Source organism: Streptomyces sp. NPDC059788 (assembly GCF_042732265.1).
Classification (GTDB): Bacteria; Actinomycetota; Actinomycetes; order Streptomycetales; family Streptomycetaceae; genus Streptomyces.
The window spans coordinates 115,343-169,690 of sequence record NZ_JBHWHY010000005.1; the positions used below are offsets into that span (position 1 = coordinate 115,343).

Below are 54,348 nucleotides of genomic sequence, written 5' to 3' on the forward strand. Positions count from 1 at the left end.
GGATGGGGGTGGCGGTGGGGGCGGCGAGTGGGGTGGGCGGTACGTGCGGGGCTGGGGCGGCGGGTGGCTGGTCGTACGGGGTTCCTGGTGCGCCGGGCTGGTCGTGGCCGCGGAAGATGAACGCGTCCTCCAGGAGCGCGGCGGGCTGGTCGCTGAGCCAGGCGCACGGGTGCGCGGTGTTCTCGTCGAGCAGGCGCAGGAGGGCCAGGTCTATGCGGGGGCCCGGGGCAGGGGCGGGGGCGGCCGGATCGGGACCGGCCGGGGCGGGGTCGTCGGGGCCGGGGGCGTTCCGGGCCGGGGCCGGTCTCTCGTCCGGTCCCCCACCGGGTGGGGAGGCCGGCGCCGGGCGGCTCAGGTCGTACTCCAGTCGCGCGGCGACCACCCGGCCGTCGAACGCCACCCCGACCTCCCCGGCCGGGCCCGTGACGCGGCGCCGGCCGTCCCCGCTGGTGAGCACATGGGCGCAGGTCAGCACCCACCCGGGGGCGACGAATACCCCGCTGCCCCACAAAGGGGCCGGGTGCACGCCGGGGGCCGGGCGGATGGCGACGGTGGCCCGGCCCGCGTGGCCGAGCAGGAGCGCGTACTTCTCGCGGTCGGCGTGCTCACCGCGGGCGGAGGCGTGTCCGCCGTCCCGGGGCGCCATCATGCGCCCGAATCGTGCGGTCCTCGGCCGGGGGTGCGGCCGGTGTCCGGGGCGGGGTCGGTGTCCGGGGCCGGGGCCGTGTTCGGGGCGGGGCCGGTGTCCGGGGCGAGGCTCTCCTCGGGTGCCTCCTTGCGGCGCCAGGTGAGCGTCACCGACAGGTTCGCCTTGGCCTCGCCGTCTGCCAGCAGTGCCACCGCCCGGCCGGGCTTGGCCGCCACCTCCACGCCGAAGCTCACGCTGGTCTCGTCCGGCGCCACCCGCTCCGTCGCCGCGCGCAGGCTCGCCGCGACCCCGCCGACCAGCTCCCGCAGCCCCTCCACGCGCGCTCCGAGCGCGCTCCAGGCCCCTACGTCGTCGAATTCCCCGTCCGGCTCACCCGCGACGTCCAGCCGGGAGACCCGGGCCCAGACCGCCGTCCCGTCGGGCAGCTCGATGAGATGTGCGCGATCGCGCATCACGGCCTCCTGCTCCCCCTGAGCGGCAATGTCGCACTGCCCCAGGGCCGTTGACAGGTGATCAGGTTAGCCCCAGGGTGCGAGTGACGCGAGGGGTCGCGGCGGCTGCCTATCCTGGCCGGGAACGTCCCGAAAACCTGGTGGAGAGCACGTGTATTTCACGGATCGCGGTATCGAGGAGCTGGAGAGCCGGCGCGGTGAGGAAGAGGTCACCCTCGGCTGGATCGCGGAACAGCTCCGCACCTTTGTCGACCTCAATCCCGACTTCGAGGTTCCGGTCGAGCGGTTGGCGACGTGGTTGGCTCGGTTGGACGATGAGGAGGACGAGTAGGCGCTGCGCTTGCGCCTTTGGCGCGAGGGCTTGGCCGGGGTGCGCGTTGTGCGCTGTCTGTCCTTCCAGCCGTCGTGGCTGGGGGCTGACAGGCGGGCGTGAGTGTCCTGGCAGGGCCGGGCATGGGGGGTGCCCCCATGCCCGGCCCTTTTGTCGTTGGCCCGGGGGCGGCCGGCCGTCGGGCACTTGGCCAACGGACGCGGCGCGATATATCGTGTTAGCGGATACGCGATATGTTGCGTTGCCGTCGTTTCTTGGGGAGGCCAGGACATGTCAGCCCGGACCGAGTGGTCGGTCTCCGAGCCGCGCACGCTGGAGATCGAGGAGCCTGTCGACGCGCTTGAGGTGCGTGTGGTCGGCGGGACCGTCAATGTCGTCGGTACGGCGGACGGCGGTGCGGCCCGTGTGGAGATAAGTGAGCTGTCGGGGCCGCCGCTGGTGGTCCGGCAGGAGGCGGGGACGCTCACCGTCACGTACGAGGATCTGCCCTGGAAGGGCTTCTTGAAGTTTCTCGACCGCAAGGGCTGGCACCGCAGCGCGGTCGTCTCGGTCACGGTGCCCGCCGCCACCCGGGTCGCGGTCGGTACGGTCGGCGCGGGCGCGGTGATCTCGGGGATCTCCGGGCGTACGGAGCTGCGCGGGGTGTCCGGCGACACCACCCTGGTCCGTCTGACCGGTCCCGTGCGGGCCGAGACGGTCTCCGGCCGGGTCGAGGGGCAGGCCGTCACCGGTGACCTGCGCTTCAGCTCCGTATCCGGTGATCTGACGCTCATCGAGGGCTCCGGCGGATTCGTGAAGGCGGACTCGGTCAGCGGGGACATGGTCCTGGATCTCGACCCGGCGGCCCGGGGGACGGACGTGCGGCTGACCACGGTCTCCGGCGAGGTCGCCATTCGGCTGCCCGCCCCGGGTGACACCGAGGTCGACGCGAACACCACCAGCGGTACGGTCGCCAACGCCTTCGACGATCTGCGGGTCAGCGGGCAGTGGGGGGCCAAGCGGATCGCGGGCCGGCTCGGCTCGGGCAGCGGGTCATTGCGGGTCACGACGGTGTCCGGAGGGCTGGCCCTGTTGCGCCGCCCGCCGTCGGACGAGCAGGACGAGGAGCCGTACGACGGTGAATCCCCCCGCTCCGGGCCCCCGCGCCACGACGTCCAGGACGACTCCCCCGCCGACAGGAAGGTGCTCTGAAGCCATGGCCCCCGTCTTCGCCCACGGCCGCCTCCGCCTCTACCTCCTCAAGTTGCTGGACGAGGCCCCGCGGCACGGTTACGAGATCATCCGGCTGCTGGAGGAACGCTTCCAGGGCCTGTACGCGCCGTCCGCCGGCACGGTCTATCCGCGGCTGGCCAAGCTGGCGACCGAGGGGCTGGTGACCCACACCACCGAGGGCGGCCGCAAGGTTTACGCGATCACCGAGGCGGGCCGGGCGGAGCTGGCGGACCGCGGTGGTGAGCTGGCGGATCTGGAGATGGAGATCCGGGAGTCGGTGGCGGCGCTGGCCTCGGACATCCGGGAGGACGTGCGCGGTTCGGCCCGGGACCTGCGGCGCGAGATGCGCGAGGCGGTGCGGGAGGCACGGGGGGACCGGCGGGAAGCGGGCAAGGGCGGCGCGGAGCCCGGCTTTCCCGACGCGGCCGACTACTTCGAGGGGCGCTCCGGCGACAAGGAGGCGTGGCGGCAGGCGAAGGACGAGTTCCGCCGCGCGAAGGAGGAGTGGAAGGAGCAGGCCCGGCGGGCCAAGGAGGAGAGCCGGCGGGCGAAGCAGGACGCGCAGCGGGCCCGCAAGCAGGCCAGGGACGCCCGGATGTTCGTACGCGACGAGGTGCAGGAGGCCATCAAGCGCGTACAGGAACAGACCCAGGAGCACGTACGCACCGGGGACTGGGCGGGCGCGCTGCGCGAGGCGCTGTCGGAGGTCTCGCGTGAGATGGGCCGTTTCGGCGCCGCGGGCGAGGCGGCGGACGCGGACCGGCCGGGCGGCCCGGAGGAGCGGGAGCCGGCGGGCGCGGTCCGGGTGGGCCTCGTCAAGGAGGACGTGGCGGCGGGGGACGGTTCGGGCGCGGTGTGGCCGGAGGGGGCCGGGCGGGCGGTCGTGGAGCCGGCGTGGGCGTCGGAGCCCGGTTCCGGCGATCCGGCCCGGGACTTCGACCGGCTGCTGGACCGTTTCCGGGACGACCTGCGGGACGCCGCGCGCGATCACGGCGTGACCGACGAGCAGTTGAAGGACGTACGTCGCCGTCTGTCCTGGACCGCTGCGCACGTCGGAGCGTTGCTGCGTGACCCGGAGGCATATGCGGGCGGGCCGGAGCCGCCGCACTGACCTCCCGGGATGATCGCCCGGCGATTACGCAGAGTTGCCCGCGAGGGTCTGGATTCACCGCACGTAATCGGGGAACTCAGACCCTCGCACGGCTTTTTGCCCGACGCCGGGTCCCGCCGCGAGAAATCGCAGACCTGTGGCCGTGTCCGCCTTTACAGTCAACTCTCCTTGTCTGAACGGATCTTGAAGGCCAAGAGGTAAGCGATGTCGGAATACCCCGCCGTGGCCCGCCGGATGTGGCGTCAGCTGGAGCCCGTCCACGCCATTCTCTACTTCGCACCGGAGGCGTTCGAGGAGGCCGCGGCCCTCGGCTACGACACCGATTCCCGCTGGCCCAGCTACTTCGCCTGGCGCACGGCACCGCTCGGCGCGGCGGGTCCCGAACTGGTGGCCGCGACGTTCTACAGCTTCAGTCCGCGGATGATTTCCCGGTACGTGCCGGCGATCTGGTCGACGGCGGCGCCGGGCAAGATACTGGACGCGCGGCTCCAGGCGGTGGACCGCATACTGACCGGCCTGATGAGAACCGGCCGGATGTCCGCCGCCCAGATCGCCGAGGCGGCCCAACTCGCCCGGCAGGCCGCCGAGAACGCCTCCACGGCGGCCCGCCCGCTGGCCGCCGCCAACCGCGACCTGCCCTGGCCGGACGCCCCGCACCTGGCGCTCTGGCACGCCATCACGGTGCTGCGCGAGCACCGCGGCGACGGCCATCTGGCGGCTCTGCTGACGTACGACCTGGAGCCGTGCGAGGCGCTGGTGTCGTTCGCCGCGATAGGCGCGGCGCCGAAGGCCAACTTCAAGGGACGCGGCTGGACTTCGCAGGAGTGGAGCGACGCGCACGACCGGCTGGCCGCGCGCGGCTGGATCGCTCCGGACGGCCGTCCGACGGAGCGGGCCCGTGAGGGGCGGGACGAGGTCGAGCGCATGACGGACCGGCTGGCCGCCGGTCCGTGGCGGGCGCTGGGCCGGGCCCGCGCCGAGCGGCTCGCCCAGTTGCTGAACCCGCTGCTGGGGGCGATCGCGGACGCCGGTCTGCTGCCGCGGCACGGGACGCTGGGGACCGGGGCGGTGCAGGTCGCGTATCCGTAGCGCGGGTCCCGTACGGAGCGCGGGTCCGGCCCCCTGTCAGCGGGCCGCGGCCTGCTGCTCCAGGGCCCGTACGACATCGGCGTGGGTGACGCCGTGTTCGGCCAGTACGGACGCGGCGAGGCCCGGCCCGGCCACCATGGCGAGCAGCAGGTGCTCGTCGCCGATGTGCTTGTCCCCGCGGCCGAGCGCGACGCGCAGGGACCGCTCCAGCACCGCCTTGGCCTCGGGGCCGAACGGCCCGCGGAGCGAGCGCCCGCGCCGCGCGGGCGCCCGGGAGGCGGCGTCCAGGGCGCCTTCGCCGTGTTCGCGCTCCACCCGTGAGACGACTTCCGACACGTCGATGCCGAGCCCCGCCAGCGCCTCCGCGTCGGCGGCCGTCAGGCCGCCCCGCCGGCGCGCCTGGCTGAGCGAGGCCTCCACGGACGTCCGGCGCTCCCGCAGTCCGAGGATGCCGAGCGCCTCGGCGCCCGGCGAGCCGCTGCCGTCCAGCAGGGCGAGCAGCAGCTCCCCTTCGCCGACCGTGCCGGGGCCCGGCCGGGCCGGGTAGGCGGTGGCGCCCCGCACCACGTCGCGGGCGCTCGCCGTGAACCGTTCGAACATCAACGCCTCCCGTGCTTCTTGTGGACCGCCTGCCGGCTGACTCCCAGCTCGGCGGCGATGTCCTGCCATGACCAGCCCTTCGCGCGGGCGCTTCGCACCTGTACGGCTTCCAGCTGCTCCAGCAGCCTGCGGAGCGCGGCGACGGCGCGCAGTCCGATCCGGGGGTCCTGGTCGCCCGCCCGTTCGGCGAGCTTCGTTGCTTCGCTCATGGTGTCAATGTAGGTTGACGATGGGCGGGCGTCAATGATGATTGACACCTGTCTCTCCCGGGTCTTGACCTCAAGTGCGGTTCACATTGGAGGCTGCGCGGCGAGGAACAGGCCCGAGCAGCGAGGAAGCCCGATGATCAGCACGCCCGCCCACCCCGACATCCGCCGCCCGGACGCCGGTACGGTTCTCGTCAGTCCCTGGATCGTGCCCGCGCCGGATCTCCAGCGCCGCGCCGCGGACGCCGTACTCGACACGTGGGAGCGGCAGCAGCGCCCCGCGGCGATGCTGTCGCTCAGCGCCTTCCTGAGCGGCGACGGCAGCCACGTCCTGAATTACGCACAGTGGACGGACGACGACGCGCACCGGGAATGGGTACGCCATCGGCGGCCCGCCGCCATCGACCGTATCGACGAGTTGATTCCCGGCATCCGACGGCCCGGGGTGACCCGGTATGCGCGGTACGGCAGCTACGTATTCCAGGGGACCCCTGGCCGACGCCCCGGCCTGCTGGTCACTCCGACGTTCACGACCACCGGCCCGGCGGCGCAGCGCGCGCTGGCCGACACCGTACTCGCCGCACTGGAGCGGGAAGAGGTCCCGGGTCTGCTCGGCGCCCACCTCCACCTCTCCAAGGGCGGCGGCAGCGTTCTCAACTACGCCGAGTGGGAGGACGACGGCGCCTGGCGGGACTTCGCCGCCAGTGGCGCGGCGGACCGACTGCGTGCGGCCATCGGGGCCGTCGAGGGCGTGACGGCTTCGACGGCCGCGCCCGAGCTTCCGGGTCGGGCGGGTGTCACGCACTACCGCCTGCACGGGAGTCTGGTGAACGTCCCCGCGCCCTGAGCCCGGGGGCGGCGGGCCGGGCCGGTCAGGCGAAGATCCGGTCGAGGTGGTAGTCGATGGCGCCCTGGACCTCGGCCATCGTGCGGCGGCCGTGCAGCACATCGAGGCCGAGCCCGGAGACGCCCGACACCAGCAGATCCGCCTCACGCCCGGGATCTACGCCGGGCCGCACGGCGCCCACCTCCCGGATCAGGGTGGCGACCAGGGATTCCACGACCTGCTCGCCGTGCAGGAACACCTCGGCCGTCGCCGGGTCGGTCAGGCTGCGCACGAAGTACGCGGTGAACACCCGCAGCGCCAGCGCGCGCTGCTCGTCGATCGGGAGGAACTCGACGAGGACCGCGCGCAGTACGGCACGCAGGTCGCCCGCTTCGTACAGGCCCGCCATGCGCGCGCGGGCGCGGCGGTCGTTCTCCTCGTGCAGCATCCGCAGCGCCTCGACGAGCAGGTGGTGCTTGCTGCCAAAGTAGTACTGGACCACACGCAGCGACACCCCTGCCTCCGCCGCGACCTCGCGCATGCTCGCGGCCTCCAGGCCGCGGCCGGCCGCGATCCGCCACACGGCTTCGACGACCTGGCGACGGCGCCGCTCGCGCGCGCCGCCTTCGGGCGGCCGCGGCCCGCCGGACTCCTGTGCCAGGGGGTCCCGGGGCTGCCCGGGGCGCGCCTCCACTGCCGTTCGGGCCTTGCTGCGCCGCCGGTACGCCTTCGCCTGGCAGCTCCGCGAGCAGTACGCGGGTGGCCGCCCACGGACCGCCACGGCCAGCCCGGCACCGCAGACCCGGCACCCGGCCGTCTTTTCGTCACGCATGAAGACAGGTTACCGCACCACGAAAGCGTGACGAATATCAGGAATGGTGAGACAAGTCAAGGATTTCAGGGCGGATTTTTGATACGGTCGTATCCATCGCACGGAGAAGTGCCGTTCCGCAACGGGGAGACGACCATGAACGAAGCCTGGTACCGGCTGCTGTCCATCCTGGTGTTCACCGCGGGCTTCTGGGAGGGGCCCGCCGCCATCCTCTACCGCGTCGTCGGCGACGACCACGGCACTGCCATGCGGCCCGTCAACTACCTCGACAGCCCCTGGAACTACATCGTTTCGGTCGCGGTCATGGTGGTCGCCTTCGCCCTGCTCGCCGTCCTGGACAAGGGGCGCGAGCGGGCGCTGGCGCGCGAGCGGGACGCCGGGGCCGCCCGCGCGCACGAGGGCACGCACGCGGGCTGAGGGCGGCCCCGGCACCGTACGGCCGCCGGGCCCCGGCCGTCAGGTCAGCTCGTAGACCTGCCCGGTCTGGCCGCCCTCGACCGACCGCACGTACGCCGCGGCGACCTGCGCCAGGTCGACCGACGCGATGCCGGGGAAGAAGTCGCCGTAGTCCGCGAGCGATTCGGTGACCACGGTCGGGCTCACGGCGTTCACGCGCTGCGGGGCGATGTCGATCGCGGCGGCCCGTACGAACGACTCCACCGCGCCGTTGGCCATGGCGGCCGCGCTGCTGGTGGGTATCGGGTCGCGGGCGAGCACCCCGGTGATGAGGGTGAAGGAGCCGCGTTCGGCGATACGGGCGGTCCCCTGGCGCACCAGCTCGATCTGGCTGAGTACCTTGCCGCGGAAGCCCGCCGCGTAGTCCTCGGCGTCCATCGCGGCGACCGGCTTGAACGGCGCGTCGCCGGCCGCGCTGACCACCGCGTCCAGGGTCCCGACCCGCTCGGCGGCCCGGTCGTATGCCTCGGTGACCTGCGCGGGGTCGGAGATGTCCAGTCGCAGGTCGCCCCCGCGGCGGCCCACGGTGATGATGTCGTGGCCGCGCCCGGCCAGCGTCTTGTGTACGGCGGAGCCCAGTTTTCCGGTCGCGCCGATCAGCAGGATCTTCATGCCGCCGACGCTAGGCCGGGCCGCCGGGGGGAGGGAAATACCTTCCGTGCGGGATTTATGCTCTGGGGTTATGGCCGGTGAACGGCACCGGAGCGGACGGCCCGGAAGCGGATGTCAGCGCCGGGCCCGGACGGAGACACGCGATGAACGTGGAGCTGCGGCACCTGCGGGCGCTGGCCGCCATCGGGGACGAGGGCACGATCACCGGCGCGGCGGCGGTCCTGCACGTCAGCCAGCCGGCCCTGTCGCGCACGCTGGAGCAGTTGGAGAGCCGGCTGGGCACCCCGCTGGTCGAGCGGACCACCCGCCGGCTGCGGCTCACCCCGGCGGGACAACGGCTGTACGAGCACGCCCACCGCATCCTGGCCCAGCTCGACGACGCCCTCGCCGAGGCGGCGGCCGGGCCGCGCCCGCTGCGCGTCGGCTTCGCCTGGGCCGCGCTCGGCCGGCACACGGTGCCGCTGCTGCGCGACTGGCGGCGCGAGCATCCCGGCGAGCCGGTCGAGGTGCACCGCCTCGGCGACGCGGAGGCCGCGCTGCGGCGTGGCACCGTCGATCTCGCCTTCCTGCGCACGGTGCCGGCGGACGACGGCGTGCTGGAGACCGTCGCGCTGTACCGCGAACGGCGGCTGGCCGCCCTGTGCGAGAGCGATCCGCTGGCCGGTGAACCGGCCGTCGTGCTGGCCGACCTGACGCACCACCCGATCGCGCTGTGCGCCACCGCGTGCACCACCAGCACCGAACTGTGGCCCGCCGGGCACCGCCCGCGCAGCACCTTCGAGGTCGCCAACGTCGACGAGTGGCTGACGATGATCGCGACCGGTGCCGCCGCCGGGGTGACGGCCGAGGCCACCGTGCACAGCCATCCGCACCCGGGCGTCCGGTATCTGCCGATCACCGACGCGGGGCCGATCACGGTCCTGCTGGCCCGGCCCCGTACGGCCACGCACCCGGCCACCGCGGCCTTCAGCGCCCACGCGCGGCACACGCTGCGCCGCGGCGGCGCGACCGGCGGCCCGGTCACGGACGCGGTGCCGGCTCCCCCGGCCGAGGGGCACCGTGCCGGCGCAGCGCCGCGTCCAGCCGGGCCGGTTCCGTCGCCGGGCCGGTGAGAGCGATCGCATAGCGGCGGCCCCGCAGGCCCGGGGCGGCCGGGCCGGCGGTGACCACCCGGCGGTCCAGCGGGCCGTCGCCGTCCGCGGCCCGGCCCGCCGGGTAGAGGTCCAGGTACGGTACGGCGGTCACCGGCGCCGCCGCCTCCGTCACCACGGCCGCCGCCGCGATCTCGTCCCAGCGCAGGCCCTGCTGGACGTACCGGCCACGCGTGAGCCAGACTCCGCGGTCGTCCACGGCGACGTACGGCCGCGCGAGCGCGCGCAGCACGACCGTACGGACGAACACGCCGATCACCGCGAGGAAGAGCAGGCACAGCACTCCGGCGCCGACCCGCGCGGGGACCGGGGCCGGGCCCTTGCGCGGTCCCCGGGCGTTGACGAGAAACGGCGCGTCCGTGCCGGCCAGCGCGTAGGCCCCCGTGGCCACCACGATCATGGCGACGAGGGCGATCACGAACACGGCCAGCGGGAGTCCCACGCGCCGTTCCAGCCGGCTCATGCCGCGGCGGCGCTCCGGGGGCCGTACCCCGGCCGTCACGGCGTCCGGCGCGACGGTGGCGGGCGCTTCAGTCCGTGACGGCACCGGACACCGCCGGTCGCACGGTCAGGGTGACGACGGCCGCGACGCCGTCGGTGCGCAGCGAGACGCCCGCGTCCCCGGGCAGGAGCACCGCGTCGTGGCGCCCCAGCGACAGCCCGGCGGCGGGCGCGCGCCCATGGCCGCCCTCCCCGTGCCCGTGCCCGTACGCGTCCAGCGTCGTACGGCCGGACAGCGCGACGACCAGCCGCGACCGCTGTTCCCCGGGCTGCTCCGCGGCACCCTCCGGCTCCGGCCCGGCGACGTAGTGCCCGCGCGCCATCTCCACCGTCGCCGTCGAACGCCCGCGCCGCAGCATCACGTTGAAGTTGACCACCGGGCCGTCCAGGAGCCGGCAGCCGGTCGTGGCGTCGCCGGGGAAGGCGAACGGGCGGTACGGGCCCGGCAGGACGTGCCGGGCCCCGTCGACGGTCAGTTCCAGCCCGGCGCCCTCGGCCACCGTCAGGACGCGGTCCACGCCGGGCAGGGCGGAGTACGGGCCGTCCCGGCCCACCTCGGCCAGGCTCACCCGCCAGTCGAAGGCGTCCCAGCCCGCGCCCGGCGGCGCGGCGGCGATCTCCCGCGTCACCCCGCCGCCGTTGCTCCAGACCGAAGCCGTACGCCCGGCCGCGCGCAGTACCCGCACGTGCGCTCCCTCTCCGCGTTCCTCCCGCGCTCCGCGCCTCAGACCGTCAGGACGACCTTGCCGAACATCTCGCCCTCGGCCAGCTTCGCGAACCCCTCGCGCGCCCGGTCCAGCGGCAGCGTCGTGTCGATGACGGGCCGGACGCCCTTGGCCGCGCAGAAGTTCAGCAGCGAGGCCAGTTCGTCCTTGCTGCCCATGGTCGAGCCGACGACCTTCAGCTCCAGGAAGAAGATCCGGTTCAGTTCGGTGCGCTCGGGGTTGAAGCCCGAGGTGGCACCGGAGATGACGAGGGTGCCGCCGGGCCTGAGCGACTTGACCGAGTGCGACCAGGTGGCGGCGCCGACCGTCTCGATCACGGCGTCCACCCGCTCGGGCAGCCGCTCGCCGGTGGGCAGGGCGGCCTCGGCGCCCAGTTCGAGGGCGCGCTTGCGCTTGTCCTCGCTGCGGCTGGTCGCGAAGACCCGCAGCCCGGCCGCCGCGCCCAGCACGATCGCCGCGGTGGCCACGCCGCCGCCCGCGCCCTGGACGAGCACGCTGTCGCCGGGCCGTACCCCGGCGTTGGTGAACAGCATCCGGTACGCGGTCAGCCAGGCCGTGGGCAGGCACGCGGCCTCGGCGAAGGACAGCTCCTTCGGCTTGGGCAGCACGTTCCAGGCGGGGACGGTGACCTGCTCGGCGAAGGTGCCCTGGTAGCGCTCGGTGAGGATGGAGCGCGGCTCGTCCGGGCCGACGCCGTGGCCGCTCTGGCCGATGACCGAGTGGAGGACGACCTCGTTGCCGTCCTCGTCCGTACCGGCCGCGTCGCAGCCGAGGATCATGGGCAGCGCCTCCTCGCCCAGTCCCACGCCGCGCAGCGACCACAGGTCGTGGTGGTTGAGGGAGGCGGCCTTGACGTTGACGGTCGTCCAGCCGGGGCGCGCGCCGGGGGCCGGGCGCTCCCCCAGTTCGAGGCCGTTCAGCGGCTGTTCCCGGTCGATGCGGGCGGCGTAGGCAGCAAACATGATCCCAACGTAGGGCGCCCGGGGGCCGGGCGGTACCGCGCCGGGGTGTGACACGCGCCGCGCCGCGCCGCCCGGACGGCCGGGGCAACGCGAAGGCCCCGCCCGGAGAGCGGGCGGGGCCTTCGTGGTCACCGGGTCAGCGGCGCGCGACGCCCTCGGCGCGGGCGGCGGCGGCGACCGCGGAGGTCACCGCCGGGGCGACCCGCTCGTCGAACGGCGACGGGATGACGCAGTCGGCGCTCAGGTCGTCGGCGACCACCGAGGCGAGCGCCTCGGCGGCGGCCAGCTTCATGCCCTCGGTGATACGGCCGGCGCGCACCTGGAGGGCCCCGGCGAAGATGCCGGGGAACGCCAGCACGTTGTTGATCTGGTTCGGGTAGTCGCTGCGGCCGGTGGCGACCACCGCCGCGTACTTGTGCGCGACGTCCGGGTGGATCTCCGGGTTCGGGTTGGCCATCGCGAAGATCAGCGCGTCCTTCGCCATCTTGGAGACGGCCTCCTCCGGCACCGTGCCGCCGGAGACGCCGATGAAGACGTCCGCGCCGTCCAGCGCGGACTCCAGCGAGCCGGAGAGGTTCGCCTTGTTGGTGAAGGAGGCCAGCTCGCGCTTGACGTCGGTCATGTGCTCGTCGCGGTCGGCGGTGACGATGCCCTTGCGGTCGCAGACCGCGACGTCACCGATGCCGGCCTCGACGAGGATCTTGGCGATGGCGACCCCGGCCGCGCCGGCGCCGGAGATGACGGCGCGCAGCTGTCCGAGCGAACGGTTCGTCAGCTGGGCGGCGTTGCGCAGCGCGGCGAGCGTGACCACGGCGGTGCCGTGCTGGTCGTCGTGGAAGACCGGGATGTCCAGGCGCTCCTGGAGCTTGCGCTCGATCTCGAAGCAGCGCGGCGCGGAGATGTCCTCCAGGTTGACGCCGCCGAAGGACGGCGCCATCCGCACGACGGTGTCGACGATCTCGTCGGCGTCGGTCGTCGCGAGGGCGATCGGCACCGCGTCGACGCCGCCGAACTGCTTGAAGAGGATGGCCTTGCCCTCCATCACCGGGAGGGACGCCTCGGGGCCGATGTCGCCGAGGCCCAGCACCGCGGTGCCGTCCGTGACGACGGCCACGACCTGGGACTTCCAGGTGTAGTCGTGGACCAGCTCGGGTTCTTCGGCGATGGCGCTGCACACCTTGGCGACGCCGGGCGTGTAGGCGAGGGAGAGGTCCTCGCGGTCGCGCACCGGAACGGTCGCCTGGATCGCCATCTTGCCGCCGCGGTGCAGGAGGAAGGCGGGATCTTTGCACTGCCCGTCGTCCGGCCCGGAGCCGGTCGTGTCCTGCGTGTTGCCGCCGTCGTGGGCCTGGGCGGTCTTGGCTGTCACTGGTTCAACCCCTTCGTTCGTCAAACAGTTGAGGGTGACCACTCCCTGGTCAAGGGGTGGGCGGGCACCGCGTCCGTGCCCTGCGTGGCGGATGGCCGTCGCGCGGGGGGAGGTACGGACGCCGGGCGCGCCGCACACGCGCCCTGAGCCCCGGATGAGGGGTGTAACGAACCTTTTTACCGGACGGGCGCGGGCCCCGACGAGTCGGATTCGTTGCCTCCCGGCCCTTAACTACGACAATAGTGTCGAACGTTGCGAACCGCCGGAACCTTCCCTCCGGTTGTCCGTACTGCGAGACGTGGCCGCACACCGCCCGCCCCACTGCCCACCGTCGGGTGCGCGTCCCCCTTGGGACACCTGGCGTGCGGGGTCCCGTTCTCGTCCGTTATCCGATTTTGACCTGTACGACAGTCCGGATAGCGGTGTCCGGATGGCAAGATTCCGTCACCAAACGAGGTCGCGACGCCCGAAGGTGTGTGCCCGGCCCCTGCCAAGTCGGCTTCTCCCTCATCCGCAGGAGGATCAGCATGACCGCAAGCCCCACCCGTCGCCCGGCCGCCGGCAGGTCTCGTTCAGCCGTGGCCGCCGCGACCGCGGTCGCGGCCTCGCTGCTGCTGCTCACCGCCTGCGGCGACCAGACCGACGCGGCCATCGCCAAGCGTGAGGCGGCCAAGAACCGCAACCCGGACGCCCCGCTGTTCAAGCTGCTGCCCAAGGACATCCAGGACAAGGCGATGCTCCAGGTCGGCTCGGACATCACGTACAAGCCGGTGGAGTTCCGCACCAACGGCGAGGTCACCGGCATCGACCCGGACCTCGCGGCGGAGCTCGGCAAGCAGCTGGGCGTCAAGCTGAACTTCAACAACGCCACCTTCGACACCCTCATGGGCGGCATGAAGTCCAAGCGCTACGACATCGCCATGTCGGCGATGACCGACACCAAGGACCGCCAGCAGGGCGTCGACAGCTCCACCGGCAAGAAGGTCAGCGACGGCGTCGACTTCATCGACTACCTGGACGTCGGCGTCTCGATCTACACCCAGAAGGGCAAGACCCAGGGCATCGACGGCTGGGAGGCCCTGTGCGGCAAGAAGATCGCGGTGCAGCGCGGCACCGTCTCGCACGACCTGGCCAAGGAGCAGTCGAAGAAGTGCGAGGAGTCCGGTACCGACGCGATCTCCATCGAGGCGTTCGACAACGACACCGAGGCCCAGACGCGTCTGCGCACCGGCGGCGTGGACGCGGTCTCCAGTGACTATCCGGTCGCCGCGTGGGCGGTCAAGAGCTCCGGCGGCGGCAACGACTTCCAGATGGTCGGCGGCGCGCCGGTCAAGGCCGCCCCGTACGGCATCGCGGTACCCAAGGGCAACCCGAAGCTGCGCGACGCCCTCAAGGCGGCCATGGAGGCCATCGTGAAGAAGGGCGGCTACGCCCAGGTGCTCAAGAAGTGGAACGTCACGGACGCCGCGGTCAAGGAAGTCAAGCTCAACGGCGGCAGCTGAGCGCCTGCCCGAGCCCCGCCCGGCCGCGTGCCCGTCCGGCCCGCGCACGGCCCGTCCCTCCCGCCGAACGCTGAAAGGCAACACCCGTGTCAGTTGACGTCGACAAGCCGGCCCAGCCGCCGGCGGACGCCCCGCCGCCCGCCCCCGAGCCCATCAAGGCCATCCCCGTCCGCCACTACGGACGCTGGGTCGCGGCGCTGGTCGTCCTCGCGCTGCTCGCCCTGCTCGTACGGGCCTTCGCCTCCGGCAAGGTCAACTGGGGCGCGATACCCGATTACATGTTCAACCCGGACATCCTCCGGGGCCTGCGCAACACGCTGCTGATCACGGTGCTGTCGATGGTGATCGGCATCGTCCTCGGCGTGATCCTGGCCGTGATGCGGCAGTCCAAGAACCCGGTGACCTCGACGGTCGCGTGGTTCTACGTCTGGTTCTTCCGCGGTACGCCGGTCTACGTCCAGCTGTTCCTGTGGTTCAACCTGGGCCTGGTCTTCCAGTACATCGACATCATGCCGATCTACAAGGACGAGTGGTCGGACTTCATGACCCCGTTCCTGTGCGCGCTGCTGGGCCTCGGGCTCAACGAGGCCGCGTACATGGCGGAGATCTGCCGCGGCGGCCTGCTCGCCGTCGACGAGGGCCAGACCGAGGCCGCGCACGCGCTGGGCATGAGCCATGGCAGGACGCTGCGCCGGATCATCGTGCCGCAGGCGATGCGGGTGATCGTGCCGCCGACCGGCAACGAGGTCATCAACATGCTCAAGACCTCCTCGCTGGTCATCGCCGTCCAGTACTACGACCTGCTGCAGTCGGCGCAGAACGTGGGCCGCGACGCCGGTCCCGTGGTGGAGATGCTCATCCTCGCCGCGGCCTGGTACCTGATCGCGACCACGGTGCTGAGCATCGGCCAGTACTACCTTGAGCGCTACTACGCCCGCGGCGCGAGCCGCCAGCTGCCGCCCACCCCGATCCAGCGGGTACGGGCCCGGCTGTCCGGCGGCGCCAACCGTTCGTCGGCCGGAGGTGCCGCATGACCAGCAAGCCCACCCCCATGGTCAAGGCCGAGGGCGTGCACAAGTCCTTCGGCGCGGCCCACGTCCTCAAGGGCATCGACCTGGAGGTCGCGCCCCGTGAGGTGTTCTGCCTGATCGGCCCGTCCGGCTCCGGCAAGTCGACGTTCCTGCGCTGCATCAACCACCTGGAGAAGATCAACGCCGGCCGGCTGTCGGTCGACGGCGAGCTGGTCGGCTACCGGGAGGCCAACGGCAAGCTGTACGAGCTGCGCGACCGCGAGGTGGCCGCGCGCCGCCGGGACATCGGCATGGTCTTCCAGCGCTTCAACCTCTTTCCGCACATGACGGCGCTGGAGAACATCATGGAGGCGCCCGTCCAGGTCAAGGGCGAGTCCAAGGCGACCGCCCGGGAGCGCGCGGGCAAGCTGCTGGACCGGGTGGGCCTGGCCGACAAGGCGGGCAACTACCCCTCGCAGCTCTCCGGCGGCCAGCAGCAGCGCGTGGCGATCGCCCGCGCGCTGGCCATGGAGCCGAAGCTGATGCTCTTCGACGAGCCGACCTCGGCGCTCGACCCGGAGCTGGTCGGTGATGTGCTCGACGTGATGAAGGACCTGGCCGCGGACGGCATGACGATGGTCGTCGTCACGCACGAGATGGGCTTCGCGCGCGAGGTCGGGGACTCGCTGGTCTTCATGGACGACGGGGTGGTCGTCGAATCCGGCCACCCGCGCGACGTGCTGGGCAAGCCGCAGCACGAGCGCACCAAGTCCTTCCTGTCCAAAGTGCTCTGACACCGCCGGGAGGCGCGGGGACACGCGTGACGGGCGGTGCGTACGGGCACGGACGGCGCCTTCGTACGTACCGCCCGCCTCGGGCGCGGCCCGGCGGGAGGGCCGCGCGGGGGCTACTTCAGCGCGAGGACCAGCGCGTCCGAGGGCGAGCGCCACACCGCGCGCGCCTCGCCGAAGCCGGACTCGCGCAGCACCTCGCAGTGCCAGGTCTGCGAGGGGGTGTCGCCGTCGGCGTGCTCGCCGTAGATCTCGAAGCGCTCGGCGGTCGGTGCGGCGAGGACCGGGTCGGCGGCGGCCCGGTCCCACCAGTCACGCCAGTCCAGGGCGCCCGCCGCCTTGGCCTCCTCCTGCCGCGCGTGCCGCAGGGCGCGCTCGGCCGCGTCGATGCGCGGGGTGTCGCCGTCGGGCATGTGGTCGGCGTTCATGAAGACGCCGCCTTCCCGGACCAGCCCGCCGAGCTGTCCGTACAGGCCGCGCAGTGGTCCGGTGTGCATCCAGTGCAGGGCGGTGGCGGTGAGTACGGCATCGTAGGAGTCGTGCGGCAGCGCCTCGGTCCAGCGGGGGTCCTTGAGGTCCGCGCGGACGAACGTCACCCGGTCGTCGCCCCGGAAGTAGCCTTCGGCGATGGCCAGCAGCGCCGGGTCGAGGTCCACGCCGACGCTCCGCGCCTTGGGGAAACGCTTGAGCAGCCGGTCGGAGATACTGCCCGTACCGCACGCGAGGTCCAGCACCCGGGGCTCGGTACCCACCAGCGCCTCGACCATGTCCAGCATCACGCGGAACCGCTCCTCACGGTCCGGCATGTACCACTCCTGCTGCCGGTCCCAACTGTCCTGCCATCCCTGCCAGTCAGCGCCGACGACGGTCTCGGTCATACCGTTACCTCCAGGCCGTAATACCCTCATAGCCACAACACCTATTACGAACGAAATCCTAGATCCCGCCCGTAAGGACTACAAGTGGAACTGGCCTATTACTCGGACTACGCCGTTCGTCTGGTCAACACCGAACAGCCCGAGCGCGGCGGCGACACCCTGACCTCGGTCGAGGCCGTACGCGAGCTGTTCGGCCCGGCGCAGCAGATGGCGCGCCGGGCGGCCGAGAGCGATGTGACACGCCTGCGGGCGGTACGCGCCCGGCTGCGCGCCGTCTTCGAGGCCGCCGACGAGGACGACGAGGTGCGGGCCGTGGACCTGCTCAACGCGCTGATGATGGAGTTCCCGGTCAGCCCGCAGATCTCCGGGCACGAGTTCCGCGACGAGGACGGGCGCCCCAAGTGGCATCTGCACATCGCCGACCACGCGGCCAACGCCACCGCCGGCTACGCGGCCACCGCGTCCATGGGCCTGGCCTTCCAGCTCACCGAGCTGGGCGTGGACCGGCTCGGCATCTGCCAGGCGCGGCCGTGCCGCAACGCCTACCTCGACACCTCGACCAACCGCTCCCGGCGCTACTGCTCGGACCGCTGCGCGACCCGCGCCAACGTCGCCGCCTACCGGGCCCGCAAGCGCCTGGACAGCGAGCGGTCGGCGCGCACCGGCCGGAGCGCGGAGACCGCCCAGGACAGCGCGCCCGACAGCGAGCGCTGATATCCGCGCGGCGAGCGCACCCGCGCCCAGGCGCGGGCGACCACCAGCTCGTCGGGCACCACCCCGAACTCCCGGCTGTCGTTCTCCACGAACGGATTGTCGCCCTGCACCCACCAGCCGCCGCCGCGCCGCTCCACGGCCCGCTTGACGATCAGCAGGTCCTGCCGGAACGGGTGCCGCAGGACGACCACGTCACCCGGCCGTACCACCGCCCCGTACTGCACCACCAGCTGGTCGCCGGGCCGCAGCGTCGGCACCATCGACGGGTTGTAGACCTCGGCGAGGCCGAAGGCCCGCAGCAGTCCCCCGCGCTCCCGCCCGTGCTCCTCGCCCTGGTCCGGCCCACGTTCTTCCACCCGCTCCGGCATCCCCGCCACACCTCCCGGTCCGGACCCGGTGACCGCCTCGGCCCGGTCACTCCTGCCGGTCCCATCCTCCAACAGTCCCGGGCCGGAACCGGCCTTTTGCCCTAAGACCCCGAGCCACCCGAGAAAAGCCTTCCCCCAACGAGTAATCTCGCACCTGAGAAGACGATCACGAGGAAGGACTGAACATGCTTTCCCGCCTGTTCGCCCCCAAGGTGAAGGTCAGCGCCCACTGCGACCTGCCCTGCGGTGTCTACGACCCGGCCCAGGCCCGTATCGAGGCCGAGTCGGTCAAGGCCGTCCAGGAGAAGTACCAGGCCAACGAGGACGCGGACTACCGCACCCGAGCGATCCTCATCAAGGAGCAGCGCGCGGAGCTGGCCAAGCACCACGTCTCGGTGCTGTGGAGCGACTACTTCAAGCCCCCGCACTTCGAGAAGTACCCGGAGCTGCACCAGCTGGTCAACGACACCCTCAAGGCGCTGAGCGCCGCCAAGGGCTCCAACGACCCGGCGACCGGTCAGAAGGCCCTGGACCACATCGCCCAGATCGACAAGATCTTCTGGGAGACCAAGCAGGGCTGAGCCGCCCGCAGCCGGTCCGGCCGCGCGTGCCTCATCAGGCACCGCGACCGCTCCGGCCACGTCCGGTCACCGCACCCGGTCCGCACGGCGCCCTTCCGGCGTCCCCGCGGACCGGGTGCGGCTGTTTCCGCACGCTGGGCCGTCCGCGTACCCGCCGGTGACCCCGGCTTTCGATAGGCTCAGTAACGTGACGACAGACCGCTGTGCAGCGGACCACTACGAGGTCGTGGCCGTCGCTTCGTCCGCGGGCGGCATCAAGGCACTGACCTCGATCCTCGCCGCCCTCGGGCCGGAGCTCACCGTTCCGGTCCTGGTCGTCCAGCATCTCGACCCGCGGCACCGCACCATCATCGCCGAGGTGCTCAGCCGGCGCACCGAGCTGCGGGTCAAGCTGGCCGAGGCGGACGAGCAGGCCCGGCCCGGCACGGTCTACATCGCACCCCCCGACCGGCACCTCCTGGTAGGGCCCGGGGGTACGCTGACGCTCTCCGGAAGCGAACTGGTCCACTTCCTGCGTCCCTCCGCGGACCTGCTCTTCGAGTCGGTCGCGGGGGCCTACGGGGCGCAGGCGATCGCCTGTGTGCTGACCGGGACCGGCAGTGATGGCGCCATGGGCGTGGACGCCATCAAGTCACGCGGCGGCACGGTGATCTCCGAGGATCCCCGTACAGCTGAATTCAAGGGAATGCCAGAGGCGGCAGTGGGTACGGGCTCCGTGGACTTCGTGCTGCCCCTGGAAGAGATCGCCGCGGTGATCCGCGGTCTTGTCGAGACCAAGAGGCGGTAATGGGTGGAACGCGGGATGTCGAGGCGGACGAGGAACTGGAGGAGCTGCTCGGTTTCCTGAGGGACGCCCGCGGATTCGACTTCACCGGTTACAAGCGTTCGTCGCTGGGCCGGCGCATCCGCAAGCGGATGGCCGACGTCGAAACCGAGACCTATGCAGACTACCGTGACCGTCTGGAAACGAATGCCGATGAGTTCAATGCCCTCTTCAACACGATCCTGATCAACGTGACGTCCTTCTTCCGGGATCCGGACGCCTGGACGTTCCTCCAGCGCGAGGTCGTGCCCGAGCTGCTGGCTGACACCGGCAGCGACGAGGAGATCCGCGTCTGGAGCGCGGGCTGCTCCAGCGGCGAGGAGGCGTATTCGCTCGCCATCATGTTCGCCGAGGCGATGGGCGTGGAGGAGGCCCTGAACCGGGTCAAGATCTACGCCACCGACGTGGACGAGGAGGCGCTGCGCGACGCCCGCTCCGGCCTGTACACGGCCAAGGCGCTGGAGCCGCTGACGCCGGAGCTGCGCGAGACCTACTTCGAGCAGAACGGCACCCGGTTCAACTTCCGTACGGACCTGCGCCGCCGGGTCATCTTCGGACGGCACGACATCACCCGGGACGCCCCGATCTCCCGGCTGGACCTGCTGGTCTGCCGCAACGCCCTGATGTACTTCAACGTCGAGGCGCAGCGGCAGATCATCGACCGGTTCCACTTCGCCCTGCGCGAGCGCGGCTTCCTCTTCCTGGGCAAGGCGGAGATGCTCCTCAACGACGCCGAGCGCTTCGAAGTGCTGAGCATGCGCCAGCGCGCCTTCCGGCGCCGTCCCGGGGACGCCGGGCCGCCGTACCACTCGACGCCGGCGAAGATCCGCGTGGGGGTGGGCGGCGAGAAGCTGACCACCGCGGCCCGCAGCCGGCAGCTGCGCGACCTGATCCTCGACGCCAACCCGGCGCCGGCCATCGCGGTCGACGGCGAGGGCACCGCCGTACTGATCAACGGTCAGGCGCGCGCCCAGTTCGGCCTGACCTCCAACGACATCGGCCGGCCCTTCCAGGACCTGGAGATCTCCTACCGCCCCGTCGAGCTGCGCTCGCTGATCGAGCAGGCCACCCACGAGCGCCGTACCCTGCGGGTCAACGGTGCCGAGCGGCGGGTCGGCGAGGAGATCCAGTACTTCGACATCCTCATCCAGCCGCTCATGGGCTCCAACGGGCTGCTGGCCGCCACCAACATCACGTTCACCGACGTCACCGTGTCCACCCAGCTCAAGGCCGAGAACAAGCGCGTGCGCGAAGACCTGGAGACGGCATACGAGGAACTCCAGTCCACGAACGAGGAACTGGAGACCACCAACGAGGAACTCCAGTCGAGCATCGAAGAACTGGAGACCACCAACGAAGAACTCCAGTCGACCAACGAGGAACTGGAAACCACCAACGAAGAACTCCAGTCGGGCAACGAGGAACTGGAGACGATGAACGAGGAGATGCGCACCCGTACGGAGGAGCTGGACGAGGCCCGGGCGTTCCTCGAAGGGGTGGTCACCTCCATCGCCGCGGGCGTGGTGGTCCTCGACAAGGAGCTGAAGGTCAAGAGCTGGAACCGCGGCGCGGTGGACATGTGGGGCCTGCGCCCGGACGAGGTGATCGACGAGCCGTTCTTCTCACTGGACTTCGGGCTGCCCACCGAGATGCTGCGCCCGGCCGTCGAGAAGTGCCTGGAGTCGGGCAAGCGCACGGCCCCCTCACGGGTCTCGGCCGTCAACCGGATCGGGCGTCCCATCACCTGCAACGTGCTCTGCTCCCCGTTCGACCGGCACAACGGCGGTGTCGTCCTGCTGCTGGAGGCGGACCGCATCGATAACAGCGACTGAGCGCCACCGCGGGCGTACGCTGAGAGCATGGTGTGGGGCTCACGCAGAGACGTCCAGGCACAACTGGCGCGCCGACGTGCAGCCAGGGCCCGGCAGCGCGCCGAGCACGCCTCCGCCTGCGCGGAACAGCAGGAGATCCTGGCGGCCACGTCCGGCAGGGACGTGCACCTGCAGTTGGCGGAGTCCTACCGCCGGTCGGCGGAGTGCCATCTGTCCTCCGCGCTCCTCCAGGAGGCCTACGCCGAACGGATGTCGGAGTGGGGCGGTGACGAGACGAGCCGCCCGCGCTTCATGACCGGCGTCGCGGAAGCGTGCGGGACGCCCAGCGCGGCGCTCACCCTGATGGGCGCCGATCACGGCCAGCTCTCCGTCGCCTCCTCGGACGACTGCGCACGGGCCGCGCAGGACCTGGAGTTCATGCTCGGCGAGGGGCCCGCGCACGACGCGTCGGTGGCAGGGCACGTGGTCTCGGCGGCCGGCCGGGCCATCGAGCGACGCTGGCCCGCCTACGGGCCCGCGCTGACCTCCCTGGGCGTCCGTGAGGTGCTCACCGCACCGCTGCGGACCGAAGGCAGCTGTATCGGAGCGCTGGCGGTCTTCGACCCCAGCGGCGGCGCGGCCGCCTCCGGCACACTCGCGATGATCGCCGACACCCTGACCCGTACGGTGCTCCTCGGCCCCGACGCCGATCCCGAACTGTACGACGGCGCCGACCACCGGGAGTGCGTCCAGCAGGCCGCCGGAATGCTGTCCGTGCAGGCGGGCTGCCGGGTGCAGGACGCACTGGCCATGATCAAAGCCCGCGCTTTCGCCGACGGGCAGCCACCGGGCGCCATCGCGCAGCAGATCGTGCGCGGCACGCTGAAGCTCGCCCAGGGCAGCTGAACCCACCGAGGGGACCTTCACCCATGACCACCGCTCCGCATCACCTCGCGTCCGTGTTCGTGGAGCTGGCCGGCGGCGGCGCGCCGGAGCCGCCCGGCGTGCCGGCCCTGCTGGCACGGCTCACCCGGTGCAGCAGAGAACTCCTCGCCGTACGGGCCACCGCGGTCGCCTTCGCCCCCGGAGCCCGGGACGCCCCTCAAGTGGCGGCGTCCGACACCCACGTGCGACGCCTCGAACAGGAGTCGGCCGCCTGGAAGGAGGGCCCGGGACCCACCTGCCGCCGTACCGGCAGGACCCTGACCGGTACGGCCCTGACCGGGGCGATGGCCCGCCAGCGCTGGCCGCGCTACGCGCCCCGCGCGCTCGAACTGGGCTGCACCCACGCCGCCGCCCTGCCGATACGGGGTCACTCCGGGCCGGTCGGCGCCCTGGTCCTGCTCGCCACCCGCGAGACCCCGCTGACCGGTGACCTGATGGCGCTGGGCCAGTCGCTGGCGGACTTCGCCGCCGTGACGCTGCTGCGCGAGCACGAGGTCGAGGCCGGCCGCGCCCTGGCCGCGCAGCTGGAACACGCCCTGGCCAACCGGATCGTCATCGAACAGGCCAAAGGGGCGCTGACCGCCCGGCACGCCCTCTCCCCCGACGCCGCCTTCACCGTGCTGCGCGGCTACGCCCGCTCCCACCAGCGGCTGCTGACCGAGGTGGCCCGTGAGGTGGTCGAGGGCCGGCTCGACCCGGGACAGCCGCGGAAGTGAGGGGCCGGGGAGCGCACCGCAGGTGTTGCGGGTTTCCCTGACCTGCTCTGCAAGGGTTCGTCAAGGCCGCCGCAAGGAGTCCGCCGCGGCGGCCGGGCAGCTCCTTCGCGTACGGAATCCGACCGAGGATTCGACGCGAACATGGGGGAGTTGAGATGTCCGTCACGGACCTCACGGCAACGACCGGCCGGGCGCCACGCGTTCCGGACCGCGACACCGCGCACCGGCGCCACCCGGCGCGCACCGGCCCGGCACGGCAGCACGCCGTGCGCCGCGACCCGGGCCAGTGGCCGACGGTCACCGACACCAAGCGGGTGCTGGCGATCGTGCACACCGAGGTGTACGGCAGGCGGCTGCTGGACCTGCTGCCGCTGCTGGAGTCCGAACTGCGGGTCGAGGTGGCCTTCACCATCCCGCCGCACGCCTTCAACGAGGGCGCGGAACGCCTGCTGCGCGCCCTGGGCGCCGCCGTCGTCCCCTGGGAGACGGCCGTCCGCACCGACTACGACCTGGCACTGGCCGCCGGGTCGCAGGGCATGGAGCAGGTACGGGCGCCACTGATCCGGATCTCGCACGGCGCCGGGCACCTGTCCCTGGCCCGGGTGGCCGACGGGGTACGGCCCGGGGAGGGGCGCGGCCCCGGCGGCCTCACGGGGCGCCGCTATCTGATGTGGGGCGGCGAGGTGGTGCCCAGGGCGGTGGCACTGGCCCACCGCGACGACCTGACGGAGCTGGCGCGCTGGTGCCCGGAGGCGCTGCCGGCCGCCGAGGTGGTGGGCGACCCGTGCCACGACCGCATCCGCGCGAGCCTGCCGCTGCGCCGCCGCTACCGGGCGGCGCTGGGCCTGCGGCGCGGCCGGAAGCTGGTGCTGGTGACCTCCACCTGGGGTCAGCGCTCGGCCTTCAACCGGCTGGACGCGCTGCTGCCCCGGCTGGCCGAACTGCCGCGCGACACCTACCGTACGGCGCTGCTGGTGCACCCCAACGTCTGGTCGCGCTACGGGCACTGGCAGCTGCGCGCCTGGCTGGCCGGGTGCCGGCGGGCGGGTCTGCACGTGCTGCCGCCGGAGGCCGACTGGCGGCCGCCGCTGATCGCCGCCGACTGGATCGTCGGTGACTACGGGTCGGTGACGCTGTACGGGGCGATGACCGGCGCGCCCATCCTGCTGAACCGCTTTCCGCACCGGGACGCCAATCCGGCCTCGCCCGGGGTGGAGCTGGCGCTGACCGCTCCGGCGCTGTCCCCGGCCCATCCGCTGGAGGCCCAGCTGCGGTACGCGGCCGAGGAGTACCGGCCCGAGGACTACGCGCGGATCGCGGCGCGCATCACCTCCGAGCCCGGCCGCTGCCACCGTAACTTCCGCCGTCTGATGTACCGCGTGCTCGGCCTCGGCCAGCCGGCCTGCCCGGCGTCGACGCCGCCGCTGCCGATGCCGGCGCCGCTGGACCCGGCGGCAGCTCAGGGGCGCTTCGGCTCCGGGGACGCGGAGGTGTCCGCGTGAGCGCGGATGGGCGGCCGGGGGTCGCGCGGACCGCCGTCGCGGTGATTCCGGGCGTGGTGACGGGCTCGGAAGTGGCGCATCCGGGAGCGGCGCATCCGGAGGTGGCCCATCCGGAGGTGGCGTCGGTGCTGGTGGAGCTGGTTCTGGTGGGGCGCCCGGTGGCGGTGGCTCTGGTGGGAACACCGCAGCGTACGTACGTGGTGGTGATCGGTGACGCGGCCGCGCCCGGTACACCGCCCGGCCCGGCGTACGACGGAGACGACGCATACGCCGGGTACGACGGCTGCGGAGAGCTGCTCGCCGTCGACCTGGACCGCTGCCCGGACGAGCAACGGCGTTCGTGCGCGGACGCGTTGCACGGCAGCGGTCCGGAGCCGGCCGTGCTGACGCTGCGGCGCCACCCCGGCGCCCTCGTCGTCGTCCGGCGCCGATCGGCCCGTACGGCGGAGGCGGTGGTCCGCGACGGCACCCGGCTGGCCGTGACCGCGACCGGCTCCGAGCCGGCCGGCCGGCGGGAGCTGCGGCTGCTCGCGTCGCTGCTGCACGGCTGGCTGGCGGAGGGGCTGCCGGTGGAGGCGCTGCGGTCGGTGCGGTTCCTCGGAGCGCGGCACGGGCCCGGTCAGGGGTTGTCGTCCGGTGACGCCAGGTTCCGGATACGTTCCTCCAGGCGCCGGGCGTCGCTCGGGCTGAGCGGGAGGTAGCGGGCCAGGGAGGCGTCGTAGCGGTCGCGGGCCGCCGCGGCGTCTCCCCGGTCCTCGGCGGTCTGGCCCAGCATCTCCACGACCCGGGCCTGCCAGTGGAGCGAGCCGGTGGCGCCGAACTCCTCCAGCGCCTGCCGCAGCAGGCGTTCGGCGGTGGGGTGATCGCCTATGGCCTCGTGCGCGTGGGCCCGGCCGAGGTGGGCCAGGGCCCGCGCCGCGTCGTACGGGTCGGGGACGTCCAGCAGGTCGGCGCGTGCCCGGGTGAGCAGGCTGCGCGCCTGCTGCGGGCGGCCGGTGGCGAGGGCGACATCGCCCAGGCACAGCCGGGAGAGGGCCGCGCCGCGGTCGTGGCCGATGGCTTCCCGTAGCTCCAGGGCCTCGGCGAACAGCGACTCGGCCCGCTGCAGCCGGCCGGCCAGCCGGTGGGTCTGGCCCAGACCGTGCAGTGCCTGGGCCTCGGCCCGCCGGTCCCCCGCGCCCCGCGCGTCCTCCAGGGCCTCGGTGAACCACACGATCGCCTCGTCCAGCTGTCCGGCGTTGTAGAGGCCGCTGCCCCCGGTGGTGAGCATCCGGCTCACGCCCTCCGGTTGCCCCGCGCGCCGGGCGGCGTCGAGGCCGGTCCGGTGGGCCTCGATCCACAGGTCGTACGGGCGCAGCCGCAGGAAGAACGGCTGGAGGGAGTCGACGAGCTGCCAGGCGAGGGCGTGCCAGGAGCGGTCGGCGGCGGTGCGTACGGCGTCCATGAGCTGCCGGTGCCAGGTGTCGAGCCAGCGCAGCGCGGCGTCGGCGTCCTCGAAGGCGAGGGGCCGCCCGGGGTATTCGTAGTCGCGGCGGAGTGCGCGGTGGGTGGGCGACAGGAGGGCGCGGGCGGCCGTGGCGGTGGCCAGATACCACTCCAGGGCCCGCCGCACGGCCCGTTCCCGTACGGCGACGGTCTCCTCCCGTTCCGCGCACTGCGCGGCGTGCAGCCGTACGAGGTCGTGGAAGCGGAAGCGGTCCGCGTCGGTGACGGGGTCGGGGCTCAGCTCCTCCAGCAGGTGCGCCTCGGCCAGTTCGTCGAGGAGGAGTTCGGCCCGGGACGGCGGGACCGCGCAGGCCGCCGCCGCGAGCGGGCCGGTCAGGACGGTCAGCGGGGGCAGCGCGAGCAGGTGGTAGGCGCGGGCGGTGGCGGGCGGCAGACAGCGGTAGGACTCGTCCAGCGCCGACCGCACGGCGCGCTCGCCGCCGAGGTGCAGCGCCTCCAGCGGCCCGGTCTCCTGCGTCATCGCGTCGGCGAGGGCGGCGACGGTCTGCCGGGGGCGGGCGGCCATCCGGGCCGCCGCCACGCACACGGCGAGCGGCAGCCCGGCGCACAGGGCCACCAGTGCGCGGGCGGCCGCCGGCTCCCGGTCGACGCGGTCGCCGCCGACCCGGCGGCCGAGCAGTTCGACGGCCGCGCCCGGGTCGAGGGTGCCGAGCTGGTGGAAGACCGCGCCGTCCACGCCCAGACCGGTCAGCCGGCTGCGGCCCGCCGCCACCACCAGGCTGCCGGTCGCGGCGGGCAGCAGCGTACGGACCTGGGCGGCGCTGACCGCGTTGTCGAGCATGACCGCGATGCGCAGCCCGGCGGTCAGCGTCCGCCACAGCGCCGCCTGTTCCGCGGTCTCCGCCGGAACCTGCGCGACCCCGAGAGCGCGGAGGAACTGCCCGAGGATCTCGCCCGGCCGCACCGGGCCGCCGGGCGCGTGGCCGCCGAGGTCCGCGTACAGCTGGCCGTCCGGGTAGTGCTCGCCCAGACCCCACAGCCAGCGCGAGACCAGGGTGGTCTTGCCCACTCCGGCCGGGCCGGTGACGGCGATGAGCAGCGGACCGGCGGGGAGGTGGCCGGCCCGCAGGGCGTCGAGGGCCTGGAGGTCGGCGGTGCGGTCGGTGAAGTGGGGCGGGGTGCCGAGGAGCTGGCGGGGTACGGGGCGCGGTGCGGCGGCGGGCCGGAGGTGGACGTCGCCGTGGATCGCGCCCGCCTGGACCACGAGGCCGGTGATGGCGGAGGAACCCTGGATGACATTGGCCCGGTGACTGGCATCCGGTGCCGCTTCCGCGGGGTCGGCGACGCGGTCCCGTAATGCCGCCAGATATTCGGCGAGCGCCGGATATTCCCGGGCGAGGTCGGTGATCCGGATGGCCAGCCGGTGAATGCGGGCCGGGTCATCCGGTGCCGTTCCGGTGGCCGCCGGGAGGTCCGCGAGGGCGTTTTCCGTGGCGGGGAGGGCCGCGCGGAGTCCGGCGGCCACCGCCCGCCATTCCGCGGGCCGGCGCGCCGCCCCGGCCAGGACCGCGGCCAGTTCCTCGACCGTCATCGGCACCATTCCCGCCGCCTCCCCCGCGAATTCCCGAACCCTCGTCCCCGGGAACCGGTGAACGACCGGTGGGGGAGGACTACCCGCGTCGTCGGAAAATCAGGCCCGTGGCCCACTTCACCGGCATATTCCGGCCACCGCGCAGGATCAAGGAACGGTCTCTGGTGAGCGCAGGTGACGGCGTGTCATTCTTTATCGCAAGGCAGCGGGGCGTACCGGAGAGAAGGTTCGCTCGTGCACGTCGACATCCGGGTTCTGGGCCCCGTGGACATCCGGCTGAACGGCCGCCCCGATCCGCTGGGCTCGCTCAAGGAACGGTCCCTGCTCGCCGCGCTGGCGTGGGACGCGGGCCGGCCGGTGCCGCTCGACACGCTCATCGCGCGCCTGTGGGACGACCACCCGCCCGCGAAGGCCCGCGCCGGACTGCACTCGTACGCCGCGCGGCTCCGCGGCCGGCTGCGCGCGGGCGGCCAGAGCGCCGCGCTCACCCAGCAGGCCCACGCCTACACCCTCGACGTCGAGCCCGGCCGGGTCGACTGCCACCGCTTCCGTGACCTGCTCGCCCGCGCCCGCGCGCTGGTGGACGCGGGCGACGACTCCGGCGCGCTCGCCGTGTTCGGAGAGGCGGAGACGCTGTGGCGTGGCGAACCGCTCTGCGGGCTGTACGGGGTCTGGGCCGAGGGCGTACGGGCCCGGCTGACCGAGCACCGCCTGGCCGCCACGCTGCGCCGGATCTCCATCGAACTGCACCGGGGCCGGTTCGCCGAACTGACCGCCGAACTGACCGCACTGTGGGAGCAGCACCCCACGGACGAGGACCTGGTGGCCCAGCTGATGATCGCGAACTACGGCTGCGGGCGGCAGGCCGACGCCCTTCGCGCATACGAGACGATCCGCCGCAGGCTCGGCGAGGAACTGGGCACCGACCCCGGCGAGGCGCTGACCCGCGTCCACCGGCACATCCTCGACGGCGCCCCGGCCGGCCGGCTGCTCACCCGCCGCGAGCCACCGGGCTCCACGGCCGCCGCACCGGGCGCGGTGGCCGCGCCGGTGCCCGACAACCTGCCCAGCCACGGTGAACTGGTCGGCCGCGAGGCAGAACTGCGCGTTCTGACCGCCCCCGTACGGGACGGCGCGGTCATCGCCCTCCAGGCGATCTCCGGCATGGGCGGCGTCGGCAAGTCGCTGCTGGCCGTGCACCTGGCCCACCGGCTCAAGGAGCGCTACCCGGACGGCCGGATCTACCTCGACCTGTGCGCCCACGCGCCCGGCCGCCCGCCGCTGACCCCGCAGGCGGCCCTGTCCGCGCTGCTGCGCGTCCTCGGCATCCCGGCCGAGGGCATCCCGCGCGGGCTGGACGAGCTGACGTCCCTGTGGCGCTCCCTGCTGAGCGGCCGGCGCACCGTGCTCGTCCTGGACGACGCGGCCGGCCCGGAGCAGGTCCGGCCGCTGCTCCCGGTCGGCTCCCCCTCGCTGACGGTCGTCACGAGCCGCCGCCGGATGGCCGGTGTGCCCGGGGTGCGGCCGGTCTTCCTGGACGTGCTGCCGTTCGAGGACGCCGCCGCGCTCTTCGTCCGGCTGGTCGGGCCGGAGCGCGCCGGAGATCCCGGCGAGGTGTCCGCCGTCGTACGGCTCTGCGGGCGCCTGCCGCTGGCCGTCGAACTGGCGGCGGGGCGGCTGGTCTCCCGCCCCTCCTGGACCACCGCCCACCTCATCCGGCGGCTGTCCCGCGGCCACGGCCGGCTCGGCGAGATCCGCGACGTCTACCGGGACATCGCGCGCGTCTTCGAGATGTCGTACCACACCCTCGACGACGAGCAGCGCACGGTCTTCCGGCTGCTCGCCCTGCACCCCGGCCCGCAGTTCGGGCCGCACGCCGCCGCCGCGCTGACCGGACTGCCCCTGGCTGCGGCGGAGCGGATCGTCGAGACGCTGCTGGACGCGCACCTCGTCCAGGAGCCGGAGGCGGACCGCTACCAGTACCACGACCTGATCGCCGAGTACGCGCTCACGCTGGCCGCCGGGGACCCGCCGGAGGTGCGCGAGGCGGCGCTGCACCGGCTGTCCGCGTTCTACCTCTGCGCGGCGGACCGGGCGGACCGGCTGGTCAACCCGCGGCGCCCGCGCCTGGACATCCCGTACCCGGCCGACCCCGAGCTGCTGCCGCGGTGGAGCGGCCCCCAGGAGGCCAGGGACTGGCTGGCGGCGGAGCACCAGGCGCTGTTCGCCGCCGAGCAGCACGCCCGTACGCACGGGGCGCCGTGCCGCGCGGCCTGGTTCGGGCACGTCCTCGCCGGCTTCCTGGACACCGAGGGCCACTGGGCCGAGGCCGAACACATCCACCGGCACGCGGCGCTGTACTGGCAGCAGTGCCGGGACCGGCGCGCGGAGGCCCGCGCGCAGACGGACCTGAGCACCACGCACGCGCACGCCGCCCGCTACGCGCAGGCCGAGGCGGCCGGCCGCCGGGCGCTGGAGCTGGCGCGCGCGGTGGCCGACACGGAGGCCGAGGCGGAGGCGCTGCATCAGCTGGGCGTACTGCACTGGCACCGGGGCGAATACCGCTCGATGCTCACCATGCAGCGCGCGGCGCTCGACCTGCGGAGGAAATCCGGGGACGGCTGGCATCAGGCGCGCAGCACCAACAACCTCGGGATCGCCCATTTGCACCTGGGCGACCACGCCGCCGCGGCGCACCATTTCCGACAGGCACTGGCCATGTTCCGCGAGATCGGCGACAAACGCGGTGAAACCCAGTCGCTGAACAATCTCGCGGAATCCCAATTACACACAGGCGAACAGGAAGCGGCACGGGCGTCCTTCAAACAGGCACTCGCGATCTCCCTGGAATCGGGCAGCCGGTCCGAACAGGCGATCGCGCGGATCAATCTCGCCTCCACCTTCCGCATGCCGGAGGAACTCGACGAGGCACTCGCGCTCTACGCCGAGGCACTGCGTTCCTTCCAGCAGCTGGGCGACCGCCGGAACGAGACCATCACCTTCATCAACACCGCAAATGCGCTACGCGAATCCGGAGAATTCACGGCGGCCGCGCAGCGTTACGAAAGCGCGCTGGAACGGTCCCGTGCCATCGGCGCGGGCCTGGAGGAGGCGCAGGCGCTGCGCGGCCTGGGCACCACGGGCCACCGGCTCGGACTGCTGGAACAGGCCGCCGTGCACCTGGAGATGGCACTGAGTGTCGCCTGCCGGATCGGCTCCCCGGAGGAGGAGGCCCGCTCCTGCGACGCGCTCGCCGAACTCCATGTCGCGTCCGGGGACCGGGAAAAGGCGCGAGCGTTGTGGCGGGTCGCGCTGGACGCGTTCGAACGCCTCGACATGTTCGAATTCCGTCGCCTGGAGAGGCGAATGTTCGAGGTAGGGTGCATCGATCTACGCGAATAGACTTTGCGAAGTCTTGCTCGGTGGACAGAATTTGACAATGATCGTGCCTGACTGTTGAGTGACGCCTCACGTAAGCAAACGCGTCACCAGACAGTAGAAGGCCGAACAAACTTGTTCAGTAACGAACTTCCGGCGACCGTTCCTGTCGTCGACCCAGCGCCACCGCACGCCGAAGTACGCAAGGTACCTCAGCACGACCCCGCAGAATTCCGCAACGGGTCCATATGGACACCCATCGAGTTCACCAATGAACCGAATCGACCGTATTCAGGGAGGGTGTGCATGCCCAGCCGGACGGACTGACCGCCGGCCCCGGCCCGCCCCCGCCCCTCACGACCCGATCGGCAACGGCCCGTCATGCCGTACGAGCCACTCGCGGTAGGCCGTGCTCTCCCAGGCCACTTCCATGTACGAGGCGGTCAGGTCGGCGAACAGGGCGTCGGCGGGCGCGGCCGGGGCCGCGCCGGGGCGGTGGGCCATGAAGAGGCGGACGGCCAGCGGGTCGCCGCGCAGCGGGCGGACGGCCATGCCGTACCGGGGCCGGGAGGTCGGCTGGCAGGGGGTGACCACCTCGCCCGCCGCGACCAGGTCGGCCGCGGTGAGATAGTCCCCGTGCACCACCCGGGGGTCCAGGCCCGCCGCCGCGAAGACCCGGCGCAGCCCGGTCCACTCGCCGTCCACCGACGGGTCGACCATCCACTGGTCCCCGGCCAGCTCGGCGAGCTCGACGACCGGGTGGCGGGCCGCCGGGTGGTCGGCGGGCAGCGCGACGAACTGCGGCTCGCGGGCGATCAGTTCGCGCTCCACGAGCCCGTCGGGCCGGCGTAGCGGCGCGCCCTCCACCTCGTGGACGAAGGCGACGTCGAGCTGGCCCATCGCGACCATCTGGAGCAGCGCGTTGGCGGACACGTCGATGCGGATGGTGGTGTCGGTGTCGGGCAGCCGGGCCCGCAGCCGCCGCAGCCAGCCCGCCACGGCCCGGCTGCTGGTGCTGCCGAGGCTCAGCCGCGAGCCGCCGGACCGCAGGGAGGCGGCGGCGATCTCGTCGACCAGTGCCCGCATGTCGGCCACTATCGGGCGGGCCCGGCTCAGCACCGAGTGCCCCAGCGGCGTCGGGCTGCTGCCGGTCCGCTCGCGGAAGAACAACTGGCCGCCCAGGGCGTTCTCGATGCGGCGGAGCTGGGTCGTCAGGGAAGGCTGGGTCATGCCCAGCTGCCGGGCCGCCTTGCGTACGCTGCCGGCGTCGGCGATCGCACACAGCGCACGAAGGTGCCTCACTTCGAGCTCCACGACCGGAGCATAACGACGTTTGCGCACGTCACACCAGACTCCTCGGGCACGCTTGGGGCATTTTCGTCGCGGGGGTATCACCTGGTGCTATCGCCACCTGGCATCTCCGCGCCCCGGATGATCTCGAACAGACTCTCCGGCACCAAGAGTTCATCCGCAGGGCCCCGGCCGCCGCCCCACACTGCGGCCGTACGGCTCCTCGGACGATAAGGAGTCCCCCCACCATGAGATCTCCCAAGATGGCGCTGTCGGCAGCTCTCGGCCTGGGCCTCGTCGCCACACTGGCCGCCACCTCCCCCGCTACGGCGGCCTCCGTCTCCGACGCCCCCCGAACCCACCGGGTCACGGCCGCCGCGTACGTCGGTTCGGCCGCCGAGAAGGCCGACACCAAGGCGTTCTTCGAGGCCGTCATGAAGTCGGTCAAGGCCAAGCAGAAGGCCCACCCGGGCCTGAAGGCCGTCACCGTCACCTATGACGCGAGCGCGGCCCCGACGTTCAAGAGCCAGATAGCCGCGAGCGCAAGCATCTGGAACGGCGCGGTGCAGAACGTCAAGCTCCAGGAAGGCAGCGGCGGCGACTTCCAGTACCGCGAGGGCAACGACGCGCGCGGCTCGTACGCCAGCACCGACGGCCACGGCAAGGGCTTCGTCTTCCTGGACTACAAGCAGAACCAGGAGTACGACTCGACCCGGGTGACCACGCACGAGACCGGCCACGTGCTGGGCCTGCCGGACCACTACGAGGGTCCGTGCAGCGAGCTGATGTCCGGCGGCGGCCCCGGCCCGTCCTGCACCAACTCCCAGCCGGACCAGACCGAGCGGTCCAAGGTGGACCAGCTCTGGGCCAACGGCCTCAAGGGCGTACGCCCCTGACGGGTCCGTCCCCCGGCAGGTCCGGTAAGGCGTGACAACGCCACGGACCCGGGAAACTACGGTGCGCGAGCGCCGCGGTCCGACAGCGCCTACGCGCGCGGCGGGCTCTTCGGAGCCCTGCCGCGCGCGTACGCGTTCCGCGCCGCGCGCCCGGCGCCCTTCGTACCGTTGCGCCGTGCGTCAGTGCGCCAGCGCCCTGCTCCACGCCTCCAGTTCCGGTTCTCCGTCGTCGGACCGGCGCAGCCGTCCCGTCGGCTGCCAGCCCCAGGCCCGCACCGCGGAGCGGGCCGCGCCGTTCGCCGTCTCGACCAGGGTGACCACCATCGTGGCGTTGCTGCGCAGCAGCAGCGTCTCCTGGAGCCGGGTGGCGACGTGGCCGCGCCGGTGCGCGGGCAGCACCATCAGCTCGGCGACGACGAACACCCGGCCGGACGCGGTCAGTTCCTCCAGCTCACGGGGCACCTGCCCGTTGAAGCCCTGCCACCACCGGCCGTCGCGCTCGGCGGGAAAGCCGTAGGCGCAGCCGACCAGCGACGGGTCGCTGGCGATCACCATCTCGAATCCGGGGCGCTGGATGTGCTCGGCGAACCGCCGCAGAAAGGCCCCCCGTCCGCGGAACTCCTCGCCCGAGGGGCCACGGTACGCCTCGACGTACAGGTCGGCGACGGCCTCGCGTTGTGCCTCGGCCTGCCACCTGGTCAGGCGCCGTAAGAAGACTTCTGCCATGCGGTCCTCCACAGGGTCCAGGGAATCACCTTCGGTTGAGGAAGTACTCCTTGACAAGGCCGCTGTCGAGCGTGCCTTCGACGACCTCGCGGGCCAGGTCGGGCAGCCGGCGGCGGTGGGAGCGCGCATAGGACCGGAAGATCTCGAACGCCTCGTCCACGCTCGTGGCCCAGCGTTCGGCGAGCATCCCCTTGGCCTGCTCGATGACGACGCGCGAGCTGAGCGCGTGCTGGAGCTGGGCGCGCTCGACGTGGCTGCGTTCCAGGCTCCGCTGCTGTATGACGGCAACGGCCAGCAGGTCGGCCAGCGAGCGGACGAACGCGGTGTCCCGCTCGCCGAGCGGTGCGGAGGTGGTGGAGAAGAGAGCGAGGACGCCGACGGTGCGGGAGCGCAGGCTCATCGGTACGGCGTGCGCGGTCACGTAGCCGCGTCCCCGGGCGAGGGCGGTGAACCGCGGCCAGCGCGCGGCGGTGTGCGGGTCGGACAGGGCGATGTCGGTCAGGGCCGCGCCGCTGCGGTAGCAGTCGGCGCACGGGCTGCGGCCGTCCTGCGGGCCGGCCGGGTCCGGCAGGCGGGCGGTGTCGCCGGCCGCCGCGACCACGTGCAGTTCGTCGTGCGCGTCGGCCAGGAGCACGGCGGCGGCGTCGGCGCCGAGCAGGTCGGCACAGTACACGGTCATGCCGCACAGCAGCTCCGCGGTGTCGAAGTCGCCGACCAGTCCCTCCGGCAGGTCCGCCCAGGTCTGTGCCGGGCTTTCGTCCCGGGCCATGGAAATCATCCCTCTCCGCCGTCGGCCGGTCGTGGCCCGTGTCCATCGTCGCTCGGATCGCAGCCGCACGGCTACTATGCCTCCGGCAAAGCTCCAGCGGGAGACCGCCGACACCGCCCGCCTCACGGCGAGCAGTTCGCCATCTGGTCGCAGCGCGCGTCCCGTACGCTCGCGTAGCGGGGGAACCGGTCGGTCAGCCGTGTCGCCCTCAGCAGCGTGGCGATGCCGCGCTGGGCGTGCACGACCCGCAGCCAGCCGCCCTGCTCGGCGGCCCAGCGCTCGGCGTCGCACAGCTCTCGCAGCCCGGAACAGTCCATGAAGGTCACCGCTTTGAGGTCGACGATCACCCGGGGCGATCCGGTGGCGCGGCTGTGGCCCTGGCGCAGCAGATTGCGAAAGCGCGGCGCCGTCATGAGGTCCAACTCCCCTTCGGGCCGCACTACTTTGATCCTGCTCGCGCCGATCCGACGGTGGAAGTCCATAGCGATCCCGCCCCTGCAATCAAACATGCACGCACTGACTGGTCTTCGTGCGAACCGGGGTCCGGGGCACCGCGCCACCAGCGTATTCCGGGTGTAAGCCGAGCGGCGGTGAAGAAAGGTTCCGTTCGAAAGTCGGCCCCAATCGTTCACCCGTACGGGTGTTGCGTCGTACGTGCGAGCCCACCCGGCTCGTCCGGTCACGCCCGTACCGCTCAGGGCCACAGCGTCCGTGCGAGAACCACACCGGCGAACACCGCGCCGAGGCCCGCGGCGACGCTCGCCACCACGTTGGCCACGGCGTGCCGGCGCGCCCCGTCGGCGGCCAGCCGCAGCGTCTCGTACGAGAAGGTCGAGTACGTCGTCAGCGCCCCGCACAGGCCCGTACCGAGCAGGAGGTAGAGGTGCGAGGAGGCCGCGCCCGCCGCCACCGCGCCGGTGACCAGGCCCAGCACCAGCGAGCCCGCGACGTTCACCACGAACGTGCCCCAGGGGAAGACGGTGTCGTGCCGGGACTGCACGAAACGGTCGGTCAGGAAACGCAGCGGCGCACCGACCATCGCGCCGGCCACCACGAACAGCCAGTTCACCGGGTGCTGCCCCCGTCCGTCCCGGCGCCGCCGCCGTCCTCGTCCGGCCGCGCGGCGGTGTCCCCGTCCGTCCGGCCCTCGTAGCGGACGGCCTCGCAGGGGTCGAGGGTCACCAGGCCTCCCGTGACCAGCTCGTCCAGCTGCGGCAGGAAGTCCCGTACCCGCTCCTCGGTGTCCACGACGACCACCGCGACGGGCAGGTCCTCGCTCAGCGACAGCAGCCGCTGGGTGTGGACGAGGGAGGAGGCACCGAAGCCCTCGATGCCGCGGAAGACGCTCGCGCCCGCGAGGCCTGCGGCGCGGGCGCGGTGCACGATCTCCGCGTACAGCGGCCTGTGGTGCCAGGTGTCGCACTCGCCGACGACGATCGTCAGGCGCAGCGCCGGTCCGGTGAGCCGGGTCATGCGGATCGCCGCCCTCGTCCGCGCCGGGTCAGTACGTACCGGGTGCCGGCCAGCGCGGCCCAGGCCGCCGTCAGCGCGCCGAGCAGGGTGGCCGCCAGGCAGGCCACGGCGAGGGCCGGCTGCCCGGTGGCCGTCAGGTGCTCGATGTCCACCGCGTACGTGGAGAAGGTGGTGAAGCCGCCGAGGATTCCGGTGCCGAGGAACGGGCGCAGCAGCCGGTGCGGCGATCCCCGCTCGGTGATCAGCGCCATCAGGGCGCCCATCAGCGCGCAGCCGACGACGTTGACCAGGAGGGTGGTGGCGGGGAAGGTTCCGGGGGCGGTGGGCCACAGGAGACCGGCGCCGTAGCGGGCGGCGGCGCCGATGCCGCCGCCGATCGACACCGCGCCGACGACGGGCCACTGGCCCTGCCAGGGTGCCGGCGGCCGCGGGCCGGCCGGGATTTTCGCCGGGGGCCCGGTGGTGTGCGGGGCGGCGGGGCCGGGTGTGGCGGCCGTGAGCGGGCGGGGGGCTCCGGTGCTCATACGTCTCCTACTCGCGCGGTGCGTGCGTGCTGCGTTCCGCTCTGCAAGCAGGGACCGTTGGCGGCCTCGGACGGCCGCGGTTGGGGTCCGGCGGGCCCCACCGCCGGGCGGTGATCCGCGGATCACCGGCGCCCTCAGATTAACCCCGGGCGTTTGACACCGCCAAACATGGGATGTTCCCATCACCGGTGGAATCGAGAGGGAGGACGGCGTCCATGCCGCTGCGCAGCACCGCCCGCACCAGCCTGGTGGACCTGGTCATCGAGCAGATGGAACGGCTGATCACCGACGGCGAGTGGGAGGTCGGCGGGAAGATCCCCGCCGAACCCGTCCTCGTCGAGACGCTGGACGTGGGCCGCAACACCGTCCGCGAGGCGGTCCGGGCCCTCGTGCACACCGGGATGCTGGAGCCGCGCCAGGGCGACGGGACGTACGTACGGGCCAACAGCGACCTCGGCGCGGCGGTGCAGCGCCGGCTTCGCCGGGCCGCCGACCTGGAGGCGTACGAGGTCCGCGCCTCCCTGGAACGCGACGCGGCCCGCTACGCGGCGCTGCGCCGCACCGACGAGGACCTGGCGGCACTGCGGTCCGCGCTCGCCGAGCGGGACCGCGCCTGGGGGGACAGCGATGTCACCGCGTTCATCGACGCGGACATGCGCTTCCACCGGACCGTCGCCGCGGCAGCGCACAACAGCGTCCTCGCGGACCTGTACGAGCACTTCAGCGACGCGCTGCGGGCCACCCTCCAGGCCGTCATCCGCAGGCCGCTGCCCGATTCCGTACGCCATCAGTTCGACGCGCACACCGCCATCGTCGACGCCATCGAGGCCCGGGACCCGGACGCCGCCGAACAGGCCGCGCTGGCCCACCTGACCGAGGCCATGGACGCGCTGCGCGCGCCGCGGCCGGACGACGACGGCGCCCCGGCGGCGGACGCGCCGGCACACTGAGCAAGCCCAGGAGAAGAGCACCATGCAAGACGACGGACGGGCCGCCACCCTGAGCGCCCCCGGCACCGGCGGCGCCACCCGGCCGGACGCACCCGCCGGGGACACCGCCCCGCGCACCCCGCCTTCGGGCGCCACCGGGCGCCGCGCCCTCTACCTGGCCGCGGGCGTCATCCTGCTCGCGCTCAACCTGCGCCCCGCGCTCGTCGCCGTGTCCCCGCTGGCGGGCACCATCCGCGACGAGAGCGGCATGTCGGCCGCGGCCACCAGCCTGCTGACCGCGCTGCCGCTGCTCTGCTTCGGCCTGCTCGCGCCGGTCGCGCCGCGGCTCGGCCGGCGCTTCGGCATGGAGCGCTCGCTGCTCGGCACCATGGTGCTGATCTGCGCGGGTACGGCGCTGCGGCTGCTGGACTCGGTGGTCGCGCTGTTCGCCGGGACGGTCGTCATCGGCGCGGGCATAGCCGTGGCCAACGTGCTGCTGCCCGGCCTGATCAAGCGGGACTTCGCGGCCAGGTCCGGGCTGATGACCGGGCTGTACTCGATGTCGCTGTTCGGCGGCGCGGCCCTGGCGGCCGGGGTCACCGTGCCGGTGCAGCGCGCCGCCGGGCTGAGCTGGCAGGCCACGCTGGCGTGCTGGGGCTCGCTGGCGGTCATCGCGCTGGTGGTGTGGCTGCCGCAGACCCGCAGCCGTACGCGCACCTCGGCGGCCACCGCCCGGGAAGCGGCCCACCCCGTACGCGGTCTGTGGCGCTCCCCGCTGGCCTGGCAGGTCACCGCGTACATGGGCCTGCAGTCGCTCAGCTACTACGCGGCGGCCGCCTGGCTGCCGACCATGCTCACCGACGCCGGGATGAGCGCGGGCGACGCGGGCTGGATGCTGTCGTTCTCCTCGCTGCTGGGCATCGCGGGCTCCTTCCTGGCGCCGGTGATCGTCGGGCGGCGGCTGTCGGCGGGCGCGCTGGCCGCACTCGGGGCGGTGCTCTGCGCGGCCGGGTTCGCGGGGATGCTGGCCGCGCCGGCCGGCGGCGCGTACGTGTGGATGACGCTGCTGGGCCTCGGCCAGGGCGCGGCCATCAGCCTGGCCCTGCTGTTCATCGTGCAGCGCGCGCCGGACATCCGGCACACCGCGCAGCTGTCCAGCATGGCGCAGTGCTTCGGGTACATCCTGGCGGCCACCGGGCCCGCGGTGCTGGGCGCCGTGCACGACGTCTCGGGCGGCTGGGTGGTGCCGGTGGCCGTGCTGCTGGCCCTGCTCGTCCCGCAGGTGGCGGCGGGCCTGGGTGCCGCGCGTCCGCGTCATGTCGCGGGCCGCTGAAGCCGGTAGGTACGCGACGGAGCGGGAGAATCCGCTCGGGCGGGAGGTGCGCGGAGCCGCCGCGACGCCTCCCGCCCCGTGGCGCGGCCGGGCCATACTGGTGCCGTGTCGGTGATCAGCAACCTCCGTAAAGCGGTCCGCCTGCCCCAGCAGCGGCGCCGTGGTGTCGACCTCAGCCACCCGGCGCGGTCGCCGCTGGGCACCGCCGTGGTCAACTGCGCGGTCTACGAGAACGGCGTGCGCCAGCCCGGCGACCACCCCGCCGAGGACGCCGTCCGCCGGGTCCGCGAATCGGGCAGCGGCTTCGTCTGGATCGGGCTGCACGAGCCGTCGGAGAAGGAGTTCGCCGGCGTCGTCGAGCTGTTCGGGCTGCATCCGCTGGCCGTCGAGGACGCGGTGCACGCGCACCAGCGGCCGAAGCTGGAGCGCTACGACGGCTCGCTGTTCACGGTGTTCAAGACGGTCTGTTATGTGGACCACGACCGGCTCACCGAGACCAGCGAGGTGGTGAACACCGGCGAGATCATGGTCTTCACCGGCGCCGACTTCGTCATCACCGTGCGGCACGGCGGCCATGGCTCGCTCGGCCCGCTGCGCGAGCAGCTGGAGGCGGAGCCGGAGCAGCTGGCCATCGGCCCGTCCGCCGTGCTGCACGCCATCGCGGACCTGGTCGTGGACGACTATCTGGACGTCGCGGCGGCCGTGCAGGACGACATCGACGACGTCGAGAGCGGGGTCTTCGCCCAGAGCCCGCGCCGCGTCCCCGGCGGGGAGCGCCGCCGCGGCGCCAAGGGCTCCGGCACCGACGCGGGCCGGATCTACCAGCTCAAGCGGGAACTCCTGGAGCTGAAGCGGGCGGTGGCACCGCTGGCCCGCCCCCTGCACGCCCTGGCCACCCAGCCGATGGCGCTGGTGGACCCGCACATCACCACGTACTTCCGGGACGTGTCGGACCACCTGGAGCGGGTGACCGAGCAGATCACCGCCTTCGACGAACTGCTCAACTCCATACTCCAGGCGCACCTCGCACAGGTGACCGTGGCGCAGAACGAGGACATGCGGCGGATCAGCGCCTGGGTGGCGATCCTCGCCGTGCCGACCATGGTGTGCGGCGTCTACGGCATGAACTTCGAGCACATGCCGGAGAAGCACTGGACGTTCGGCTATCCGCTGGTCATGGCCGTCACGCTCACGCTCTGCTTCCTCATCCACCGCGGCTTCAAGCGCAACGGATGGCTGTAGGGCGGGTGGCGGGGCCGCCGGCCGCTCAGGCCAGGTAGCCGTCGGGGCGTATCAGTACGGTGTCGCCCGGCGCGGCAGCGTAGGCGGCGAAGGCGTGGCCCTCGGCGTCGGTCACATACCGTCCGGCGCCGGGCTGTCGGCCGGGGCGCAGCACGGCGTAGGCGTGGTCCTCGTCCGGGGCGGGCGCGCCGAAGACCAGCCGGGTGAAGTGCGGGCCGCGGAAGAGGTCGAAGAGGCGGACGCGCCTGCCGTCCGCGTCCCGCAGCGGGGCGTCCGGGGCGCGGTCGCCGGTGACGAGGGGGCCGGTGGCGTCCGGGGCGCGGTAGGTGATGTCGAGGCCGAAGCCCTCCTCGCCGCGCTTGTGCGCGTCCGCCGCTCCCTTGGCGTACTTGTCCAGCAGCTCGGTGCTGACGCCGAGGACGCGGGCCGCGACCGCCCGCCGCTCGGTCTCGTAGGTGTCGAGCGCGGTCTCGGCGGCCAGCTTCCAGCCCAGGTTGTAGGCGTCCTGCACGCCCGTGTTGAGGCCCTGGCCGCCGGTCGGCGGGTGGACGTGCGCGGCGTCGCCGGCCAGGAAGACGCGCCCCACCCGGTACCGCTCGGCCAGCCGTACGTTCGGCCGCCACACCGTCGACCAGCCGTGTCCGGTCAGGCGCACACCGGACGAGAACCGGTCGAGGGCGGCCTGCATCGTCTCCAGGGAGGCGTCGTCGCCCTCGTCGAGGCGCGAGATGAACTGGAACCGGCCGGTGCCGGGCAGCGGGGTCAGCGCGGTGCCCCGTACCGGGTCGTCCGCCGCGGCGAACCAGTGGCCGAGCGTGGGGTCGAGGCCGGGCGCGGACACGTCGCCGACCAGCACGCGGAAGGACTCGTCGGTGGTGCCGGGGAAGGCCACCCCGATCGCCTTGCGGACCACGCTGGCGCCGCCGTCGGCGCCGACGAGGTAGTCGTACCGGTCCGTCTCACCGGTGGCGAACCGCGCGGTCACCCCGTCCGTGTCCTGCTCCAGCCCGACCAGTTCGGTCGCCTGCTCGACGCGTACGCCGAACTCCAGCAGCCGGGCCCGCAGGATCTCCTCGGTCTGCGACTGGCCGAGCACCCACGCGTTCGGATACGGCACGCCCGGGGTCGGCTCGCGCGGCTCGGTCATCCGGCGCTCGCCCACGAAACGGCCGTCGAGGTGCACGCGGAGCGGCACCTGCGGCGCCCCCGCGGCCCGTACGGCGGCGAGCACGCCGAGGTCGTCGAAGACCTCCAGCGTGCGCGGCTGGAGGCCGTCGCCCCGGGAGCCGTCGAAGAACGCGGTCGCCTTGTCGACGACCCGCACTTCGACGCCGCGCCGGGCCAGCTCGATGCCCAGCGTCAGGCCGGTCGGTCCGCCGCCCACCACGAGAATCCGCATGATGAATCTCCATTCAGTGAATTTAGATTCATCTTGTGGGCTGCTAGCGTGCGCTGTCAAGAGAGCTGGAGGACACGTGAAGCGCGCGGAGCAGGCGGTCGAGACCAGGGCGGCGCTGATCGAGGCGGCCAAGCGCCTGTTCGCCGCCCGCGGCTACCTGAACACCAAGATCACCGACATCACGACGGAGGCCGGCCGGGCGGCCGGCTCCTTCTACCGCCACTTCACGAGCAAGGAAGACCTGCTCAAAGCGCTGCTGGACGAGCTGGCCGCGCTCGGCGACACCTACGCCGACGCCGCCGGACACAAGTCGGACTTCACCGACCCGGACGCGATCCGCTACCACGTGGCCGGCTACCGGCGCCTGCATCGGGAGCACGCGGCGACCATGCTCGCGCTGCGCCAGGCGGCCCTCGTCAGCGAGGACTTCGCCCGCACCCTCGACCGGTTCCGCCGCGGACAGCTCGACGACCTCGCCGACCACCTGGCACACGTACAGAACCTGCCGGCCTCCGTGGAGACCACCCTGACGCTGGTGAGCGCCATGCTGGACGCCCCCGCGCAGCTGTGGTCCGACACGTCCGAGGAAGAGGCCGTCGAGGTGACCACCCGGTTCATCTACCGCGCGCTGAACGGCACGGACTACCCGCCGCGGGCATAGGACACACCCGCCGCGGGCGCGGGGCGCGCTGCGGCGGGTGGTCCGAAGGTGCGGGCGGTCCGGCGAGTCCTGTCAGGGCACCAGGACCCGGTCCGCGTCCGCAGTCCCGTGCTCGTCCCGGGGCGTGGCGGCCTCGTCAGCTCCCCCGTCCGTACGGGACTCCCCGTCCGTACGGGACTCCTCGGCCCGGCGCGGCTCCCCGGCCGTACGCGGCTTCCCCGGCATCAGGAACAGCAGCAGGAAGATGACCACCAGGCCCGCCGCCACCCACCACAGCGAGGTGACCGTGGCGTCGACGACCGCCGCCCGCGGGTCCCGGCCGCCCGCTTCGCCGAGGACGCCGAAGAAGGCCACCGACGACAGGCCGAGTCCGAACGCCATGCCCACCTGACCGGTGGTGTTGAAGATCCCGGACGCCGATCCGGAGTGCTCGGCCGGCACCTCGGAGATGGCCGCGTCGGTGATCGGCGCGACGATCAGGCCCATGCCGCCGCCCATCAGCAGCATCGCGGGGATCATCTGCCAGGACGTCAGTTCCGTGCCGTACCGCCCGGCCTGCGCTATGTAGAGCAGCGCGCCGGACAGCATGACCAGCGCACCGGCCTGCATCACCTTGCGCCCGAAGCGCGGCACCAGCTTCTGTACGGAGATCCCGGCCGCCGCCGAGCAGGCGAGCGAGAACGGCACCCCGGTCAGCCCGGCGTGCAGCGGCTCCCATCCCAGGCCGAGCTGCATGAACAGGGTCCACACGAGGAAGAACAGGCCGGAGAGCGCGCCGAAGGTGAGCTGGACACCGGCGCCCGCGGCGAACGTCCGGAGCCTGAACAGGGAGAGTTCGACGAGCGGCGAGCCGTCCTTGCGGGCCTTGGCCCGCTCGTACCGCACGAAGACGGCCAGGACCAGCGGGCTCGCGGCCATCGACACGAACCCCCATACGGGCCAGCCCATTTCGCGGCCCTGGGTGAGGGGGAAGAGCACCATCAGGAGCGCGAGCGCGACCAGGACGGTGCCGCCGAGGTCGAGGCGCTGCGCCTGGGAGGCGCGGGACTCGGTGACGAAGCGGCGGCCGAGGAGGATACCGGCGACACCGACCGGCAGATTGATCAGGAAGATCGGCCGCCACTGGAGGCCGAGGATGTCCCACTGCGTCAGCAGCGCGCCGATCAGCGGCCCGCACACCGCGCCCAGCCCGACGACGGCGCCGAACATGCCGAAGACCTTGCCGCGTTCGTGCGCCGGGAAGGTGACATGGATGATCGCCAGCACCTGCGGCACCATCAGCGCGGCCATCGCCCCTTGCAGCACGCGCGCGGCGATCAGCATCCCCGGGTCCGCGGCGACACCGCACAGCGCGGAGGCGACGGTGAAGCCGCCCATGCCGAGCAGGAAGAGCCGGCGGCGGCCGTGGATGTCGCCGAGCCGGCCCCCGGTGATCAGGCCGACGGCGAAGGCGAGCGCATAGCCCGCGGTGATCCACTGGACGGCGCCGAACGAGGCGCCGGTGTCCCGCTGGATGCTGGGCACGGCGATGTTGACGATGGTCGCGTCCACCAGGTCCATGAAGGCGGCGGTCAGCACGACGGCGAGCGCGATCCAGCGTCTGCGGTCGGCCGCGTCGGGGGCGGTCGCGGGCGGGGTGGGCATGGTGGTCGCTCCTGATGGGTGGTGCGGTCTGCGGGTACCGGGCTGCGCCGCGGCACCGGTGGCCGCCGCGGTCATCCACACACTATGAGCCGTATAGGACAGCTCCGGTCCTACACGGACGGGCATCATCGACGGCATGAGTGAGACCTCGGCACGCCTCCTGAACCTGCTGTCCCTGCTCCAGACGCCCCGTGAATGGCCCGGCAGCGAACTGGCCGACCGTCTGCGGGTCACCACCCGCACGATCCGCCGCGACATCGAGCGGCTGCGCGACCTCGGCTATCCGGTGCACGCCACGATGGGCTCGGAGGGCGGCTACCGGCTCGCCGCCGGTGCCGCGATGCCCCCGCTGCTGCTGGACGACGAGGAGGCGGTGGCCATCGCCGTCGGGCTGCGCTCGACGGCCGGGCACACCGTCGACGGCGTGGAGGAGGCGTCCGTACGGGCCCTGGCCAAGCTGGAGCAGGTGCTGCCGGCCCGGCTGCGGCGGCGGGTGGGCACCCTGGGCACCGCCACCGTACCGATGCCCTCCGGGGACGGGCCGACCGTCGATCCGGCGCACCTGACCGTCCTGGCAGCGGCCGTCGCCAACCAGGAGCGGGTGCGCTTCACCTACCGGGCGGGCGCCGGCGCCCGCTCCAAGCGCCTGGTGGAGCCGTACCGGCTGGTGGCCGCCGGGCGCCGCTGGTATCTGGTGGCGTTCGACAACGAGCGCGAGGACTGGCGGATCTTCCGCGTGGACCGGCTGAGCGAGCCGTACCCCACGGGGGTACGCAGCACGCCGCGCGAGCTGCCCGCCGAGGATGCCGCCGCCTTCGTCACGGAGCGGATGCACGGCATGGGGCCCGGCTGCTCCGCGGAGGTCACGGTGCACGCGTCCGCCACGGAGGTCTGCGACCGGCTGGGGCGCGCGGCGGCCGCGGTGGAGCCGCTCGACGGGGAGGCGTGCCGGGTGCGCACCCGGCCGGACTCGCTGGAGTGGACGGCGTTCCGGCTGGCGATGCTGGGCTGCGAGTTCACGGTGCACGAGCCGCCGGAGCTGGCGGACTACCTGCGGCGGCTGGGCGGACGGGTACTGCGGGCGGGAGGTGCGGGTCCGGCCGTGTCGACGGATACCCGGGAGGGGTAGCCTCTATACCCCCTAGGGGTATACAGTTCAGGCAGTGGACGACGGTGACACCCCGCCGCCACCCCCGCCCCCGAAGGAGCAGCCATGACCACCACCGTCGACGAGCGCCGGATCGAGCTGGAGATCGGCGGCATGACCTGCGCCTCCTGTGCCGCCCGCGTCGAGAAGAAGCTCAACCGGATGGACGGCGTCACCGCCACCGTCAACTACGCCACGGAGAAAGCGAGGATCACGTATGCCGACGGCGCCGGTGTCGACGTCGCGGACCTGATCGCCACCGTAGAGAGAACCGGCTACACGGCCGCCGTCCCGGAGCCCCCGGCCCCCGCGCCACCGCCACCGGATTCCGGCGGGGCGCCCGCACCGGACGCGGAGCCGGGCGCCGACCCCCTCGGCCCGCTGCGGCAGCGCCTGACCGTCTCCGTGCTCCTGGCCGTGCCGGTGATCCTGATGGCGATGGTCCCGGCGCTGCAGTTCGACAACTGGCAGTGGCTGTCGCTGACCCTGGCGGCGCCGGTCGTGGCGTACGGCGCCTGGCCGTTCCACAGGGCCGCCTGGACCAACCTGCGGCACGGCACGGCCACCATGGACACCCTGGTCTCCATGGGCACGCTCGCCGCCCTCGGCTGGTCCCTGTGGGCACTGTTCTTCGGCGACGCCGGAATGCCCGGCATGACCCACCCGTTCGAGCTGACGATCGCGCGCGGCAACGGCAGCGGCAACATCTACCTGGAGGCCGCGGCCGGCGTCACCGCCTTCATCCTGGCCGGGCGCTACTTCGAGGCCCGCTCCAAGCGCCGGGCCGGCGCCGCGCTCAGGGCCCTGCTGGAGCTGGGCGCCAAGGACGTCGCGGTGCTGCGGGACGGGCGCGAGGTGCGCGTCCCGGTGGGGCAGCTCGCCGTCGGCGACCACTTCGTCGTACGGCCCGGGGAGAAGATCGCGACGGACGGCACGGTCGTGGACGGCTCGTCCGCCGTGGACGCGTCGATGCTCACCGGCGAGTCGGTGCCCGTCGAGGTCGCCCCCGGCGACCCGGTCACCGGCGCCACCGTCAACGCGGGCGGCCGGATCGTCGTCGAGGCGACCCGGATCGGCGCGGACACCCAGCTGGCCCGTATGGCGCGGCTGGTCGAGGACGCGCAGAACGGCAAGGCCGCCGCCCAGCGCCTGGCCGACCGGATCTCCGCCGTCTTCGTCCCGGTCGTCATCGCGCTGGCGCTCGGCACCCTCGGCTACTGGCTCGTCGCGGGCGAGGGCGCGGTCGCCGCGTTCACCGCCGCCGTCGCCGTACTGATCATCGCCTGCCCCTGCGCCCTGGGCCTGGCCACCCCGACCGCGCTCATGGTCGGCACCGGCCGCGGCGCCCAGCTCGGCATCCTGATCAAGGGGCCCGAGGTCCTGGAGTCCACCCGCCGCGTCGACACCGTCGTCCTGGACAAGACCGGCACCGTCACCACCGGCGCGATGACGCTCACCGGCGTCCACCTCGCCGACGGCGAGTCCGAGTCCGAGGCGCTGCGCCTGGCCGGCGCCCTGGAGCACTCCTCCGAGCACCCCATCGCCCGCGCCGTCGCCGGTGCGGCGGCCGAGCGTACGGGCGAGCTGCCGGTCCCCGAGGACTTCGCGAACGTACCGGGCCGCGGGGTCCAGGGCGTCGTCGAGGGCCACGCCGTCCTCGTCGGCCGCACCTCGCTCCTCTCGGAGTGGGCCGTCGAGCTGCCCGCCGCGCTCGCGGACGCCAAGGCCGCCGCCGAGGACGCCGGGCACACCGCGGTCGCCGTGGCCTGGGACGGGGCGGCGCGCGCCGTGCTCGTCGTCGCCGACGCGGTCAAGCCCACCAGCGCCGAGGCGATCCGGCGGCTGCGCGCCCTCGGCCTCACCCCGGTCCTGCTCACCGGCGACAACGCGGCCGTCGCCCGCTCGGTGGCCGCCGAGGTCGGCATCGACGCGGACCACGTCGTGGCGGAAGTGCTGCCCGAGGACAAGGTCGCGGTCGTCAAGCGCCTCCAGGCGGAGGGCAGGTCGGTCGCCATGGTCGGCGACGGCGTCAACGACGCGGCGGCGCTCGCCCAGGCCGACCTGGGCCTGGCGATGGGCACCGGCACGGACGCCGCCATCGAGGCCGGCGACCTGACGCTCGTACGGGGCGACCTGCGCGCCGCGGCGGACGCCATCCGCCTCGCCCGCCGTACCCTCGGCACCATCAAGGCGAACCTCTTCTGGGCCTTCGGCTACAACGTCGCCGCGCTGCCGCTGGCCGCCGCCGGGCTGCTCAACCCCATGATCGCCGGAGCCGCGATGGCGTTCTCCTCGGTCTTCGTGGTGGCCAACAGCCTCCGGCTGCGCCGCTTCAAGCCGCTCACCTGAGCGGCCGAACACCGCCCGCCGGCCCGGTACCGACAGCGACCCGCTGTACGGGCCGGGCCGGCGGCATGTGCGGGGCACGGCGCCGGCCGGGCGTACGCGCCCGACCGTACGTGGCGTTCCCTCCAGAACTCCGCTCCGAAGATTGGCACAACACGCAATGCTCCCGGGGCCCGCACCCCTAACACTGAACAGGTACCGTCCGCACACGCACAGGGGTTCCCATGACGGGCTCACGCGTCCTGGCTCTCGGCCACTACCAGCCCTCCGAGGTGCTCACCAACGACGACCTCGCGAAGATCGTCGACACCGACGACGCGTGGATCAGCAGCCGCGTCGGCATCCGCACCCGGCACGTCGCGGCCCCCGACGAGACCGTGGACGCGATGGCCGCCGCCGCGGCCGCCAAGGCGCTCGCCGCGAGCGGCCTGGCGGCGCAGGACATCGACCTCGTCCTGGTGGCCACCTGCACGGCCGTCGACCGCAGCCCCAACACCGCCGCGCGGGTCGCCGCCCGGCTCGGCCTGCCGGCCCCCGCCGCCATGGACATCAACGTCGTCTGCGCGGGCTTCACCCACGCCCTGGCCACCGCCGACCACGCCATCCGGGCGGGTTCGGCCGTCAACGCGCTGGTCGTCGGCGCCGAGAAGTTCACCGACGTGGTCGACTGGACGGACCGCTCGACCTGCGTACTCGTCGGGGACGGGGCGGGCGCCGCGGTCGTCACGGCCGCGGCGGAACCGGAGATCGGCCCGGTCCTGTGGGGCTCGGTCCCGGAGATGGGCAATGCCGTCCGCATCGAGGGCAGCCCGGCCCGCTTCTCCCAGGAGGGCCAGGCCGTCTACCGCTGGGCCACCACCCGGCTGCCGGCCATCGCCCGCCAGGTGTGCGAGCGGTCCGGCATCCGGCCGGAGGACCTGGCCGGCGTCGTGCTGCACCAGGCCAACCTGCGGCTGATCGAGCCGCTGGCGGAGCGCATCGGCGCGGTCAACGCCGTGATCGCGCGCGATGTCGTCGAGTCCGGCAACACCTCCGCCGCCTCCGTCCCGCTGGCCCTGTCCAAGCTGGTCGAGCGGCGGGAGATCCCGTCCGGCGCCCCGGTGCTGCTCTTCGGCTTCGGCGGCAACCTGTCGTACGCGGGGCAGGTCGTGCGGTGCCCGTGAGGGAGGTCGCCGGAGCCTGACGCGGGCCGGGGGCCCGGACGCGGCCGGGTCCTGCCGACCGCATGTCCGATTCCTTCAAGACCCGGCCCCGGCTCGCTCCCTACGCTCAACCCCATGAGCAACGAAACACAGCACACAAAGACGCCGAGCGGCACCCCCGGGACCGGGACGGAACCGGCTCCGCGCTTCGCCGCGATCGGCATGGCCGTCGCCGACATGGCGGCCTCGCTCGCCTTCTACCGCCGGCTGGGCCTGTCCGTCCCGGCGGAGGCCGACACCGCCCCGCACGCCGAGGCCGCACTGCCCGGCGGGCTGCGCCTGATGTGGGACACGCACGAGACCCTGCGCTCCATCACCCCCGGGTGGACACCGCCGGCGGACGGCGCCCCGACGGGCCTGGCCTTCGAGTGCGCGCACCCGGCCGGGGTCGACAAGACCTACGCGGAGCTGGTCGCCGCCGGGTACACCGGGGAGAAGGAGCCGTGGGACGCGCCCTGGGGGCAGCGGTACGCGGTGGTCCAGGACCCGGACGGGCACGGGGTGGATCTCTTCGCGGCGCTTGCGTAGGACGTAGCGGGGCGGGGGGACGTACGGGCCGCAGGCGTCCCCGTGCGACGCCTGGCTCCGGCCTCCGCGGCCCGGTCCCCGGCCCCGCGGGCCTCCGCCGCTACGGCACTTCCCGCAGGTAGAGCGCCCCGCAGGAGTGGCAGAACGGTTCGGCTGCCGACGTGCCCCACACGTCCGCGGACTGTACGGCGGCGTCCGGTTGCAGTTCGCGTCCGCACATCGACTGCGTACCGTCCAGCCGCACCATGTGCCACGTCTTGACCGGCGCGTCCGGCTGCCGCGGCGAGCCCTCGTCCGCGTACTCCGCGCGCATCTCGTGCTCCATGGCGACGCACCTCCTCGCCCCCCACGATGCGCCCGCGAGCGGGCCGGCCGCCACCCGGCGGACGGCTCAGAACACCGACCAGCCGGTCAGCGTCGTGAAGTGGTCCAGCGCCGCCGCCCCCGCGACCGAGTTGCCGCGGCTGTCCAGGCCGGGGCTCCACACGCACAGCGTGCAGCGTCCCGGTACGACCGCGACGATCCCGCCGCCCACCCCGCTCTTGGCGGGCAGCCCCACCCGGTAGGCGAACTCGCCCGCCGCGTCGTACGTGCCGCAGGTCAGCATCACCGCGTTGATCCGCTTGGCCTCGCGCGCCTCCAGCAGGCGGCTGCCGTCCGCACGTAGCCCGTGCCGTGCCAGGAAGCCGCCGGCCGCCGCCAGGTCGCGGCAGCTCATCTCGATGGAGCACTGCCAGAAGTAGTGCTCGATGACGCTGGGGACGGGGTTCTCCAGGTTGCCGAAGCTGGCCATGAAGTGGGCGAGCGCCGCGTTGCGGTCGCCGTGGTCGGCCTCGGAGTCCGCCACGGCCTGGTCGAAGGCGAGATCCGGGTTGCCGGACTCCTCGCGCAGGAAGTGCAGCATCGTGGTGCTGGCGTCGCCGGTCAGGGTCTGGAGACGGTCGGTGATGACGAGCGCGCCCGCGTTGATGAAGGGGTTGCGCGGCACGCCGTTCTCCCACTCCAGTTGCACGAGCGAATTGAACGGGGTGCCGGACGGCTCGCGGCCGACCCGCTTCCAGATGTCCTCGTTGTCGTTGGCCATGACCAGCGCCAGCGAGAACGTCTTCGATATGGACTGCACGGAGAACGGGACCTCCCAGTCCCCCGCCCCATACACCTCGCCGTTGATGTCGGCCACCGCTATCCCGAAGCGGTCCCCCGGCACCTTTTCGAGTGCCGGTATGTAGTCGGCAACCTGCCCATGTCCGACATACGGCCTCGCAAAGGCCGCTACCTCCTCAAGAACGGCCTGGTAGTCCATGACGGACAAGCTACCCCGGGCCCGCGATCACCCCCAGCGGGGCCCCCGCCAGCGCCTTCACCTCACGCGCCAGGTGGGCCTGGTCCGCGTACCCGGCACGGGCCGCCACCTCCGCGTACGGCAGGTGGGCACGGGCCAGTTCCAGCGCGCGTACGAGGCGCAGCACCCTGGCCAGCGTCTTGGGCCCGTACCCGAACGCCTCCAGACACCGGCGGTGCAGCTGCCGCTCGCCGATCCCCACGGTCCGGGCGACCTCCGCCACGGACCGGCCGCGGCCGAGCGCCGCCGCGATCACGTCCCGCGCCGGGTCGGGCGGGCCCGGCGCCTCCCGCAGACGGTGAACGGCGATCTCCTCCAACACCCGTCCGGGTGATCCGGTCCCGGCCACTGTCCCGGCCAGCCGCGCCACCAGATCCCCGGGCCACAGCTCCTCCAGGGGCACCCGCTGATCGCGCAGCGCGTGCGCCGGCACACCGAAGACGGCGGGCCCCTGACCGGGGGCGAAGCGCAGCCCGACGACGGTCTCGCCGGGCCGGGCGGCCGGGAGGTGCGCGGCGGTGTCCGGCCCGGCCACGGTCAGCCGGCCGCCCCACCACAGCAGGTCCGTGCAGCCGTCGGGCAGCACCCGCTGCGGCGTCCGCGGCGGGTCCGCGGGCGCGCGCTTGGTCCAGACGACCGCGCCGGCCAGCCGCGACGCCCGCTCCCGGTAACCGCCCGGGTCCCCGTCCGCGCCCGGGGGCGCGCCCTGGGGCCGCCCGGCGCCCGGGGGCGCGCCCCGGCCCGCGCCCAGGCCGTCACCTGCGTCCGTATCCCCCTCGATGGCCCTGTCCACATCCCCAGCCTGGCACGGGAACGCGGGTAACGTCCGGACCGTTGATCCGGTACGGCAACGCGACGACAGCGGGGCCGTCCGCCCCTCCCCCGACGACCCCACGGAGGCAGCAATGGCAGGCTTTCTCGACCGCGCCAAGGAGCAGGCACAGAGCGCGCTGAACCAGGGCAAGCAGAAGGTCGACGAGGTCCAGCAGCAGCGGGCGGGCAACGACCTGCTGAAGAAGCTGGGCGCGGCGTACTACGCGGAGCGCCGCGGCAACGGCTCGGCACAGGCCACCCAGGAGGCGCTGAGCGCGCTGGAGGCTCACATCGCCACCCACGGCGACGGCTTCCTGCGCGGCTGAAAGGCGGCTTTCTCTGCGTCTGAAACCGGTGGAAAGCGGCTGAAACCGCTCGCTCATCCGCTCGTACACACGACGAACGGCTGGTCTGGGACCTGACGTTCCAGTACAAGCGTTTTATGAGGCGGTGCGCGGTCGGCGGCCGCCGCGCACCGAACGGAGTCGGCCATGGCCCCACCCATGTCCGCGAACACCTTCCTCAAAGCCCTCAGAGACGAAGGCCTGGAGATCGTCGAGGTCGGCGAGTGGCGCACGCACAACCGCGCCGGCCACGGTGACTGGGGCCCGGTGCACGGCGTGGTGATCCACCACACCGTCACGTCCGGGACCGAGAACACGGTCCGTCTCTGCTACGACGGCACCTCGGCGCTGCCAGGCCCGCTGTGCCACGGCGTGATCACCAAGGACGGCCGGGTCCACCTGGTCGGCTGCGGGCGCGCCAACCACGCGGGCAGCGGCGACCGGGACGTCCTGAAGGCCGTGATCGCCGAGAAGAAGCAGCTGCCCCCCACCAACCAGTACAACGCCGACGGCAACGTCCACTTCTACGGCTTCGAGTGCGAGAACCTGGGCGACGGCAAGGACCCCTGGCCCGAGGCCCAGCTGGAAGCCATCGAGAAGGCCGCGGCGGCGCTGTGCCGCGTGCATGGCTGGAACGAGTACTCGGTCGTCGGCCACCTGGAATGGCGCGCGGACAAGATAGACCCCAAGGGCTTCACGATGCAGGACATGCGCGCGCGCATCGGCGCCCGGCTGAAGTAGCACCGGCCGCGGTGCCCCCCACCGCCATGTGAAGCGGCACCCGCTGTCACGCGACAATGGCCGTGTGACCTCCACCGTCCCCGACCTCGCCGCACTGCGGCCGCGCCTGCCGTCCCCCCTCCGGCACATCGAGGACGGACGGTTCGCGCGCCGCGGTGTGCGGCTGCTGCTCAAACGGGACGACCTGATCCACCCCGAACTGCCCGGCAACAAGTGGCGCAAGCTGGAGCTGAACCTGCGGGCGGCGGCCGAGGCCGGTGAGCACACGCTGCTCACGTTCGGCGGCGCGTACTCCAACCACCTGCGGGCCACCGCAGCGGCCGGCCGCCTCCTGGGGTTCGCCACGGTGGGCGTCATACGGGGCGCGGAGCTGGCGGACCGCCCGCTGAACCCGTCCCTCGCGCAGTGCGCCGCCGACGGTATGCGCCTGCACTTCGTCGACCGCGCCACCTACCGCCGCAAGACCGACCCGGAGGTCGCCGCGGCGCTACGGGAACGTTTCGGCCCGCACTACGCCATACCCGAAGGGGGCAGCAATGCCCTCGCCGCCCAGGGCTGCACGGCCCTGGGCCGGGAACTGCACGGCACGTCGGACGTGGTCGCCGTCGCCTGCGGTACCGGCGGAACCCTGGCGGGCCTGGCCGCCGGCCTCGGCCCGGACCAGCGGGCCCTCGGCATCCCCGTCCTCAAGGGCGGCACCCCCCACTTCCTCACCGCGGAAACCGAACGCCTCCAGCACGCGGCCTTCGGCACCCGCCGCGGCACCTGGACCCTGGACGACCGCTTCCACTGCGGCGGCTACGCCCGCAGCACCCCCGAACTGGAAGCCTTCGCCACCGACTTCGAGTCCCGCCACGGCATCCCCCTGGAGCGCCTGTACGTGGCCAAACTCCTCCTGGCCCTGACCACCCTGACGGAGGAGGGCTCCTTCCCGCCCGGCACGACGGTGACGGCGGTCGTGACGGGCGCGCCGTAACGTGCGGGGGCCCCCGGCGCCGCCCTAATCGGCCCCTTCCCGATACGCCGCGGCCTCCTCCAGGTCCAGCCGCTTCAGCAGCACCCGCATCATCTCGTCATCGATCCGCCGCTCGTCCCGCAGCCGCACGAACACCTTCCGCTCCGCGTCGATCATTTCCCGCGCCAGCCGCCGGTACGTCTCGTCCGCCGACTCCCCCGTCAGCTCGTTGACCGTCCCCAGCCGCTCCCACACCGCGTTGCGGCGCCGTTCCAGTACGGTGCGCAGCCGGTCGGCCAGCGGCCCGGGGAGCGCGTTGCGGTCGTCCTCCAGCAGTTCGGTCAGCCGCTGCTCAGCGGCCCGCGACGCCTCGTTCTGCGACTGCGCCTCGGCGAGCGTCTCGCCCCGTACGTCCCGCGCCGGCAGCCGCAGCGCGCGGATCAGCGGCGGCAGGCTCAGCCCTTGGACGACGAGCGTGCCGATGACGGTCGTGAAGGTCAGGAAGAGCACCAGGTTGCGCGCCGGGAAGCCGTCGCCGGAGTCCTGGACGGTCATCGGGATGGAGAAGGCGATGGCGAGCGACACCACGCCGCGCATCCCGGCCCACCCGACGATCACCGGCGCCTTCCAGTTCGTACCGGGTTCGCGGGTGCGGATGCGGTCGGACAGCATCCGCGGCAGGAACGTCGCGGGGAAGACCCACACGAAGCGCGTGAGCACCACCACCAGGAAGACCACGAAGGCGTACCAGGCGGCCTCCGCCCCGCTGAACTCGCCCAGCCCGCGCAGCACCACCGGCAGTTGCAGGCCGATGAGGGCGAACACCGACGACTCCAGGATGAAGGAGACCATCTTCCAGACGGCCTCCTCCTGGAGCCGCGTCTCGAAGTCGACCTGCCAGGAC

Annotated in this window: 56 protein-coding genes and 1 pseudogene (2 of these 57 only partly in view); 31 read left to right on the forward strand and 26 right to left on the reverse strand. The window is 72.9% G+C overall.

Annotated features, from left to right (window positions below):
- A protein-coding gene (locus ACFV57_RS06180; protein WP_385226235.1) for a trypsin-like peptidase domain-containing protein crosses the window boundary here: on the reverse strand, positions 1-649 show its start. The gene continues 1,607 nt to the left of window position 1, outside the view; 649 of the gene's 2,256 nt are visible here — the first part of the coding sequence; the start codon lies at positions 647-649; the stop codon falls past the left edge of the window.
- Positions 646-1,101, reverse strand: a complete 456-nt coding sequence (locus ACFV57_RS06185) for a CU044_2847 family protein (protein WP_385226237.1) — start codon at positions 1,099-1,101, stop codon at positions 646-648. The genes ACFV57_RS06180 and ACFV57_RS06185 overlap by 4 nt, the downstream gene beginning before the upstream one ends.
- A 151-nt stretch (positions 1,102-1,252) precedes the next feature.
- Here ACFV57_RS06185 and ACFV57_RS06190 point away from each other — a divergent pair, with 151 nt between their 5' ends.
- The 4 genes from ACFV57_RS06190 to ACFV57_RS06205 all read left to right on the forward strand — a co-directional run bounded on the left by ACFV57_RS06190 (position 1,253) and on the right by ACFV57_RS06205 (position 4,844).
- Positions 1,253-1,432 carry a DUF6104 family protein gene (locus ACFV57_RS06190; protein WP_385226238.1) on the forward strand — a complete coding sequence of 60 codons (180 nt, stop codon included), beginning with the start codon at positions 1,253-1,255 and terminating at the stop codon, positions 1,430-1,432.
- A 270-nt stretch (positions 1,433-1,702) separates the two neighbouring features.
- A complete protein-coding gene (locus ACFV57_RS06195) occupies positions 1,703-2,623 on the forward strand; it encodes a DUF4097 domain-containing protein (protein ID WP_385226240.1) in 921 nt (306 codons plus the stop codon).
- A gap of 4 nt (positions 2,624-2,627) precedes the next feature.
- Positions 2,628-3,755, forward strand: a complete 1,128-nt coding sequence (locus tag ACFV57_RS06200; protein ID WP_385226242.1) for a helix-turn-helix transcriptional regulator — start codon at positions 2,628-2,630, stop codon at positions 3,753-3,755.
- A 204-nt stretch (positions 3,756-3,959) separates the two neighbouring features.
- Positions 3,960-4,844 carry a hypothetical protein gene (locus ACFV57_RS06205; RefSeq protein WP_385226244.1) on the forward strand — a complete coding sequence of 295 codons (885 nt, stop codon included), beginning with the start codon at positions 3,960-3,962 and terminating at the stop codon, positions 4,842-4,844.
- A 36-nt stretch (positions 4,845-4,880) separates the two neighbouring features.
- Here the strand turns inward: ACFV57_RS06205 and ACFV57_RS06210 are convergent, their stop codons facing one another.
- Together ACFV57_RS06210 and ACFV57_RS06215 are read right to left on the reverse strand one after the other, a co-directional pair.
- A complete protein-coding gene (locus tag ACFV57_RS06210; protein ID WP_385226246.1) occupies positions 4,881-5,444 on the reverse strand; it encodes a Clp protease N-terminal domain-containing protein in 564 nt (187 codons plus the stop codon).
- Positions 5,444-5,653, reverse strand: a complete 210-nt coding sequence (locus tag ACFV57_RS06215) for a helix-turn-helix domain-containing protein (RefSeq protein ID WP_385226248.1) — start codon at positions 5,651-5,653, stop codon at positions 5,444-5,446. Before ACFV57_RS06215 ends, ACFV57_RS06210 begins: the two co-directional genes overlap by 1 nt.
- A 133-nt stretch (positions 5,654-5,786) precedes the next feature.
- Here ACFV57_RS06215 and ACFV57_RS06220 point away from each other — a divergent pair, with 133 nt between their 5' ends.
- Positions 5,787-6,497 carry an antibiotic biosynthesis monooxygenase gene (locus ACFV57_RS06220; RefSeq protein ID WP_385226250.1) on the forward strand — a complete coding sequence of 237 codons (711 nt, stop codon included), beginning with the start codon at positions 5,787-5,789 and terminating at the stop codon, positions 6,495-6,497.
- A gap of 25 nt (positions 6,498-6,522) precedes the next feature.
- Here the strand turns inward: ACFV57_RS06220 and ACFV57_RS06225 are convergent, their stop codons facing one another.
- Positions 6,523-7,308 (reverse strand): TetR/AcrR family transcriptional regulator, encoded by a 786-nt coding sequence (locus ACFV57_RS06225; RefSeq protein WP_385226252.1) that lies wholly within the window; start codon positions 7,306-7,308, stop codon positions 6,523-6,525.
- Positions 7,309-7,443: 135 nt separating this feature from the next.
- Between ACFV57_RS06225 and ACFV57_RS06230 the strand changes: the two genes are divergently transcribed.
- Positions 7,444-7,725, forward strand: a complete 282-nt coding sequence (locus ACFV57_RS06230; protein ID WP_385226254.1) for a hypothetical protein — start codon at positions 7,444-7,446, stop codon at positions 7,723-7,725.
- 39 nt (positions 7,726-7,764) lie between these two features.
- Here ACFV57_RS06230 and ACFV57_RS06235 read toward each other — a convergent pair whose 3' ends face one another.
- The gene (locus ACFV57_RS06235) at positions 7,765-8,376 is read right to left on the reverse strand and encodes a short chain dehydrogenase (RefSeq protein ID WP_385226256.1); all 612 of its coding nucleotides are present in this window, start codon (positions 8,374-8,376) and stop codon (positions 7,765-7,767) included.
- 143 nt (positions 8,377-8,519) lie between these two features.
- Between ACFV57_RS06235 and ACFV57_RS06240 the strand changes: the two genes are divergently transcribed.
- On the forward strand, positions 8,520-9,488 hold the full coding sequence (locus ACFV57_RS06240; RefSeq protein ID WP_385226258.1) for a LysR family transcriptional regulator: 969 nt from the start codon (positions 8,520-8,522) through the stop codon (positions 9,486-9,488).
- Here the strand turns inward: ACFV57_RS06240 and ACFV57_RS06245 are convergent.
- From ACFV57_RS06245 to ACFV57_RS06260, 4 genes and pseudogenes are all read right to left on the reverse strand, one after another.
- Positions 9,397-10,074, reverse strand: a complete 678-nt coding sequence (locus ACFV57_RS06245; protein ID WP_385226260.1) for a hypothetical protein — start codon at positions 10,072-10,074, stop codon at positions 9,397-9,399. The two genes, ACFV57_RS06240 and ACFV57_RS06245, sit on opposite strands and share 92 nt — an antisense overlap.
- Positions 10,058-10,714 carry a HutD family protein gene (locus ACFV57_RS06250; RefSeq protein ID WP_385226262.1) on the reverse strand — a complete coding sequence of 219 codons (657 nt, stop codon included), beginning with the start codon at positions 10,712-10,714 and terminating at the stop codon, positions 10,058-10,060. Before ACFV57_RS06250 ends, ACFV57_RS06245 begins: the two co-directional genes overlap by 17 nt.
- A 38-nt stretch (positions 10,715-10,752) precedes the next feature.
- Positions 10,753-11,715 (reverse strand): zinc-binding dehydrogenase, encoded by a 963-nt coding sequence (locus tag ACFV57_RS06255; RefSeq protein WP_385226264.1) that lies wholly within the window; start codon positions 11,713-11,715, stop codon positions 10,753-10,755.
- Positions 11,716-11,851: 136 nt separating this feature from the next.
- Positions 11,852-13,003 (reverse strand): annotated as a pseudogene (locus tag ACFV57_RS06260) (NADP-dependent malic enzyme); the annotation flags it as partial.
- A gap of 608 nt (positions 13,004-13,611) precedes the next feature.
- Here ACFV57_RS06260 and ACFV57_RS06265 point away from each other — a divergent pair.
- From ACFV57_RS06265 to ACFV57_RS06275, 3 genes are all read left to right on the forward strand, one after another.
- Complete coding sequence (locus ACFV57_RS06265; protein ID WP_385226266.1) at positions 13,612-14,586, forward strand: ABC transporter substrate-binding protein; 975 nt, start codon at positions 13,612-13,614, stop codon at positions 14,584-14,586.
- Between the two features lie 86 nt (positions 14,587-14,672).
- Positions 14,673-15,620 (forward strand): amino acid ABC transporter permease, encoded by a 948-nt coding sequence (locus tag ACFV57_RS06270; protein ID WP_385226268.1) that lies wholly within the window; start codon positions 14,673-14,675, stop codon positions 15,618-15,620.
- 17 nt (positions 15,621-15,637) lie between these two features.
- On the forward strand, positions 15,638-16,390 hold the full coding sequence (locus tag ACFV57_RS06275; RefSeq protein WP_385226501.1) for an amino acid ABC transporter ATP-binding protein: 753 nt from the start codon (positions 15,638-15,640) through the stop codon (positions 16,388-16,390).
- A gap of 113 nt (positions 16,391-16,503) precedes the next feature.
- Here the strand turns inward: ACFV57_RS06275 and ACFV57_RS06280 are convergent, their stop codons facing one another.
- Positions 16,504-17,265, reverse strand: a complete 762-nt coding sequence (locus ACFV57_RS06280) for a class I SAM-dependent methyltransferase (RefSeq protein ID WP_385226269.1) — start codon at positions 17,263-17,265, stop codon at positions 16,504-16,506.
- An 84-nt stretch (positions 17,266-17,349) separates the two neighbouring features.
- Between ACFV57_RS06280 and ACFV57_RS06285 the strand changes: the two genes are divergently transcribed.
- The gene (locus ACFV57_RS06285) at positions 17,350-17,979 is read left to right on the forward strand and encodes a CGNR zinc finger domain-containing protein (protein ID WP_385226271.1); all 630 of its coding nucleotides are present in this window, start codon (positions 17,350-17,352) and stop codon (positions 17,977-17,979) included.
- On the opposite strand, the gene sodX is transcribed toward ACFV57_RS06285, so the two are convergent.
- Positions 17,883-18,347, reverse strand: coding sequence for a nickel-type superoxide dismutase maturation protease (sodX, locus tag ACFV57_RS06290; protein ID WP_385226273.1), 465 nt, complete (start codon positions 18,345-18,347; stop codon positions 17,883-17,885). The two genes, ACFV57_RS06285 and sodX, sit on opposite strands and share 97 nt — an antisense overlap.
- A 185-nt stretch (positions 18,348-18,532) precedes the next feature.
- Between sodX and sodN the strand changes: the two genes are divergently transcribed.
- The 7 genes from sodN (at position 18,533) to ACFV57_RS06325 (ending at position 25,426) form a co-directional block, all read left to right on the forward strand.
- A complete protein-coding gene (gene sodN / locus ACFV57_RS06295; RefSeq protein ID WP_385226275.1) occupies positions 18,533-18,928 on the forward strand; it encodes a superoxide dismutase, Ni in 396 nt (131 codons plus the stop codon).
- 187 nt (positions 18,929-19,115) lie between these two features.
- Complete coding sequence (locus ACFV57_RS06300; protein ID WP_385226277.1) at positions 19,116-19,715, forward strand: chemotaxis protein CheB; 600 nt, start codon at positions 19,116-19,118, stop codon at positions 19,713-19,715.
- Positions 19,715-21,583, forward strand: coding sequence for a CheR family methyltransferase (locus tag ACFV57_RS06305; RefSeq protein ID WP_385226279.1), 1,869 nt, complete (start codon positions 19,715-19,717; stop codon positions 21,581-21,583). Before ACFV57_RS06300 ends, ACFV57_RS06305 begins: the two co-directional genes overlap by 1 nt.
- A gap of 27 nt (positions 21,584-21,610) precedes the next feature.
- Positions 21,611-22,468 (forward strand): GAF domain-containing protein, encoded by an 858-nt coding sequence (locus tag ACFV57_RS06310; RefSeq protein ID WP_385226281.1) that lies wholly within the window; start codon positions 21,611-21,613, stop codon positions 22,466-22,468.
- A 23-nt stretch (positions 22,469-22,491) separates the two neighbouring features.
- Complete coding sequence (locus ACFV57_RS06315) at positions 22,492-23,223, forward strand: GAF and ANTAR domain-containing protein (RefSeq protein ID WP_385226283.1); 732 nt, start codon at positions 22,492-22,494, stop codon at positions 23,221-23,223.
- 155 nt (positions 23,224-23,378) lie between these two features.
- Positions 23,379-24,725, forward strand: a complete 1,347-nt coding sequence (locus ACFV57_RS06320; protein ID WP_385226285.1) for a hypothetical protein — start codon at positions 23,379-23,381, stop codon at positions 24,723-24,725.
- Positions 24,722-25,426 carry a hypothetical protein gene (locus ACFV57_RS06325; RefSeq protein ID WP_385226287.1) on the forward strand — a complete coding sequence of 235 codons (705 nt, stop codon included), beginning with the start codon at positions 24,722-24,724 and terminating at the stop codon, positions 25,424-25,426. Before ACFV57_RS06320 ends, ACFV57_RS06325 begins: the two co-directional genes overlap by 4 nt.
- Here ACFV57_RS06325 and ACFV57_RS06330 read toward each other — a convergent pair.
- Positions 25,345-27,771 carry an ATP-binding protein gene (locus ACFV57_RS06330; RefSeq protein WP_385226289.1) on the reverse strand — a complete coding sequence of 809 codons (2,427 nt, stop codon included), beginning with the start codon at positions 27,769-27,771 and terminating at the stop codon, positions 25,345-25,347. The genes ACFV57_RS06325 and ACFV57_RS06330 overlap by 82 nt on opposite strands.
- Before the next feature lie 225 nt (positions 27,772-27,996).
- Between ACFV57_RS06330 and ACFV57_RS06335 the strand changes: the two genes are divergently transcribed.
- Positions 27,997-31,164: a BTAD domain-containing putative transcriptional regulator gene (locus tag ACFV57_RS06335; protein ID WP_385226291.1), complete on the forward strand. Its 3,168-nt coding sequence runs from the start codon at positions 27,997-27,999 to the stop codon at positions 31,162-31,164.
- A 330-nt stretch (positions 31,165-31,494) separates the two neighbouring features.
- Here the strand turns inward: ACFV57_RS06335 and ACFV57_RS06340 are convergent, their stop codons facing one another.
- Positions 31,495-32,454, reverse strand: coding sequence for a LysR family transcriptional regulator (locus tag ACFV57_RS06340; RefSeq protein WP_385226293.1), 960 nt, complete (start codon positions 32,452-32,454; stop codon positions 31,495-31,497).
- Between the two features lie 224 nt (positions 32,455-32,678).
- Between ACFV57_RS06340 and snpA the strand changes: the two genes are divergently transcribed.
- Entirely contained in the window at positions 32,679-33,326 is a 648-nt protein-coding gene (gene snpA, locus ACFV57_RS06345; protein ID WP_385226295.1) for a snapalysin, read from the forward strand.
- Between the two features lie 180 nt (positions 33,327-33,506).
- On the opposite strand, the gene ACFV57_RS06350 is transcribed toward snpA, so the two are convergent.
- The 6 genes from ACFV57_RS06350 to ACFV57_RS06375 form a co-directional block, all read right to left on the reverse strand.
- Positions 33,507-34,052 carry a hypothetical protein gene (locus ACFV57_RS06350; protein WP_385226297.1) on the reverse strand — a complete coding sequence of 182 codons (546 nt, stop codon included), beginning with the start codon at positions 34,050-34,052 and terminating at the stop codon, positions 33,507-33,509.
- Between the two features lie 25 nt (positions 34,053-34,077).
- Entirely contained in the window at positions 34,078-34,821 is a 744-nt protein-coding gene (locus ACFV57_RS06355) for an ANTAR domain-containing protein (RefSeq protein ID WP_385226299.1), read from the reverse strand.
- A gap of 122 nt (positions 34,822-34,943) precedes the next feature.
- Positions 34,944-35,303, reverse strand: a complete 360-nt coding sequence (locus tag ACFV57_RS06360; protein WP_385226301.1) for an STAS domain-containing protein — start codon at positions 35,301-35,303, stop codon at positions 34,944-34,946.
- Between the two features lie 212 nt (positions 35,304-35,515).
- Complete coding sequence (gene crcB, locus ACFV57_RS06365; RefSeq protein WP_385226303.1) at positions 35,516-35,890, reverse strand: fluoride efflux transporter CrcB; 375 nt, start codon at positions 35,888-35,890, stop codon at positions 35,516-35,518.
- A complete protein-coding gene (locus ACFV57_RS06370; protein WP_385226305.1) occupies positions 35,887-36,294 on the reverse strand; it encodes a DUF190 domain-containing protein in 408 nt (135 codons plus the stop codon). Before ACFV57_RS06370 ends, crcB begins: the two co-directional genes overlap by 4 nt.
- Positions 36,291-36,818: a fluoride efflux transporter FluC gene (locus tag ACFV57_RS06375; RefSeq protein ID WP_385226307.1), complete on the reverse strand. Its 528-nt coding sequence runs from the start codon at positions 36,816-36,818 to the stop codon at positions 36,291-36,293. The genes ACFV57_RS06370 and ACFV57_RS06375 overlap by 4 nt, the downstream gene beginning before the upstream one ends.
- 215 nt (positions 36,819-37,033) lie before the next feature.
- Here ACFV57_RS06375 and ACFV57_RS06380 point away from each other — a divergent pair, with 215 nt between their 5' ends.
- The 3 genes from ACFV57_RS06380 to ACFV57_RS06390 all read left to right on the forward strand — a co-directional run bounded on the left by ACFV57_RS06380 (position 37,034) and on the right by ACFV57_RS06390 (position 40,322).
- Positions 37,034-37,768: a FadR/GntR family transcriptional regulator gene (locus ACFV57_RS06380; RefSeq protein ID WP_385226309.1), complete on the forward strand. Its 735-nt coding sequence runs from the start codon at positions 37,034-37,036 to the stop codon at positions 37,766-37,768.
- Between the two features lie 22 nt (positions 37,769-37,790).
- On the forward strand, positions 37,791-39,080 hold the full coding sequence (locus ACFV57_RS06385) for a CynX/NimT family MFS transporter (RefSeq protein ID WP_385226311.1): 1,290 nt from the start codon (positions 37,791-37,793) through the stop codon (positions 39,078-39,080).
- 111 nt (positions 39,081-39,191) lie between these two features.
- The gene (locus ACFV57_RS06390; protein ID WP_385226503.1) at positions 39,192-40,322 is read left to right on the forward strand and encodes a magnesium and cobalt transport protein CorA; all 1,131 of its coding nucleotides are present in this window, start codon (positions 39,192-39,194) and stop codon (positions 40,320-40,322) included.
- A 25-nt stretch (positions 40,323-40,347) separates the two neighbouring features.
- Here the strand turns inward: ACFV57_RS06390 and ACFV57_RS06395 are convergent, their stop codons facing one another.
- A complete protein-coding gene (locus ACFV57_RS06395) occupies positions 40,348-41,721 on the reverse strand; it encodes an FAD-dependent monooxygenase (RefSeq protein ID WP_385226313.1) in 1,374 nt (457 codons plus the stop codon).
- A gap of 76 nt (positions 41,722-41,797) precedes the next feature.
- Between ACFV57_RS06395 and ACFV57_RS06400 the strand changes: the two genes are divergently transcribed.
- Positions 41,798-42,382: a TetR/AcrR family transcriptional regulator gene (locus tag ACFV57_RS06400; RefSeq protein ID WP_385226315.1), complete on the forward strand. Its 585-nt coding sequence runs from the start codon at positions 41,798-41,800 to the stop codon at positions 42,380-42,382.
- A gap of 72 nt (positions 42,383-42,454) precedes the next feature.
- Here the strand turns inward: ACFV57_RS06400 and ACFV57_RS06405 are convergent, their stop codons facing one another.
- Complete coding sequence (locus tag ACFV57_RS06405) at positions 42,455-44,026, reverse strand: MFS transporter (RefSeq protein ID WP_385226317.1); 1,572 nt, start codon at positions 44,024-44,026, stop codon at positions 42,455-42,457.
- Positions 44,027-44,162: 136 nt separating this feature from the next.
- On the opposite strand from ACFV57_RS06405, the gene ACFV57_RS06410 reads away from it, so the two are divergent.
- The 4 genes from ACFV57_RS06410 to ACFV57_RS06425 all read left to right on the forward strand — a co-directional run bounded on the left by ACFV57_RS06410 (position 44,163) and on the right by ACFV57_RS06425 (position 49,249).
- Entirely contained in the window at positions 44,163-45,155 is a 993-nt protein-coding gene (locus ACFV57_RS06410) for a helix-turn-helix transcriptional regulator (RefSeq protein ID WP_385226319.1), read from the forward strand.
- An 84-nt stretch (positions 45,156-45,239) separates the two neighbouring features.
- A complete protein-coding gene (locus tag ACFV57_RS06415) occupies positions 45,240-47,522 on the forward strand; it encodes a heavy metal translocating P-type ATPase (protein WP_385226321.1) in 2,283 nt (760 codons plus the stop codon).
- A gap of 221 nt (positions 47,523-47,743) precedes the next feature.
- Entirely contained in the window at positions 47,744-48,682 is a 939-nt protein-coding gene (locus tag ACFV57_RS06420) for a beta-ketoacyl-ACP synthase III (RefSeq protein WP_385226323.1), read from the forward strand.
- A gap of 114 nt (positions 48,683-48,796) precedes the next feature.
- The gene (locus ACFV57_RS06425) at positions 48,797-49,249 is read left to right on the forward strand and encodes a VOC family protein (protein WP_385226325.1); all 453 of its coding nucleotides are present in this window, start codon (positions 48,797-48,799) and stop codon (positions 49,247-49,249) included.
- 100 nt (positions 49,250-49,349) lie between these two features.
- Here the strand turns inward: ACFV57_RS06425 and ACFV57_RS06430 are convergent, their stop codons facing one another.
- From ACFV57_RS06430 to ACFV57_RS06440, 3 genes are all read right to left on the reverse strand, one after another.
- Positions 49,350-49,574 (reverse strand): hypothetical protein, encoded by a 225-nt coding sequence (locus tag ACFV57_RS06430; RefSeq protein ID WP_385226327.1) that lies wholly within the window; start codon positions 49,572-49,574, stop codon positions 49,350-49,352.
- 66 nt (positions 49,575-49,640) lie between these two features.
- Positions 49,641-50,552 carry a glutaminase gene (locus ACFV57_RS06435; RefSeq protein ID WP_385226329.1) on the reverse strand — a complete coding sequence of 304 codons (912 nt, stop codon included), beginning with the start codon at positions 50,550-50,552 and terminating at the stop codon, positions 49,641-49,643.
- Positions 50,553-50,562: 10 nt separating this feature from the next.
- The gene (locus tag ACFV57_RS06440) at positions 50,563-51,240 is read right to left on the reverse strand and encodes a helix-turn-helix domain-containing protein (protein WP_385226505.1); all 678 of its coding nucleotides are present in this window, start codon (positions 51,238-51,240) and stop codon (positions 50,563-50,565) included.
- A gap of 256 nt (positions 51,241-51,496) precedes the next feature.
- On the opposite strand from ACFV57_RS06440, the gene ACFV57_RS06445 reads away from it, so the two are divergent.
- The 3 genes from ACFV57_RS06445 to ACFV57_RS06455 all read left to right on the forward strand — a co-directional run bounded on the left by ACFV57_RS06445 (position 51,497) and on the right by ACFV57_RS06455 (position 53,465).
- Positions 51,497-51,730 (forward strand): hypothetical protein, encoded by a 234-nt coding sequence (locus tag ACFV57_RS06445; protein ID WP_385226331.1) that lies wholly within the window; start codon positions 51,497-51,499, stop codon positions 51,728-51,730.
- Between the two features lie 165 nt (positions 51,731-51,895).
- Complete coding sequence (locus tag ACFV57_RS06450) at positions 51,896-52,489, forward strand: N-acetylmuramoyl-L-alanine amidase (protein ID WP_385226333.1); 594 nt, start codon at positions 51,896-51,898, stop codon at positions 52,487-52,489.
- Between the two features lie 64 nt (positions 52,490-52,553).
- Positions 52,554-53,465, forward strand: a complete 912-nt coding sequence (locus ACFV57_RS06455; protein WP_385226335.1) for a 1-aminocyclopropane-1-carboxylate deaminase/D-cysteine desulfhydrase — start codon at positions 52,554-52,556, stop codon at positions 53,463-53,465.
- Between the two features lie 24 nt (positions 53,466-53,489).
- Here the strand turns inward: ACFV57_RS06455 and ACFV57_RS06460 are convergent, their stop codons facing one another.
- A protein-coding gene (locus ACFV57_RS06460; RefSeq protein WP_385226337.1) for a Na+/H+ antiporter crosses the window boundary here: on the reverse strand, positions 53,490-54,348 show its 3' portion. 746 nt of this gene lie beyond the right edge of the window; the window shows 859 of its 1,605 coding nt (coding positions 747-1,605); the start codon falls outside the window, past its right edge; the stop codon is at positions 53,490-53,492.

Excerpts from the sequence above, each read along its gene's own strand:
- ACFV57_RS06205 (WP_385226244.1), top strand. The coding sequence starts at position 3,960 with ATGTCGGAATACCCCGCCGTGGCCCGCCGGATGTGGCGTCAGCTGGAG.
- ACFV57_RS06305 (WP_385226279.1), top strand. The coding sequence starts at position 19,715 with ATGGGTGGAACGCGGGATGTCGAGGCGGACGAGGAACTGGAGGAGCTG.
- ACFV57_RS06360 (WP_385226301.1), bottom strand. The coding sequence starts at position 35,303 with ATGGACTTCCACCGTCGGATCGGCGCGAGCAGGATCAAAGTAGTGCGG.
- ACFV57_RS06195 (WP_385226240.1), top strand. The coding sequence starts at position 1,703 with ATGTCAGCCCGGACCGAGTGGTCGGTCTCCGAGCCGCGCACGCTGGAG.
- ACFV57_RS06185 (WP_385226237.1), bottom strand. The coding sequence starts at position 1,101 with ATGCGCGATCGCGCACATCTCATCGAGCTGCCCGACGGGACGGCGGTC.
- ACFV57_RS06320 (WP_385226285.1), top strand. The coding sequence starts at position 23,379 with ATGTCCGTCACGGACCTCACGGCAACGACCGGCCGGGCGCCACGCGTT.
- ACFV57_RS06395 (WP_385226313.1), bottom strand. The coding sequence starts at position 41,721 with ATGCGGATTCTCGTGGTGGGCGGCGGACCGACCGGCCTGACGCTGGGC.
- ACFV57_RS06215 (WP_385226248.1), bottom strand. The coding sequence starts at position 5,653 with ATGAGCGAAGCAACGAAGCTCGCCGAACGGGCGGGCGACCAGGACCCC.
- ACFV57_RS06415 (WP_385226321.1), top strand. The coding sequence starts at position 45,240 with ATGACCACCACCGTCGACGAGCGCCGGATCGAGCTGGAGATCGGCGGC.
- ACFV57_RS06425 (WP_385226325.1), top strand. The coding sequence starts at position 48,797 with ATGAGCAACGAAACACAGCACACAAAGACGCCGAGCGGCACCCCCGGG.
- snpA (WP_385226295.1), top strand. The coding sequence starts at position 32,679 with ATGAGATCTCCCAAGATGGCGCTGTCGGCAGCTCTCGGCCTGGGCCTC.
- ACFV57_RS06315 (WP_385226283.1), top strand. The coding sequence starts at position 22,492 with ATGACCACCGCTCCGCATCACCTCGCGTCCGTGTTCGTGGAGCTGGCC.
- ACFV57_RS06375 (WP_385226307.1), bottom strand. The coding sequence starts at position 36,818 with ATGAGCACCGGAGCCCCCCGCCCGCTCACGGCCGCCACACCCGGCCCC.
- sodX (WP_385226273.1), bottom strand. The coding sequence starts at position 18,347 with ATGCCGGAGCGGGTGGAAGAACGTGGGCCGGACCAGGGCGAGGAGCAC.
- ACFV57_RS06350 (WP_385226297.1), bottom strand. The coding sequence starts at position 34,052 with ATGGCAGAAGTCTTCTTACGGCGCCTGACCAGGTGGCAGGCCGAGGCA.
- sodN (WP_385226275.1), top strand. The coding sequence starts at position 18,533 with ATGCTTTCCCGCCTGTTCGCCCCCAAGGTGAAGGTCAGCGCCCACTGC.
- ACFV57_RS06410 (WP_385226319.1), top strand. The coding sequence starts at position 44,163 with ATGAGTGAGACCTCGGCACGCCTCCTGAACCTGCTGTCCCTGCTCCAG.
- ACFV57_RS06370 (WP_385226305.1), bottom strand. The coding sequence starts at position 36,294 with ATGACCCGGCTCACCGGACCGGCGCTGCGCCTGACGATCGTCGTCGGC.
- ACFV57_RS06420 (WP_385226323.1), top strand. The coding sequence starts at position 47,744 with ATGACGGGCTCACGCGTCCTGGCTCTCGGCCACTACCAGCCCTCCGAG.
- ACFV57_RS06210 (WP_385226246.1), bottom strand. The coding sequence starts at position 5,444 with ATGTTCGAACGGTTCACGGCGAGCGCCCGCGACGTGGTGCGGGGCGCC.
- ACFV57_RS06280 (WP_385226269.1), bottom strand. The coding sequence starts at position 17,265 with ATGACCGAGACCGTCGTCGGCGCTGACTGGCAGGGATGGCAGGACAGT.
- ACFV57_RS06430 (WP_385226327.1), bottom strand. The coding sequence starts at position 49,574 with ATGGAGCACGAGATGCGCGCGGAGTACGCGGACGAGGGCTCGCCGCGG.
- ACFV57_RS06235 (WP_385226256.1), bottom strand. The coding sequence starts at position 8,376 with ATGAAGATCCTGCTGATCGGCGCGACCGGAAAACTGGGCTCCGCCGTA.
- ACFV57_RS06355 (WP_385226299.1), bottom strand. The coding sequence starts at position 34,821 with ATGGCCCGGGACGAAAGCCCGGCACAGACCTGGGCGGACCTGCCGGAG.
- ACFV57_RS06330 (WP_385226289.1), bottom strand. The coding sequence starts at position 27,771 with ATGGTGCCGATGACGGTCGAGGAACTGGCCGCGGTCCTGGCCGGGGCG.
- ACFV57_RS06275 (WP_385226501.1), top strand. The coding sequence starts at position 15,638 with ATGGTCAAGGCCGAGGGCGTGCACAAGTCCTTCGGCGCGGCCCACGTC.
- ACFV57_RS06405 (WP_385226317.1), bottom strand. The coding sequence starts at position 44,026 with ATGCCCACCCCGCCCGCGACCGCCCCCGACGCGGCCGACCGCAGACGC.
- ACFV57_RS06225 (WP_385226252.1), bottom strand. The coding sequence starts at position 7,308 with ATGCGTGACGAAAAGACGGCCGGGTGCCGGGTCTGCGGTGCCGGGCTG.
- ACFV57_RS06310 (WP_385226281.1), top strand. The coding sequence starts at position 21,611 with ATGGTGTGGGGCTCACGCAGAGACGTCCAGGCACAACTGGCGCGCCGA.
- ACFV57_RS06220 (WP_385226250.1), top strand. The coding sequence starts at position 5,787 with ATGATCAGCACGCCCGCCCACCCCGACATCCGCCGCCCGGACGCCGGT.
- ACFV57_RS06435 (WP_385226329.1), bottom strand. The coding sequence starts at position 50,552 with ATGGACTACCAGGCCGTTCTTGAGGAGGTAGCGGCCTTTGCGAGGCCG.
- ACFV57_RS06240 (WP_385226258.1), top strand. The coding sequence starts at position 8,520 with ATGAACGTGGAGCTGCGGCACCTGCGGGCGCTGGCCGCCATCGGGGAC.
- ACFV57_RS06380 (WP_385226309.1), top strand. The coding sequence starts at position 37,034 with ATGCCGCTGCGCAGCACCGCCCGCACCAGCCTGGTGGACCTGGTCATC.
- ACFV57_RS06230 (WP_385226254.1), top strand. The coding sequence starts at position 7,444 with ATGAACGAAGCCTGGTACCGGCTGCTGTCCATCCTGGTGTTCACCGCG.
- ACFV57_RS06445 (WP_385226331.1), top strand. The coding sequence starts at position 51,497 with ATGGCAGGCTTTCTCGACCGCGCCAAGGAGCAGGCACAGAGCGCGCTG.
- ACFV57_RS06450 (WP_385226333.1), top strand. The coding sequence starts at position 51,896 with ATGGCCCCACCCATGTCCGCGAACACCTTCCTCAAAGCCCTCAGAGAC.
- ACFV57_RS06200 (WP_385226242.1), top strand. The coding sequence starts at position 2,628 with ATGGCCCCCGTCTTCGCCCACGGCCGCCTCCGCCTCTACCTCCTCAAG.
- ACFV57_RS06265 (WP_385226266.1), top strand. The coding sequence starts at position 13,612 with ATGACCGCAAGCCCCACCCGTCGCCCGGCCGCCGGCAGGTCTCGTTCA.
- ACFV57_RS06255 (WP_385226264.1), bottom strand. The coding sequence starts at position 11,715 with ATGTTTGCTGCCTACGCCGCCCGCATCGACCGGGAACAGCCGCTGAAC.
- ACFV57_RS06385 (WP_385226311.1), top strand. The coding sequence starts at position 37,791 with ATGCAAGACGACGGACGGGCCGCCACCCTGAGCGCCCCCGGCACCGGC.